The organism is Amycolatopsis sp. 3B14 (genome assembly GCF_050958625.1).
Taxonomy (GTDB): Bacteria; Actinomycetota; Actinomycetes; order Mycobacteriales; family Pseudonocardiaceae; genus Amycolatopsis_E; species Amycolatopsis_E thermoflava.
The window spans coordinates 1-55,135 of record NZ_JBHZEN010000022.1; the positions used below are offsets into that span (position 1 = coordinate 1).

General features: G+C 72.6%; 55 protein-coding genes (1 of these 55 cut by a window edge). 26 read left to right on the forward strand and 29 right to left on the reverse strand.

Annotated elements, in window-relative coordinates; genetic code table 11:
* Positions 1-139 precede the first annotated feature (139 nt).
* A complete protein-coding gene (locus ACCP09_RS12555) occupies positions 140-880 on the reverse strand; it encodes an SDR family oxidoreductase (protein WP_433746001.1) in 741 nt (246 codons plus the stop codon).
* A gap of 75 nt (positions 881-955) precedes the next feature.
* Between ACCP09_RS12555 and ACCP09_RS12560 the strand changes: the two genes are divergently transcribed.
* On the forward strand, positions 956-1,510 hold the full coding sequence (locus ACCP09_RS12560) for a TetR/AcrR family transcriptional regulator (protein ID WP_433746004.1): 555 nt from the start codon (positions 956-958) through the stop codon (positions 1,508-1,510).
* A 6-nt stretch (positions 1,511-1,516) separates the two neighbouring features.
* Here ACCP09_RS12560 and rfbD read toward each other — a convergent pair whose 3' ends face one another.
* On the reverse strand, positions 1,517-2,401 hold the full coding sequence (gene rfbD, locus ACCP09_RS12565; protein ID WP_433746097.1) for a dTDP-4-dehydrorhamnose reductase: 885 nt from the start codon (positions 2,399-2,401) through the stop codon (positions 1,517-1,519).
* Positions 2,402-2,403: 2 nt separating this feature from the next.
* Positions 2,404-3,396 carry a dTDP-glucose 4,6-dehydratase gene (gene rfbB, locus ACCP09_RS12570; RefSeq protein WP_433746007.1) on the reverse strand — a complete coding sequence of 331 codons (993 nt, stop codon included), beginning with the start codon at positions 3,394-3,396 and terminating at the stop codon, positions 2,404-2,406.
* A 107-nt stretch (positions 3,397-3,503) separates the two neighbouring features.
* On the opposite strand from rfbB, the gene ACCP09_RS12575 reads away from it, so the two are divergent.
* The 3 genes from ACCP09_RS12575 (at position 3,504) to ACCP09_RS12585 (ending at position 7,580) form a co-directional block, all read left to right on the forward strand.
* Complete coding sequence (locus ACCP09_RS12575; protein ID WP_157360658.1) at positions 3,504-4,811, forward strand: LCP family protein; 1,308 nt, start codon at positions 3,504-3,506, stop codon at positions 4,809-4,811.
* A gap of 55 nt (positions 4,812-4,866) precedes the next feature.
* The gene (locus tag ACCP09_RS12580; RefSeq protein ID WP_027932436.1) at positions 4,867-6,078 is read left to right on the forward strand and encodes an LCP family protein; all 1,212 of its coding nucleotides are present in this window, start codon (positions 4,867-4,869) and stop codon (positions 6,076-6,078) included.
* Positions 6,079-6,881: 803 nt separating this feature from the next.
* Positions 6,882-7,580 carry a TIGR03089 family protein gene (locus tag ACCP09_RS12585; RefSeq protein ID WP_433746011.1) on the forward strand — a complete coding sequence of 233 codons (699 nt, stop codon included), beginning with the start codon at positions 6,882-6,884 and terminating at the stop codon, positions 7,578-7,580.
* Here the strand turns inward: ACCP09_RS12585 and ACCP09_RS12590 are convergent.
* The gene (locus tag ACCP09_RS12590; protein WP_123683870.1) at positions 7,577-8,005 is read right to left on the reverse strand and encodes a DoxX family protein; all 429 of its coding nucleotides are present in this window, start codon (positions 8,003-8,005) and stop codon (positions 7,577-7,579) included. The genes ACCP09_RS12585 and ACCP09_RS12590 overlap by 4 nt on opposite strands.
* Positions 8,006-8,272: 267 nt before the next feature.
* Positions 8,273-9,442, reverse strand: a complete 1,170-nt coding sequence (locus tag ACCP09_RS12595; protein ID WP_027932439.1) for an acyl-CoA dehydrogenase family protein — start codon at positions 9,440-9,442, stop codon at positions 8,273-8,275.
* A gap of 97 nt (positions 9,443-9,539) precedes the next feature.
* Here ACCP09_RS12595 and ACCP09_RS12600 point away from each other — a divergent pair, with 97 nt between their 5' ends.
* Positions 9,540-11,201 carry a class I adenylate-forming enzyme family protein gene (locus tag ACCP09_RS12600; RefSeq protein ID WP_433746015.1) on the forward strand — a complete coding sequence of 554 codons (1,662 nt, stop codon included), beginning with the start codon at positions 9,540-9,542 and terminating at the stop codon, positions 11,199-11,201.
* Here the strand turns inward: ACCP09_RS12600 and ACCP09_RS12605 are convergent.
* Positions 11,198-12,232 carry a F420-dependent hydroxymycolic acid dehydrogenase gene (locus ACCP09_RS12605; RefSeq protein ID WP_433746018.1) on the reverse strand — a complete coding sequence of 345 codons (1,035 nt, stop codon included), beginning with the start codon at positions 12,230-12,232 and terminating at the stop codon, positions 11,198-11,200. The two genes, ACCP09_RS12600 and ACCP09_RS12605, sit on opposite strands and share 4 nt — an antisense overlap.
* A 100-nt stretch (positions 12,233-12,332) precedes the next feature.
* Between ACCP09_RS12605 and ACCP09_RS12610 the strand changes: the two genes are divergently transcribed.
* Positions 12,333-12,995, forward strand: a complete 663-nt coding sequence (locus ACCP09_RS12610) for a cutinase family protein (protein WP_433746020.1) — start codon at positions 12,333-12,335, stop codon at positions 12,993-12,995.
* Here the strand turns inward: ACCP09_RS12610 and purE are convergent.
* The 5 genes from purE to ACCP09_RS12635 are packed head-to-tail and all read right to left on the reverse strand — an operon-like array spanning position 12,992 to position 18,002.
* On the reverse strand, positions 12,992-13,525 hold the full coding sequence (gene purE, locus ACCP09_RS12615) for a 5-(carboxyamino)imidazole ribonucleotide mutase (RefSeq protein WP_051079491.1): 534 nt from the start codon (positions 13,523-13,525) through the stop codon (positions 12,992-12,994). The two genes, ACCP09_RS12610 and purE, sit on opposite strands and share 4 nt — an antisense overlap.
* Positions 13,498-14,679: a 5-(carboxyamino)imidazole ribonucleotide synthase gene (locus tag ACCP09_RS12620; protein WP_433746023.1), complete on the reverse strand. Its 1,182-nt coding sequence runs from the start codon at positions 14,677-14,679 to the stop codon at positions 13,498-13,500. Before ACCP09_RS12620 ends, purE begins: the two co-directional genes overlap by 28 nt.
* A gap of 7 nt (positions 14,680-14,686) precedes the next feature.
* The gene (locus ACCP09_RS12625) at positions 14,687-15,829 is read right to left on the reverse strand and encodes a glycosyltransferase 87 family protein (RefSeq protein ID WP_433746026.1); all 1,143 of its coding nucleotides are present in this window, start codon (positions 15,827-15,829) and stop codon (positions 14,687-14,689) included.
* Positions 15,804-17,135 (reverse strand): glycosyltransferase 87 family protein, encoded by a 1,332-nt coding sequence (locus ACCP09_RS12630; RefSeq protein ID WP_027932446.1) that lies wholly within the window; start codon positions 17,133-17,135, stop codon positions 15,804-15,806. The genes ACCP09_RS12625 and ACCP09_RS12630 overlap by 26 nt, the downstream gene beginning before the upstream one ends.
* A 42-nt stretch (positions 17,136-17,177) precedes the next feature.
* Positions 17,178-18,002, reverse strand: a complete 825-nt coding sequence (locus ACCP09_RS12635; RefSeq protein WP_027932447.1) for a GGDEF domain-containing protein — start codon at positions 18,000-18,002, stop codon at positions 17,178-17,180.
* A 165-nt stretch (positions 18,003-18,167) separates the two neighbouring features.
* Between ACCP09_RS12635 and ACCP09_RS12640 the strand changes: the two genes are divergently transcribed.
* Entirely contained in the window at positions 18,168-20,312 is a 2,145-nt protein-coding gene (locus ACCP09_RS12640; RefSeq protein WP_433746031.1) for a sigma-70 family RNA polymerase sigma factor, read from the forward strand.
* 68 nt (positions 20,313-20,380) lie between these two features.
* Positions 20,381-20,914: a GtrA family protein gene (locus ACCP09_RS12645; protein WP_027932448.1), complete on the forward strand. Its 534-nt coding sequence runs from the start codon at positions 20,381-20,383 to the stop codon at positions 20,912-20,914.
* 584 nt (positions 20,915-21,498) lie between these two features.
* On the opposite strand, the gene ACCP09_RS12650 is transcribed toward ACCP09_RS12645, so the two are convergent.
* On the reverse strand, positions 21,499-22,788 hold the full coding sequence (locus ACCP09_RS12650) for an ATP-binding protein (protein ID WP_027932449.1): 1,290 nt from the start codon (positions 22,786-22,788) through the stop codon (positions 21,499-21,501).
* The gene (locus tag ACCP09_RS12655; protein WP_026153804.1) at positions 22,788-23,480 is read right to left on the reverse strand and encodes a response regulator transcription factor; all 693 of its coding nucleotides are present in this window, start codon (positions 23,478-23,480) and stop codon (positions 22,788-22,790) included. The genes ACCP09_RS12650 and ACCP09_RS12655 overlap by 1 nt, the downstream gene beginning before the upstream one ends.
* Positions 23,481-23,527: 47 nt before the next feature.
* Here ACCP09_RS12655 and hisN point away from each other — a divergent pair, with 47 nt between their 5' ends.
* A complete protein-coding gene (gene hisN, locus ACCP09_RS12660; RefSeq protein ID WP_378365751.1) occupies positions 23,528-24,310 on the forward strand; it encodes a histidinol-phosphatase in 783 nt (260 codons plus the stop codon).
* Here hisN and ACCP09_RS12665 read toward each other — a convergent pair.
* The 8 genes from ACCP09_RS12665 to ACCP09_RS12700 all read right to left on the reverse strand — a co-directional run bounded on the left by ACCP09_RS12665 (position 24,295) and on the right by ACCP09_RS12700 (position 29,812).
* A complete protein-coding gene (locus ACCP09_RS12665; protein WP_433746034.1) occupies positions 24,295-24,828 on the reverse strand; it encodes a DinB family protein in 534 nt (177 codons plus the stop codon). The genes hisN and ACCP09_RS12665 overlap by 16 nt on opposite strands.
* Positions 24,829-24,896: 68 nt before the next feature.
* Positions 24,897-25,175 carry a hypothetical protein gene (locus tag ACCP09_RS12670; RefSeq protein ID WP_017986852.1) on the reverse strand — a complete coding sequence of 93 codons (279 nt, stop codon included), beginning with the start codon at positions 25,173-25,175 and terminating at the stop codon, positions 24,897-24,899.
* Positions 25,172-27,010, reverse strand: a complete 1,839-nt coding sequence (locus tag ACCP09_RS12675) for a TNT domain-containing protein (protein ID WP_433746037.1) — start codon at positions 27,008-27,010, stop codon at positions 25,172-25,174. Before ACCP09_RS12675 ends, ACCP09_RS12670 begins: the two co-directional genes overlap by 4 nt.
* A 3-nt stretch (positions 27,011-27,013) precedes the next feature.
* Positions 27,014-27,334 carry a hypothetical protein gene (locus ACCP09_RS12680; protein WP_027932452.1) on the reverse strand — a complete coding sequence of 107 codons (321 nt, stop codon included), beginning with the start codon at positions 27,332-27,334 and terminating at the stop codon, positions 27,014-27,016.
* Complete coding sequence (locus tag ACCP09_RS12685; protein ID WP_433746040.1) at positions 27,331-27,756, reverse strand: YbaB/EbfC family nucleoid-associated protein; 426 nt, start codon at positions 27,754-27,756, stop codon at positions 27,331-27,333. Before ACCP09_RS12685 ends, ACCP09_RS12680 begins: the two co-directional genes overlap by 4 nt.
* 85 nt (positions 27,757-27,841) lie before the next feature.
* Positions 27,842-28,441 (reverse strand): GNAT family N-acetyltransferase, encoded by a 600-nt coding sequence (locus ACCP09_RS12690; protein ID WP_123683882.1) that lies wholly within the window; start codon positions 28,439-28,441, stop codon positions 27,842-27,844.
* Entirely contained in the window at positions 28,422-28,967 is a 546-nt protein-coding gene (locus tag ACCP09_RS12695; RefSeq protein ID WP_027932454.1) for a PH domain-containing protein, read from the reverse strand. Before ACCP09_RS12695 ends, ACCP09_RS12690 begins: the two co-directional genes overlap by 20 nt.
* Positions 28,968-28,990: 23 nt before the next feature.
* Positions 28,991-29,812, reverse strand: coding sequence for a biotin--[acetyl-CoA-carboxylase] ligase (locus ACCP09_RS12700; RefSeq protein WP_433746045.1), 822 nt, complete (start codon positions 29,810-29,812; stop codon positions 28,991-28,993).
* Positions 29,813-29,911: 99 nt separating this feature from the next.
* On the opposite strand from ACCP09_RS12700, the gene ACCP09_RS12705 reads away from it, so the two are divergent.
* Entirely contained in the window at positions 29,912-31,039 is a 1,128-nt protein-coding gene (locus ACCP09_RS12705) for an NlpC/P60 family protein (protein WP_433746100.1), read from the forward strand.
* Positions 31,040-31,046: 7 nt separating this feature from the next.
* Here the strand turns inward: ACCP09_RS12705 and ACCP09_RS12710 are convergent, their stop codons facing one another.
* Positions 31,047-34,037: a BTAD domain-containing putative transcriptional regulator gene (locus tag ACCP09_RS12710; RefSeq protein WP_433746048.1), complete on the reverse strand. Its 2,991-nt coding sequence runs from the start codon at positions 34,035-34,037 to the stop codon at positions 31,047-31,049.
* A 68-nt stretch (positions 34,038-34,105) separates the two neighbouring features.
* Here ACCP09_RS12710 and ACCP09_RS12715 point away from each other — a divergent pair, with 68 nt between their 5' ends.
* Positions 34,106-34,975, forward strand: a complete 870-nt coding sequence (locus ACCP09_RS12715; protein ID WP_027932457.1) for an alpha/beta fold hydrolase — start codon at positions 34,106-34,108, stop codon at positions 34,973-34,975.
* A 28-nt stretch (positions 34,976-35,003) separates the two neighbouring features.
* Here ACCP09_RS12715 and ACCP09_RS12720 read toward each other — a convergent pair whose 3' ends face one another.
* The gene (locus tag ACCP09_RS12720) at positions 35,004-36,350 is read right to left on the reverse strand and encodes an MFS transporter (RefSeq protein WP_433746051.1); all 1,347 of its coding nucleotides are present in this window, start codon (positions 36,348-36,350) and stop codon (positions 35,004-35,006) included.
* An 82-nt stretch (positions 36,351-36,432) separates the two neighbouring features.
* Between ACCP09_RS12720 and ACCP09_RS12725 the strand changes: the two genes are divergently transcribed.
* The gene (locus ACCP09_RS12725; protein WP_027932459.1) at positions 36,433-36,948 is read left to right on the forward strand and encodes a winged helix-turn-helix transcriptional regulator; all 516 of its coding nucleotides are present in this window, start codon (positions 36,433-36,435) and stop codon (positions 36,946-36,948) included.
* A gap of 57 nt (positions 36,949-37,005) precedes the next feature.
* A complete protein-coding gene (locus ACCP09_RS12730) occupies positions 37,006-37,992 on the forward strand; it encodes an NAD-dependent epimerase/dehydratase family protein (RefSeq protein ID WP_433746054.1) in 987 nt (328 codons plus the stop codon).
* On the opposite strand, the gene ACCP09_RS12735 is transcribed toward ACCP09_RS12730, so the two are convergent.
* Genes ACCP09_RS12735 through ACCP09_RS12745 form a run of 3 tightly spaced genes read right to left on the reverse strand, consistent with a single transcriptional unit; the run spans position 37,978 to position 40,660 of the window.
* Positions 37,978-39,150, reverse strand: coding sequence for a serine hydrolase domain-containing protein (locus ACCP09_RS12735; RefSeq protein ID WP_433746057.1), 1,173 nt, complete (start codon positions 39,148-39,150; stop codon positions 37,978-37,980). The genes ACCP09_RS12730 and ACCP09_RS12735 overlap by 15 nt on opposite strands.
* An 8-nt stretch (positions 39,151-39,158) precedes the next feature.
* The gene (locus ACCP09_RS12740; protein ID WP_433746060.1) at positions 39,159-40,127 is read right to left on the reverse strand and encodes an LLM class flavin-dependent oxidoreductase; all 969 of its coding nucleotides are present in this window, start codon (positions 40,125-40,127) and stop codon (positions 39,159-39,161) included.
* An 11-nt stretch (positions 40,128-40,138) separates the two neighbouring features.
* Entirely contained in the window at positions 40,139-40,660 is a 522-nt protein-coding gene (locus ACCP09_RS12745) for a peroxiredoxin-like family protein (RefSeq protein WP_433746063.1), read from the reverse strand.
* 72 nt (positions 40,661-40,732) lie between these two features.
* On the opposite strand from ACCP09_RS12745, the gene ACCP09_RS12750 reads away from it, so the two are divergent.
* Positions 40,733-41,341 (forward strand): TetR/AcrR family transcriptional regulator, encoded by a 609-nt coding sequence (locus ACCP09_RS12750; protein ID WP_027932464.1) that lies wholly within the window; start codon positions 40,733-40,735, stop codon positions 41,339-41,341.
* Here the strand turns inward: ACCP09_RS12750 and ACCP09_RS12755 are convergent.
* Complete coding sequence (locus ACCP09_RS12755; protein ID WP_378336856.1) at positions 41,338-41,778, reverse strand: PPOX class F420-dependent oxidoreductase; 441 nt, start codon at positions 41,776-41,778, stop codon at positions 41,338-41,340. The two genes, ACCP09_RS12750 and ACCP09_RS12755, sit on opposite strands and share 4 nt — an antisense overlap.
* Before the next feature lie 110 nt (positions 41,779-41,888).
* Between ACCP09_RS12755 and ACCP09_RS12760 the strand changes: the two genes are divergently transcribed.
* From ACCP09_RS12760 to ACCP09_RS12785, 6 genes are read left to right on the forward strand one after another with little or no spacing between them, the layout of a single operon-like run.
* Positions 41,889-42,203: an ArsR/SmtB family transcription factor gene (locus tag ACCP09_RS12760; protein ID WP_017986838.1), complete on the forward strand. Its 315-nt coding sequence runs from the start codon at positions 41,889-41,891 to the stop codon at positions 42,201-42,203.
* On the forward strand, positions 42,200-43,141 hold the full coding sequence (locus ACCP09_RS12765; protein ID WP_433746068.1) for an SRPBCC family protein: 942 nt from the start codon (positions 42,200-42,202) through the stop codon (positions 43,139-43,141). Before ACCP09_RS12760 ends, ACCP09_RS12765 begins: the two co-directional genes overlap by 4 nt.
* Positions 43,138-43,500, forward strand: a complete 363-nt coding sequence (locus ACCP09_RS12770; protein ID WP_433746070.1) for an SRPBCC domain-containing protein — start codon at positions 43,138-43,140, stop codon at positions 43,498-43,500. The genes ACCP09_RS12765 and ACCP09_RS12770 overlap by 4 nt, the downstream gene beginning before the upstream one ends.
* A 10-nt stretch (positions 43,501-43,510) precedes the next feature.
* The gene (locus ACCP09_RS12775) at positions 43,511-44,503 is read left to right on the forward strand and encodes a hypothetical protein (RefSeq protein WP_433746073.1); all 993 of its coding nucleotides are present in this window, start codon (positions 43,511-43,513) and stop codon (positions 44,501-44,503) included.
* A 47-nt stretch (positions 44,504-44,550) separates the two neighbouring features.
* Positions 44,551-46,191, forward strand: a complete 1,641-nt coding sequence (locus tag ACCP09_RS12780; protein WP_017986835.1) for an acyl-CoA carboxylase subunit beta — start codon at positions 44,551-44,553, stop codon at positions 46,189-46,191.
* Positions 46,192-46,200: 9 nt separating this feature from the next.
* On the forward strand, positions 46,201-46,440 hold the full coding sequence (locus ACCP09_RS12785; RefSeq protein WP_027932469.1) for an acyl-CoA carboxylase epsilon subunit: 240 nt from the start codon (positions 46,201-46,203) through the stop codon (positions 46,438-46,440).
* A 48-nt stretch (positions 46,441-46,488) separates the two neighbouring features.
* On the opposite strand, the gene ACCP09_RS12790 is transcribed toward ACCP09_RS12785, so the two are convergent.
* Positions 46,489-47,733 carry an MFS transporter gene (locus ACCP09_RS12790; protein ID WP_400990013.1) on the reverse strand — a complete coding sequence of 415 codons (1,245 nt, stop codon included), beginning with the start codon at positions 47,731-47,733 and terminating at the stop codon, positions 46,489-46,491.
* Positions 47,734-47,792: 59 nt separating this feature from the next.
* On the opposite strand from ACCP09_RS12790, the gene ACCP09_RS12795 reads away from it, so the two are divergent.
* From ACCP09_RS12795 to ACCP09_RS12815, 5 genes are all read left to right on the forward strand, one after another.
* Entirely contained in the window at positions 47,793-48,440 is a 648-nt protein-coding gene (locus tag ACCP09_RS12795; RefSeq protein WP_027932471.1) for a GntR family transcriptional regulator, read from the forward strand.
* Positions 48,441-48,631: 191 nt separating this feature from the next.
* Positions 48,632-49,267 carry a PadR family transcriptional regulator gene (locus tag ACCP09_RS12800; RefSeq protein WP_433746078.1) on the forward strand — a complete coding sequence of 212 codons (636 nt, stop codon included), beginning with the start codon at positions 48,632-48,634 and terminating at the stop codon, positions 49,265-49,267.
* Positions 49,251-50,690, forward strand: coding sequence for an MFS transporter (locus ACCP09_RS12805; protein ID WP_433746081.1), 1,440 nt, complete (start codon positions 49,251-49,253; stop codon positions 50,688-50,690). Before ACCP09_RS12800 ends, ACCP09_RS12805 begins: the two co-directional genes overlap by 17 nt.
* Before the next feature lie 16 nt (positions 50,691-50,706).
* Complete coding sequence (locus tag ACCP09_RS12810; RefSeq protein ID WP_433746083.1) at positions 50,707-51,333, forward strand: Maf family protein; 627 nt, start codon at positions 50,707-50,709, stop codon at positions 51,331-51,333.
* Positions 51,334-51,433: 100 nt separating this feature from the next.
* Positions 51,434-52,753, forward strand: coding sequence for a dicarboxylate/amino acid:cation symporter (locus ACCP09_RS12815; protein WP_433746086.1), 1,320 nt, complete (start codon positions 51,434-51,436; stop codon positions 52,751-52,753).
* On the opposite strand, the gene ACCP09_RS12820 is transcribed toward ACCP09_RS12815, so the two are convergent.
* Positions 52,750-53,373 (reverse strand): hypothetical protein, encoded by a 624-nt coding sequence (locus tag ACCP09_RS12820; RefSeq protein ID WP_051362809.1) that lies wholly within the window; start codon positions 53,371-53,373, stop codon positions 52,750-52,752. The two genes, ACCP09_RS12815 and ACCP09_RS12820, sit on opposite strands and share 4 nt — an antisense overlap.
* Positions 53,374-53,552: 179 nt before the next feature.
* On the opposite strand from ACCP09_RS12820, the gene ACCP09_RS12825 reads away from it, so the two are divergent.
* Positions 53,553-55,135, forward strand: the 5' portion of a protein-coding gene (locus ACCP09_RS12825; protein WP_027932478.1) for an acetyl/propionyl/methylcrotonyl-CoA carboxylase subunit alpha. The gene runs 217 nt beyond the window's last position; the window shows 1,583 of its 1,800 coding nt (coding positions 1-1,583); the start codon lies at positions 53,553-53,555; the stop codon falls past the right edge of the window.

Consider the following 55,135-nt stretch of genomic DNA (forward strand, 5'->3'; position numbering starts at 1 on the left):
CGACGGGATGACCACCCAGCGACCACCTCGCCAAGGTGGGACGAGGCACCCAACCCCTGGTCATCCCGGAGCCTGCCCGTCCGGCGAGGACTCTTTTGATCTTTAAACCCGCCACCCAGCACGGCGAGCCGCGCAGAAATCACCCCTGCCGCGCAGGCCGAATGACCAGCTCCCCGATCTCCACGTCGTCCGGCTGCTCGATCGCGAACGCGACCGCCCGCGCCACGGCCTCCGGAGCGATCCCCATCTCGGCCATGGCCCGCTGCGCCGCCTCCCGCTGGTCCGGATCGGCGACGTTGTCGACGAGTTCCGTCCGCACGTACCCCGGCGAAATCGCCGTCGTCCGCACCACCCCGTCGGTCGACTCCTGCCGCAACGCCTCCAGCACCGTGCGCACCGCGTTCTTGGTGCCCGCGTACACGGCCTGCGTCGGCACGATCTTCAGCCCCGACGTCGACACCGTGGTGACGAAGTGCCCCCGCCCCTGAGCGCGGAAGACCGGCATCGCGGCGGCGATCCCGTACAGGACGCCCCGCACGTTGACGTCGATCATCGCGTCCCAGGCGTCCACCTCCAGGTCGGCCACCGGCGCCAGGCTGGCGATCCCGGCGTTGCTCACCAGCACGTCGAGCCGCCCGAACCGGTCCACCGCCAGGCCCACCAGCTCCGCGAGGTCGCCCCGCCGGGTGACGTCGACCTCCAGCATCTCCGCACGACCGCCGTCGCCCCGGATCCGGTCCACCAGCGACGCGAGCCGGTCGCCCCGCCGCGCTCCCAGCACGACCGCCGCCCCGCGGTCCGCCAGCTCGATCGCCGTCGCCGCCCCGATGCCGCTGCTGGCGCCGGTGATGGCGACGACCTTGCCGTCCACTCCGCTCATCGGATGACTCCCCACTAAGCTGACAACTGTCCGCTTAACGGTACCGGACAATTGTCCGCTTGAGGAGGTGGCCCCGTGGGAAGCCGTGAGCGCAGGTCGGACGCCGTCGCCAACCGCGACCGCATCGTCCAGGCCGCACGGGCCGAACTGAGCGGTTCCGACGGCGGCGAGCTGAAACTGCACGCGGTCGCCAAGGCGGCCGGCGTCGGCCAGGGCACCCTCTACCGGCACTTCCCGACCCGCGAGCACCTGCTGGCCGAGGTGTACCGGCACGAGCTGACCCAGCTCGTGGACGCGGTGGCGCCGCTGCTGGCGGAGCACGCCCCGCTCGACGCGCTGACGCTGTGGATGCAGCGGCTGATCGAGTACGCGCGGGTCAAGCGCGGTGTGATGGCGGCGATCGAGGCGTCGGCGTGGCAGGACCTCTACGCGGACCAGCACCACCGGCTCGATGACGCGCTGGGGACGGTGCTCGACCGCGGCAAGGCCGCCGGGGAGGTGCGCGTGGAGGTCGACGCCGCGGACGTCATCCTCCTGCTGGGCGCCCTGTCACGGGTGCCGGAGGCGGAGTGGGACGCGCGGGCGCACAAGATCGTCGCGGTGATCGTCGACGGTCTGCGTCCGCGCTGACGCCGGCTACTTCCCGGCGAGGTAGTCGTGCAGCGCCTCGCGCCACGGGCGCAGCGGCGTGAGCCCGGCCTGCTGCCACGCCTCGTTGGACAGCACCGAGTAGGGCGGCCGCGGCGCCGGCCGGGGGAACTCGGCCGTCGTGCAGGGCTTCACCCGCTCCGGATCGGCCCCGAGCTCCTCGAAGACCGCCCGCGCGAAGCCGTACCAGGTGGTCTCCCCGGCGTTCGTGCAGTGCAGCACCCGCCGCTGGGGCGCGCGCCCGCTCACCACTGCCCGGCCAAGGTCCAGCAGGGCCGCGGCCAGATCGGCGGACCAGGTCGGCGACCCGCGCTGATCGTCCACAACGGACACCGTGTCGCGCTCGCCTTCCAGGCGGCGCATGGTTTCCACGAAGTTCGCCCCGCCGGCGCCGTAGACCCACGCCGTGCGCACCACCCAGGCCCGCGCCCCCGAACCGAGCACGGCGTCCTCACCGGCCGCCTTCGTCCGGCCGTACGCGCTGCGCGGGCCGAGCGGGTCCTCCGGCTCGTAGGGCCGGGACGAGTCGCCGGGGAAGACGTAGTCCGTGGACACGTGGATCAGCGGCACCCGCCGGGACGAGCAGGCCGCGGCGAGCACCCGGGCGCCGTCCGCGTTGATCCGGAACGCCCGCGACTCGTCGGTCTCCGCGGCGTCGACCGCCGTGTAGGCCGCCGCGTTGATCACCAGCGGGCTGCGCCCGGCCTCCGCCGCCTCGGCGGCCAACGCGTTCACCGCGGCGATCACCGAGCCGGCGCTCGTCACGTCCAGTTCGGCCGACGACGGCGCGACCACACGGACCTCGGACGAGGCGAGCGCGGTCAGGGCGCTGCCGAGCTGCCCCGTTCCGCCGGGCACCAGCACACTGAGCATCGTCACTTCCCCACCAGCGCGGCGCGCCGCTTCAACGGCTCCCACCACGCCCGATTGTCGGCGTACCAGCGCACCGTATCGGCCAGACCCGCGTCGAAGGAAACCTTCGGCGCGTATCCCAGCTCGGTGCTGATCTTGGTGATGTCCACGGAGTACCGCCGGTCGTGGCCCTTGCGGTCGGCGACCTGCTCGACCCGCTCCCAGCCGACGCCGACCGCGGCCAGCAGCCGCTCGGTCAGCTCACGGTTGGTCAGCTCGGTGCCACCGCCGATGTTGTAGATCTCGCCGGGACGGCCGCCCTCGGCCACCAGCTGGATGCCCGCGCAGTGATCGTCCACGTGCAACCAGTCACGGACGTTCAGCCCGTCGCCGTACAGCGGGACCGGGTGACCGTCCAACAAGTTGGTAACGAAAAGCGGGATGACCTTCTCCGGGAACTGATACGGCCCGTAGTTGTTCGAACACCGGGTCACGCACACGGGCAGCCCGTGCGTCCGGAAGTAGGACCGCGCGATCAGATCGGAGGACGCCTTCGACGCCGAGTACGGCGAATTCGGCTCCAGCACGTGGTCTTCCGACCACGATCCGCTTTCGATCGAGCCGTACACCTCGTCCGTCGAGACGTGCACGAACTTGTCCACCCCGGCGTCCAGCGCGGCCTGCAACAGGGTCTGCGTGCCCAGCACGTTGGTCAGCACGAAGTCGGCGGAGCCGAGGATGGAGCGGTCCACATGCGACTCGGCTGCGAAGTGGACGACCAGGCCGACGCCTTCCATGACCTCGGCGACCACCTGCGCGTCGGTGATGTCGCCGCGCACGAACCGCAGCCGCGGCGAGTCCGCGACCGGCGCGAGGTTCGCTTCGTTGCCCGCGTAGGTGAGCTTGTCGAGCACCACCACCTCGGCGTCGGCCAGCGCCGGGTACGCGCCGGAGATCACCTGCCGGACGTAGTGCGAGCCGATGAAACCCGCGCCCCCGGTCACCAGGACCCGCATCGCCTTCTCCTCCTCAAGATCGTCACGGACCAGCCCACGACCGCTTCACTCACCCGAACAGTAATCTGGACGCATTCACTCGGGTCGGGGGCTGGGAGGGAGCGAGTGTGACCGACGGGCTTACCACCCGCCTGGACGCCGCGGACGAGGTCACGTGGCCCGCGCGGCCCATCCCGTCTCCCAGACGGCGGCGCAACCGTATCGCGATCATCGCGCGCCGGGGCGGCAAACTCGTGGTCGCGCTCGTGTCGGTCGCGGTGCTCACCGTGACCTGGTACGGCTGGCAGTTCATCGGCGACCCGAACTCGGGCCTGTCCACCACCCAGGTCTTCGACGAGGAGCTGCACGCGGTGCCGCTCGACGGCGCGGTGGACATCCTGCTGGTCGGCATGGACAGCCGCACCGACGCGCAGGGCAACCCGCTGCCGCGCGAGGTGCTGGACATGCTGCACGCCGGCGAGTCCGACGGCGAGAAGCAGACCGACACCATGATCCTCGTGCACATCCCGCAGGACGGGCGCCGCGCGGTGGCGATCTCGTTCCCGCGCGACTCGTGGGTCGAGCTGGCGGGCGGGTTCGGCAAGCACAAGCTCAACGGCGCGTTCGTCTACGCCTACAACGACCGGTTCCGGGAGCTCCAGCAGCAGGGCGCCGACCTGAAGTCGGCCGACGAGCAGGCCAAGGTCGCCGGCCGCAAGAACCTGATCGCCACGCTGGAGACGTTCATCGGCAAGCCGGGCATGATCGACCGCTACGCCGAGGTGAACCTCGCGAGCTTCTACGAGGTGACGAAGGCCCTCGGCGGCGTCGAGGTGTGCCTCAAGGCGCCGGTGCGGGAGCGCAAGTCCGGCGTCGACCTGCCCGCCGGGCGGCAGACCGTGGAAGGCGTGCAGGCGCTGGCGTTCGTGCGGCAGCGCTACGACCTGCCGGGCGGCGACCTGGACCGCATCGGGCGCCAGCAGGCGTTCCTGTCCGGGCTGGCCCGCAAGATGCTCTCCCGCGACGTGCTGGCCAACCCCGGCAAGCTCTCCGACGTGATCACCGCCGTGAAGAAGTCCGTCGTGCTGTCGGACAACTGGGACCTGCCGGAGTTCGCGGCCCAGATGCGCGGGCTCAACGGCGGCAACATCGAGTTCCGCACCATCCCGGTGGTCGGCAACGCGGTCATCGGCGGCGCGGATGTCGTGCGGGTCGACCCGCAGGCCGTGCACGCGTTCGTCGACCAGCTCACGTCCGACGGCAGCGAGCGGACGTCCTCCTCGGTCGCGCCCACGTCGTCGGCGTCCAGCGCGCCGCCGACCTCGAGCCGCCGGGCGAGTTCCTCCGTGGCGGCGCCGCCCAGCTCACCGGCCCTGACCTCGTCCTCCCCCGCGCCGCCGCCCATCACGGCGGGTGACGTGCCGTGTGTGAACTGACCTCCCGGTGCCTTAACCTGGTCCCCAGGGGCTGACAAGGGGGGAGACCACGGGGATGGACGACGACGAGCCGAAACCGACGCCGTTCCCGCGGTCGAAGGATCCGGCCGACGAGCCGCGGGCCGAGCCACGCCGCCGTCGCCGCCCGTTCCGGGCCACCGGGAAGACGCTGATCGCGCTCGTGTCGGTGTTCGCGCTGGCGGCGACCGGGTATGCGTGGGCGACCTACCACGAGGTGCAGGGCAACGTGCACACCACGGACGCCCTCGACCTGCCGGACGACAAGCCCGCGCCGCCTGCCGACGACGGCGCGGACGACATCCTGCTGGTCGGCGCGGACGCCCGGACGGACATGCAGGGCAACGCGCTGCCGCTGCAGGTGCTCAAGACGCTGCGCACCGAGCAGACCAGCGGCGTGAACACCGACACGGTCATCATCGTGCGGCTCCCGAAGAACGGCGCGAAGCCGTACGCGGTGTCGATCCCGCGGGACACCTGGATCGACGTGCCGCGCGGCGGCCAGGGCAAGATCAACTCGGTGTACGGCGTCGCGAAGCAGGCTAAGGCCGACGAGCTGCGGCGCTCGGGCAGGCGCGACGCGGCCGGCGTCGAGCGGGACTCCGACCAGGCCGGGCGGCAGGCGCTGGTGCAGGCCGTGCAGGACTTCACGCAGGTGCGGGTCGACCACTACGCGGAGGTCAACCTGCTCGGGTTCTACCTGATCACCGAGGCGCTCGGCGGCGTGCAGGTGTGCCTGAACCACGCGACCGAGGACAAGGACTCCGGGGCCGACTTCCGGGCCGGGGTGCAGACCGTGTCCGGTGGCGAGGCGTTGTCGTTCGTGCGGCAGCGGAAGAACCTGCCGCGCGGCGACCTGGACCGGATCGTGCGGCAGCAGGCGTTCCTGTCGTCGGCGCTGCACAAGGTGCTCTCGGCCGGGGTGCTGGCGAACCCCGGCACGCTCGGCGAGCTGACCGACGCGCTGCACCGGTCGCTGGTGCTCGACCCGGACTTCGACCTGCTGCAGTTCGCGGACAAGGCCAAGGGGCTGGCCTCGGGGGACGTCACGTTCACGACGATCCCGGTGGTCAAGATCGACGGCCGCAGCCCGGACGGCGAGCAGAGCATCGTGGAGGTGGACCCGGTCGCGGTGCGGCAGTTCTTCGCGGGGCTGGCCGGGCGGAGCGCCGGATCGGGCGGCGGCGGGGCGTCGCCGGGCGCGGCGGCGGTGCAGGCGGTGCCCGCCGGCGTGACGTGTGTGAACTGATCACCGGATCGGTGCGACCGGACCACGCAGCTCACGACCAAGCCGGGCACGCCCGAGGACCGGCCGACGACCGAGCCGGCTCCGGGCACGGAGCGGCCCACCGAGCCGGCTCCGAGCACGCAGCGGCCCACGGCCCGGCCCGGAGGCCGAGTGCCCGCCACCCAGCCAGCCCCAGTGACCGAGCAGCCCACCACCTAGCCGACCCAAGTCGCCGAGCCGCCCACCACCCAGCCGACCCCGGTGACCGAGCAGCCCACCACCTAGCCGACCCCAGTCGCCGAGCCGCCCACCACCCAGCCGACCCCGGTGACCGAGCCGCCCACCACCTAGCCGACCCCAGTCGCCGAGCCGCCCACGAGCGAGCCCGCCCCGGGCACGCAGCGGCCCACCACCAAGCCCGGCCCGGTGCCCGAGCAGCCCACCACCCAGCCGGCCGGCCGCCGGTGGGCTGCCGCCCGGCACACGACCAAGCCGGCCCCCACGGTGGTCCTCACGATCGCGTCGTAGGTGAGCCGCTCTGCCGCACCGCGCTGCTCAAGCTGTACCTCGCCCGGCCGCGGCTGTTCCACCACGACGCGCTGGACGCCTACGAGCGCCGTGGGCAGTGCCGCGATCGTCGTCGCGGCCTACGGCACGGGCCCGGCGAACCGGTCCGCCCCTCAGACCCGGCAGCGCCCGCCGCCACGCCGAGCGCCGTGCCGTCGCCGTGCCGTCCCGCACCCGACCACCTCGCCATCGGACGCTTCACCCCGCGCGACCACCCCGCAGTGATCCGAGGCGGTCCGGGAGGCAGAATCGGCGGCGTGAGCCTGACCGACGCGTTGTTCCGACCCCTGCTCGCCCAGCCGGGGAAGCCGCTGATCACCCACTACGACGACGCGGCGGGCACCCGGGTCGAACTGTCGGTGGCGACCACCGCGAACTGGGCGGCGAAGACGGCGAACTGGCTGGTCGAGGAGTTCGACGTGGAGCCGGGCGACCCGGTGGCCGTGCTGCTGCCCGCGCACTGGCAGACGGTGGGCGTGCTGCTGGGCGCGTGGTGGTGCGGCGCGGAGGTGGTCGCTTCGCCGGCCGGGGCGCGGGTGGCGTTCGTGGCGCCGGGCGGTTCCGGTGCGGGCGCCGAGTCGACGGCGGTGGTGGCGCTGGACCCGATGGGCCGCGGGCTGACCGCGCCGGTGCCGGGCGCGCTGGACTACCTCAACGAGGCGCGCGCGTACGGCGACGACTTCAGCCCGATGATCCCGATCGCCGGTGACACGCCGGCGCTCGCGGGGTCCACTGTGGACGAGGTGCTGGCGGAGGCGCGTTCCCGGGCAGGCGCCCTGGGTTCCAGCGCGCGCGTGCTGTCCACTGTGGAGTGGAGTGTGCCGGAGGGGGTGCTGGGCGGCCTGCTGACCCCGTTGTCAGCGGGCGCCCACCTGGTGCAGATCTCCAATCCGGACCCGTCGAAGCTGGACGACCGCAGGGCCGCCGAGCGGACGACGGTCGACCTGCTCGCCTAGGCGGTCTGCAGCTCGGCCTTGCGGGCCCGGCGCCGCCCGACCAGCAGGTGGTCGAGCGAGAGGCGTCCGCCGTTGAACCCGAGCGCGAGGGCCGCCGCGCCGAGGACGAGCACGAGTTCGTAGCCGCCCTGACCGGTCAGGCCGGCGTCGAGGTGCACCCAGAAGATCGCGCCGACCATGTCCACGGCGAACAGCACACCCAGGACGGGCAGCGCGGCGCCGAGGATGAACGCGACCGCGCCGACGGTCTCGATGACGATGAGGAAGAGCGCGGACAGGGTGGGCAGCGGCACGCCGATGCCGCTCATCATGGCGGTGACCCCGTCCAGGCCGGCGTCCCACTTCTGCAGGCCGTGCGCGAGGAAGACCACCCCCACCGCCACCCGGCCAATCAACAACGTCACGTCCTTGACCCGGTCGTACATCGCAGCTCCCCGTTCTGGTTGAAGTTTCAACTAGCAGGGTCGACGGTACCGGAGCCAGGTGAGCGGATCGTGAAAAACCCACATTCTGGACATGAACGCGTGAGCAGGCGCACACAGCGCGTCGGCGTCCCCGTTTCCTCGTCGACCGCCCAGCGGCCCGCCTGCGCCTCTCCGAACAGATGTTTCGCGCAAGTCGCAGGAAAGGGCACAAAAAAAAACGCGGCGCCCGAGCCAACGCCCGGACGCCGCGCCAATAAACCGCGCCGATCAGCCCTTCAACAGAGCCCGCGCCATCACCATGCGCTGGATCTGGTTCGTGCCCTCGTAGATCTGGGTGATCTTCGCGTCGCGCATCATGCGTTCCACCGGGAAGTCGCGGGTGTAGCCGGCGCCGCCGAACAGCTGGACCGCGTCGGTGGTCACCGACATCGCCACGTCCGAGGCGTAGGACTTCGCCGCCGAGGCCATGAACCCGGCACGCGCGTCGCCGCGCTCGGTGGCTGCCGCGGAGGCGTACACCAGGTGCCGGGCGGCCTCGATCTTCGTGCCCATGTCCGCCAGCATGAACTGCACGCCCTGGAACTCACCGATCGCGCGACCGAACTGCTTGCGCTCCTTCACATACGCCACGGCCGCGTCCAGCGCGCCCTGCGCGATGCCCAGCGCCTGCGCCCCGATCGTCGGCCGGGTGTGGTCCAGCGTGCGCAGCGCCGTCTTCAGTCCGGTGCCGGGCTCGCCGATGATCCGGTCCGCCGGAATCGTGCAGTTCTCGAAGTAGATCTCCCGCGTCGGCGAACCCTTGATGCCCAGCTTCTTCTCCTTGGGGCCGACCGAGAAGCCCGGGTCGTCCTTGTGCACCACGAACGCCGAAATCCCGTTCGACTTCTTCGGCGCATCCGGGTCGGTCACCGCCATCACCGTGTACCACGTCGACTCGCCGGCGTTGGTGATCCACGCCTTCGTCCCGTTCAGCACCCAGTGGTCACCGTCCAGCCGGGCCCGCGTGCGCATCGACGCGGTGTCCGAACCGGCCTCCCGCTCCGACAACCCGTAGGAGGCCGTCGCCCCGGCCGCGATCTCCGGCAGCACCAGCTTCTTCAGCTCGGCCGACGCCGACAGGATGATCGGCTGCGTCCCCAGCTTGTTGACCGCCGGGATCAGCGACGCCGACGCGTCGACCCGCGCGACCTCCTCGATCACGATGCACGCCGCGATCGCGTCCGCGCCCTGCCCCTCGTACTCGTCGGGGATGTGCACCGCGTTGAAGCCCGAGGCGTTCAGCGCCCGCAGGGCCTCGACCGGGTACCGCTCCTGTTCGTCCACCTCGGCGGCGTAAGGTGCGATCTCCTTCTCCGCCAGCGCACGCACGGCAGCACGCAGCTCCTCGTGCTCCTCGGCCAGCTGGTAGAGGCCCGGGGTCTCCGACACCTTCGTCACCTTTCCTCGCACGGGTAAGAAGTCCGCCGTCCATGTTAGTAGTCGTTCACCAGCCGGAATTGTGTTCTGGGCCGCACCTTCGCTCTATGGTGGAGTGATGCCGATCACTGCTGCTGGGTCATGGCCGCCCCACTTCCCGAGATCGCTGGAGTACCCCGACGTCCCCGCCGGGTCGATCCTCGCCGGCGCCGCGAAGCGCTACGGCGACCGAACCGCGTTCACCCACCACGACCGCTCCCTCACCTACGCCCAGACGTACGGCGCCGCGTGCCGGTTCGCCAACGCGCTCCGGGCGCGGGGCATCGGGCCTGGCGCGACCGTCGCCATCCACCTGCCCAACTGCCTCCCCTACCCGATCGCCTACTACGGGATCCTGCTCGCCGGCGCGACCTTCACCCCGGCGAACCCGCTGCTGCCGCCCGCAGACCTCGCCCACCAGCTCGCCGACTCCGGCGCCGTCGCCGTGGTCACGCTCGGCAAGGTCGCGCCGGTGCTCACCGCGGTGCGCGACCGGACCGCCGTCGAGCTGGTCGTGGTCGTCGCGCCGGACGACCTCGCCGAGGGACAGGTGGAGTTCCAGTCGTTCCTCGCCGACCAGCCGGACACCCGCCCCGAGCTGGACATCGACACCCGCACCCACCTCGCCCACCTCTCCTACACCGGCGGCACCACCGGCCGGTCCAAGGGCGTGCGGCTGCCGCACCGCAACGTCGTCGTCAACACGCTGCAGTACGCCTGCTGGGGCACCGGCTCGCTGCCGGCGCTGGACGACGACGGCGACCTCACGCTGGACCAGGTCGGCAGCCCGGACGAGTGGCCGACCCGGCTGGGCACCGGCTCGGGCATCAACCTCACGCCGTGGTTCCACGCCATGGGCACCATCGGCGGGCTCAACGTCCCGGTGATGAGCGGCGGGTCCACCACGCTGCACGACCGCTTCGACCCGGTCGCCTACCTCGCCGACGCCGAGCGGCTGCGGGTCACGTCGATCGGCGGCGCGCCCGCCCTGTTCGCGGCCCTGCTGGCCAGCCCGGACCTCGCCACGCGCGACCTGTCGAGCGTGCGGGGCATCAGCTCCGGCGCCGCGCCGCTGCCGCACGAGATGCTGAAGGCGCTGGCCGCGCGATTCCCGGACGCGGTGATCAGCGAGGGCTACGGCCTCACCGAGGTCACCATGGGCGCCACGATCAACCCGGCGTTCCGGTCCGGGCTGCGCAAGCAGGGGTCGGTGGGCGTGCCGGTGTTCGACACCGAGGTCAAGATCGTGCCGCTGGAGGGCGGCGAGGACCCGGTGCCCGAGGGCGAGCAGGGCGAGGTGTGCATCCGCGGGCCGCAGGTGATGGCGGGCTACCACAACCGGCCCGACGAGACCGCCGCCGTGCTGGTGGACGGCTGGCTGCACACCGGCGACATCGGCGTGCTGGACAAGGACGGCTATCTATCCATTGTGGACCGCAAGAAGGACATGCTGCTGTACAAGGGGTACAACGTGTACCCGCGGGAGCTGGAGGAGCTGCTCATCGCGCACCCCGGCGTCGCGGCGGCGGCCGTCGTGGGGCGCAAGCAGGACGATGTCGGTGAGCTGCCGGTGGCCTTCGTCGTGCGGGCCGAGGAGAACGTGACCGAGGCGGAGATCCTGTCCGCGGTCAACGACAACGTCCTGCCCTACAAGCGGATCCGGGAGTTGCGGTTCGTCGACGAGATCCCGGTTTCGGCGGCGGGCAAGATCCTGAAGCGCGAGCTGCGGCAGCGGCTCTAGAGTGCCGGCAGGACCCGGGCGCGGTAGAACTCGATCGCCACGCCCGGGTACTCCTGCGGGAAGTGCAGGAACGGCGTCACGCCCGCGTCGAGCAGCTTCCGCACCGCCGCGACGTGCACCGCCGGATCGGTGCCCACCGCCCAGCGGCCGGCCACCTCCGCCAGCGGCGTCGCCTGCGCGGCCTCCTGGATCGCCTCCGGGTTGGGCAGATCGGCCGGATTCACCGTGAACCGCCACCGCTGCGCGGCCAGGTCGATCTCGCGCTGGTCGCCCACCACGGCGAACAGTTCGGCCCACTTCGGCATCGTGTCCGGGTTCTTCCCCGCCGCCCGCGCGCCGGCCGCGAACGCGTCCCGCAGCGCCGGGTCGAGGGACGCTCCGGCCTGGGTGATCCAGCCGTCGCCGTACTGGCCGGCCAGCCGTGCGCTCTTCGGGCCCTGCGCGGCCACGTACACCGGCGGCGGTTTCGACGGCAGGTCGTACAGCTTGAGCTGGTCGGTCGAGAAGAACCGGCCGCGGAAGGTGACCCGCTCCCCCGTCCACAACCGCCGGATCAGCGTGATCGCCTCGACCAGCCGGTCGTGCCTCTCGGCATAGCGGCCGTACTGGCCGGTGCCCGCCTGCTCGTTGACCGCCTCACCAGTGCCGAGCCCGAGGAACGTCCGTCCCGGTGCCAGCAGTTCCAGGGAGGCAAACGCTTGCGCGACCTCGGTCGGGTGGTGCCGGTAGCTCGGGCAGGTCACGCCGGAGCCGAACGTGACGCGCCGCGTGCGCTCACCGACCAGTGCGAGCGTCAGCCACGGGAACATCGAGTGCCCCTGGTTGTCCTGCCACGGTTGCAGGTGGTCGCTGGCCCAGACGAACGCGAAACCCGCCGCCTCCGCCTGCCGCGCGAAGTCCAGCAGCCGCGACGTCGGAAACTGCTCGTGCGACAACACCAGCCCGACGGGTGCTCGTGCCGCGGGCGGCTCGGCCCGGACGAACCCGGCGGATGCGGCGAACATGCCCAGCGTGCGGCGCGAGAACTCCATGATCGCCGGGTACCCGCCGGAAACCGGACCGACCAGGAGTTCACCGACACTGGTGATTTCACCGATGCCCCGGGCAACACGATGGCGGGAAACTCGGTGAATGGTCCACAACAGACTTCGCACACTGGCCCTGCTCGCCTGCGCCGTCGTCGGGCTGGCCGGCACTGCGGTGGCCGGCAATGCCACCGCCGACGCCGCCGCCTGCTCCGACCTGGAGATCGTCTTCGCCCGCGGCAGCGGCGAGGCGCCCGGCCTCGGCATCACGGGCACCCCGCTGGTCTCCGACGTGAAGTCCGCGCTGTCCTCGGCGTCGGTCTCGTCCTACGCGGTCAACTACGCCGCGAGCTACGACCAGACCAGCGCGGGCCCCGGCGCCACCGACATGAGCAACCACATCAAGTCCACCGCGGCCGCGTGCTCGGACACCAAGTTCGCGATCGGCGGCTACTCGCAGGGCGCGAGCGTCACCGACATCGCGATCGGCATCCGGACCTACCTCGGCACCGGGCAGACCATCCCGACCGAGCTGGCGCCGCGCGTGGTCGCGGTGATCGCGTTCGGCAACCCGCTCGGCCTGTACGGGCAGACGATCAAGACGGCCAGCCCGGCCTACGGCCCGAAGTCACTGGAGTTCTGCAACCGCGGCGACACCGTCTGCGGCGGCACGGGCACCGGGCCGGGCTACGGCCACCTCAGCTACGCCACGGACGGCAGCGTCGACCAGGCGGCGGCCTTCATCGCGAAGCAGTACAACGCCAGCTAGGACTGAAGCTTTTCCTGGAGCTTCGCGTCCTTGTCGAGGACGAGCTGTTCGAGGTCGGCCTGGAAGGCGGCCATCTTCTCCCGCAACGCCGGGTCCTGCGCGGCCAGGATCCGCACGGCCAGCAGCCCGGCGTTGCGGGCGCCACCGATCGACACCGTCGCCACCGGCACCCCGGCCGGCATCTGCACGATCGACAGCAGCGAGTCCATGCCGTCGAGGTACTTCAGCGGGACCGGCACGCCGATCACCGGCAGCACCGTCGCCGAGGCGACCATGCCGGGCAGGTGCGCTGCTCCCCCGGCGCCGGCGATGATCACCTTGATGCCGCGGTCCGCCGCGCTGCGGGCGTAGTCGAGCATCCGCTGCGGGGTCCGGTGCGCGGAGTACACGCCGACCTCGTAGGACACGCCGAACTCGTCCAGCGCCGTCCCGGCCGCTTCGAGCACGGGCCAGTCGGAGTCACTGCCCATGATCACGCCGACGTCGGTCACGCGTCTTCCTCTCAGTGGATGTCGTAGCCGTCGGGCCATTCGGCGTGCGACAGCCAGTGCGCGGCCAGCTTGGCGCGGGTCCGCAGGTTGTCCAGGTCGCCGCCGACGAAGTTGAGGTGCCCGAGCTTGCGGCCGGGCCGCTCGCCCTTGCCGTAGAGGTGCACCCGGGCGTCCGGGAAACGAGCGAACAGGTGGTGCAGCCGCTCGTCGGGCGACATCCGCGGCGTTTCCGGGGCACCGAGGACGTTGGCCATCACCGTCGGCGCGATCAGGTCGGTCACGCCGAGCGGGTAGTCCAGGACGGCGCGCACGTGCTGCTCGAACTGCGAGGTGGCCGAGCCGTCCATCGTCCAGTGGCCGGAGTTGTGCGGGCGCATCGCGAGCTCGTTGACCAGCAGCCCGCCGTCGGTCTCGAACAGCTCGACCGCCAGGATGCCGACCACGTTCAGCTCGTTCGCCAGCCGCAGCGCCAGCTCCTGCGCCTCGTGCACCTGCCGCGAGGTCAGGCCCGGCGCGGGCGCCAGCACCTCGGTGTTGATGCCGTTCTCCTGCACGGTCTCCACGACCGGCCAGGCCGCGCCCTGCCCGAACGGCGAGCGGGCGACCAGCGCGGACAGCTCCCGCTTCATGGCGACGCGCTGCTCGACCAGCAGCTCGGTGCCCGCGGCGAGCAGCTCGGGCACCAGCGTGCGCGCCTCGGCGTCGGACTCGACCATCCACACGCCACGGCCGTCGTAGCCGCCGGTGGCCGCCTTCAGCACGACCGGCCAGCCGTGCTCGGCGCCGAACTTGAGGAGGTCCTCCACTTCGGACACCTCGGCGTACGGCGGGCACGGGAACCCGGTGGCCGACAGGTGGTCGCGCATCACCAGCTTGTTCTGCGCGAACGCCAGCGCGTCCGGGCCGGGCCGCACCGTGAAGCCCTCGTTGACCAGCGCGAACAGGTGCTCCCACGGGACGTGCTCGTGGTCGAAGGTGACCACGTCGACAGTCTTGGCGAACTCGCGCAGCGCGTCGAGGTCGGTGTGGTGACCGATCTGGACCTGCCCGGCGACCAGGCCGGCGGCGTCGTTCTCGTCGATCGCGAGGACCCGGAGCGACTGTCCCAGCGAAATCGCGGCCTGATGTGTCATCCGGGCGAGCTGGCCGCCGCCCACCATCCCGACGACCGGGAGACCTGTGCGCTTGTCCATAGCGGTTCTAGATTACGGGGAGACGCAGCTCACGGGCCGCCAGCCCGATGATTCCCAGCGCGGCGGCCAGCACGTACGCGTTGCCGGGCACGAACAGCTCCGGCCCCCAGCCGAACTCGGTGTCGCCGCCGTTGGGCACCAGCATCACCACGCAGCTGGCGAAGAACGCGGCCACCAGACCCGCCCACACCCAGCGCGCCTTCGACGCGAGCAGGACGATCAGCGGCACCGCCCACACCCAGTGGTGCGACCACGAAACCGGCGAGACCAGCAACCCGAAGAAGGCGGTCACCAGCAACGCGGCCAGCGTCTCGCCACGCTGGTGCAGCCGTCGCACCAGCCACACCGCGGGCACCGCGAGCACCGCGCCGACGGCCAGCGCGACCGCCGTCGACCAGGACGCCTCGTGCGAGAGCCGGTTCACCAGCCCGCCCAGCGACTGGTTGAAGATCCAGGACACCCCGCCCACGCGGTGCGGATCGAACGCGGCCTCGGCCCAGTACCGCGCGGCGTCGCCGGGCATCAGCGCGAACATCACGGCCTGGAGCCCGGCGAACGTGGCCAGCGCGCGCAGCCCGTCGCGCCACCGGCCGGTGACGAACAGGTGCGCCACGAAGATCAGCGGCGTCAGCTTCACCGCGGCCGCGACCCCGATCAGCACGCCGGACCAGCGCGAGCCGGCCAGCACCAGCACGTCGACCACGACCAGCGCGAGCAGCACCAGGTTGATCTGCCCGAGGAAGATCGTCTTCCAGACCGGCTCCAGCCCCAGCGCCGCCACCGTCAGCCCGGCGACCGCCCAACCGCGGAACCGGCCGCTCACGCGGATCACCACGGCCAGCGACAGCACCGACGCCGCCGCCAGCACGCCCCACGTCAGACCGCTGGGCAACGCGGCGAGCGGGACGAACAGCAACGCCGCGGCGGGCGGGTAGGTGAACGGCAGCGACACCCACGACGGCAGCGTGGTCAGCCGGTCCGGGGTGTAGACCGCGTCGCCCTGCAGGAAGGTCAGCGCGCCGGCGCGGTAGACCGCGCTGTCCGCGCCCAGGTGCCAGCCCGCGAGCCAGCCGGCCACCCCGGCCGCGAACGCGCCCAGTACGAGGACGCCGACGAGTGCGGGCTCAGCCCGGGACCGCAACGTCGTCACGCGCCCGCTCCCGCCGGCGCTGCAACGCCCAGCGCGTCACCAGCACCACGGTCAGGACCAGTGGCGTGAGGATGTAGGCGTTGCCGAGCACGGTCTGCCAGAACTTCCAGTGCAGCTCGATGTTGCGCCCGTTGGGCAGCGCCAGCAGCACGCAGCTGATGAACACCGCGACCACCGCCCCGGTGGCGACCCAGCGCTTCCACGCGTTCGCGAGCGTGGCCTGCGGCAGCCGGGACACCAGCAGCACGATCAGCGGCACGGCCCAGACCCAGTGGTGCGACCACGAAATCGGCGAGGCCAGCAGCCCGAAGAACGCGGTGACCAGCAGGGCGGCCAGCGCCTGACCGCGGCGGTGGAAACGCAGCATCAGCCACACGGCCGGGATCGCCAGGAGCGCCGCGACGCCGAGCGCCGCCTTCGAGGCCCACGGCGCGAGGTCGGTGAGCCGGTTCATCAGGCCGTTCAGCGACTGGTTACCCGCCCAGTGCACCGGCCCGATGCGGCCGGTGTCGGAGATCGTCTTGGTCCAGTAGCGGATGGTGTCGCCCGGGATCAGCGCCAGCATCAGCAGCTGCAGGCCGAGGAACACGCCGAACGCGCGGAAGGCCTCGCGGCGGCGGCCGGTCAGGAACAGGTGCGCGACGAACACCAGCGGCGTCAGCTTCACCGCCGAGGCGATGCCGACCAGCACCCCGCCCCAGCGGGTGTTGCGGGTGGTGACGACGAGGACGTCGAGCACGACGACGGCCATCAGGATCAGGTTGATCTGGCCGAGGAAGATCGTCCGCCAGACCGGCTCGAGGCCGAGCATGACCAGCGAGAACAGCAGCGTCGCGCGGGCCGGCGAGGACCACCAGCGGCGGACGGCGGGCGGGGTCGGCAGCGAGCCGATCGCCACGCGGACCACGAGCGCCATCGCCAGCACCGAGATCGCGGTCAGCACGCCCCAGGCGATCTGGACCGGCAGGATCGCCAGCGGCACGAACAGCAGCGCGGCCGTCGGCGGGTAGGTGAACGGCAGCAGCGCCCACCACGGTTCCGGCGGCAGGGTGTTCGCGTCGTACAGCGGTTCGCCGTGGAGCAGGGTGATCGCTCCAGCCCGGTACACCGCGCTGTCCACGCCGAGCCGCCAGTCGAGCAGCCAGCCGACGACACCGAAGACGAGCGCGAGCAACGGGACGAGCGACAGCAGCAGGATCGAACGCGGCCGCACCGACAACCGGGCGAGCGAGGTCCGCAGGGCCAGGCGCGGGTGCGCCGGCTCGCTGAGCGGTTCGCCGCCGGCGGCGGGCACTGACTGGGTCACCCTTTCAGGAAATCACGAAACGGCTTTTCAGTGGCGACAGGGTCAGGTTCGTGCGAGTCGCTGCAGCAGGTCGCACGCGGAGTCGTGCGTGGCGGGCAGCCGGACCAACTTGATCTTCGGCGGGCTGACCGATTCCAGCTGGTCGTCGACCGACAGGCGCTCGTGCAGTTCGCGCCGCAGCATCACGGCCTTCGCGGCGATCCGGCCGTCGCGCGGGACCGCGGCGGCGACCGTCGACGGCCCGAGCTTCGCGATGCTCTCGCCGCCGTCGAACACCACCCGCAGCGCCTCCGCGATCAGGATCATCGCGGTGAGCCGCGACCAGCCGGTCACGCCGGTCAGGTCGACCGACACCACCAGCAGCGTGTGGTCCTCCGACACCCGCTGGGCCGGCCGCCCGTACAGCTCGCGCAACCGGGTCCGCAGGTAGGACGCGGTGGGCAGGCCGGTCAGCGGGTCGATGACCTCGGTGGTGGCGAGCTTGTCCATCGCGACCTCGGCCCACGCGAGCGCCGCCACCCGCAGTAGCCGGGACGGCAGCGCGTCCACGTCCGGGCTCACCGGACCGCCTGAATCCCCCGGCGGGGTGATCACGGCGTGCAACGCCGCCAGATCCGCGAGCGTTTCGGCCAGCCCGGCGCCCGCCGCGGCCCGCGCCCTGGCCAGGCCCGCGATCGGGATTTCCGCCGTGCCCCTGCGCAGCAGCGCCGTGCACACCGTGTCGACCTCCGGCAGCGCCCAGTCGCTGGGGAAACGCCATCCCGCGGCCAGGCTCGCGGACCGCCAGCGTGCCCGCAGCTCAGCCAGGGACCGGCCATCGCCGCCGGGCTCCGGTTCGAGCCGCAAACCCATGGCCGGCACGTCCACTGGCAACCGTCCTCTCGTCCCGCGACCGCTGTTCCGGTGAAGTGACGATCCACCCGGCGGGTCGTGACGGAATTACACCGTGCGGGTCAATAGGGCGAGGTGTTGCGTGACGACGCCGGGCCGGTCAGTCACACTGATCGCGCAACACTGGGGATAAGGAGAGCGGTGTCCACCCTTCCGGCCGATTTCGAGGGCAAGAGCGACGCGGAGTTGATCACCGACGTCCGCACCGGCACCCTGGCCGCCTACGGCACGCTCTACGAACGGCACGTGGGCGCGGCCTACAACCTGGCGCGGCAGCTCGCGCGGTCCAACGCCGAGGCCGACGACCTGGTGTCCGACGCGTTCGCGAAGGTCCTCGACACGCTGCGCGGCGGCAAGGGCCCGGACAGCGCCTTCCGCGCCTACCTGCTCACCGCGCTGCGGCACACCGCCTACGACAAGACCCGCAAGGACAAGCGCGTCGACCTCAACGAGGACATGACGACGGTCGGCGCGGAGGCGCTGACCGTCCAGTTCTCCGACACCGCCGTCGCCGGCCTGGAGCGGACGATGGCGGCCAAGGCCTTCGCGTCCCTGCCCGAGCGCTGGCAGGCGGTGCTGTGGCACACCGAGATCGAGCAGCAGAGCCCGGCGGAGGTCGCGCCGCTGCTGGGCCTGACGCCGAACGGGGTGTCCGCGCTCGCCTACCGCGCCCGCGAGGGTCTGCGGCAGGCCTACCTGCAGGTCCACCTGGCCGAGACGTCCGCCGAGAAGTGCCGCGCCTGCGCCGAGCGGCTGGGCGCGTGGACCCGCGACGGCCTGTCGAAACGGGAACGCGCCCAGGTCGAGGCGCACCTGGACGAGTGCGACGACTGTCGCGCGCTGGCCGCCGAGCTGGCCGAGGTCAACGGCGCGCTGCGGGCGATCATCGCGCCGATCGTGCTCGGCGGTGCGGCACTGGGCTACCTCGCGACCGCGGGCAAGGCGACGGCCGCGACCGTGGCGACCGCGGGCGCCGCGGCCGGGTCCGCGGGTGGCGCGGCTTCGCTCGCCGCGGCCGGGCCGCGGCAGTTCGTCGGCGTCGGCATCGCCGGGACGGCGGTGGCCGCGGCGGTCGCCGCCGCGCTGGCCGCGGGTGGCGGCACCCAGGAGATCCCGGCGGCCGCGTCGGTCCCGGCGCCACCGCCCGCCGTCGCGCCTGCCCAGCCACCGGCCCCGCCCGCTGCTCCGCCCGCCGCGCCGCCCGCGCCGGCCGTCGAGCCGGCACCCGCGCCCGTCGTGCCCCCGGCGGCCGCGCCGACTCCGGCACCGCCGCCACCGCCGCCTGCCGCGCCCGCGAACATCACCGCGGAGGGCCCGGCCACGGCACTCGAACTGGAACCGGGCGGCGACGCGGTCGCCCTGCCGATCACGGTGCGCAACAGCGGCGCCTCGGTGTCCGAACCGGTCGCGGCGACGCTGAACCTGCCGCCCGGCATCAGCGTCGTCCAGGCCGGTGGCGGTGGTGGCGGCGCCGGCGGTTTCGCCGCGCAGGCCGCCGCCGGGCCGCTGCTGGTGAACTGCCCGCCGGGCGAGGGCACAGTCACCTGCACCACGCCGCGCGGACTGCAGCCGGGTGAGACCGCGGTACTGACGTTCCTGCTGAAGGCCGACCGGACGGCGTCCTCGGGCCAGGTGACCGGGACGGTGAACGCGGGCGCGAACATCCGCCTGTCCGTGAACGTGCCGGTGGCCGTCGCCGAACTGCCGGACGACCTGGCCCTGGAAGCGACGGCCCTCTGGAGCGGCCAGCACGTGTGGGGGCGGACCGCGTGGCTGTCCGTCGATGTGGTCAACAAGGGCGAGAACACCAAGCCCGTCACCCTCTCGATCGACACCGACGCGCGGCTGATCCTGGGCAACTTCCGGGCGGCGTGCGACAGCGGCCCGACGACCACCTGCACCAGTCTCAACGCGCTCGAGCCGGGCGAGCACCTGCGGCTGTGGTTCGAGCTGGACCGGCCGAAGAAGGAATCCCAAACCGTCACCGTTTCGGCGACACTGGGCCGCGCGCACGCGTCGCGGACCGTCACCTTCGACTGCTGGTTGCCGCACTGCGGGGTGCCGGGGCTCGCGCCGACCACGACGACGGTGACGCCGTCGTCGAAACCCGCCACGACGACCAACCCGTCGTCGAGCGGATCGACGACGTCGAGCAGCACGACGACCACGACCACGGTTTCGCCGACGACTCCCTCGGCCCCGTCGAGCACGTCGGCGACCTCGACCACCAAGGACCACGGGCGGCCGTGGTGGTGGTTGCCGTGGATCCCGTACCCGCCGAAATGAATGGGATGAAACCGGCTTCATCCGCTGCCTGACGATCCCCCGTTCCGCGGACTACGTACACTGCGCAAGTGACCGTTGTGGAAAGTGTGTTGTCGCACACGCCCGAGCCACTGCGCTCGGTCTTGATCAAACATCGGGAGCTGCTCAAATTCGGGATCGTCGGCGGAACGACCTTCGTCGTCGACAACGGTGTCTGGTACCTGCTGAAACTGAGCGTGCTGGAAGACAAGCCGACCACCGCGAAAGCGATCGCGATCATCGTCGCGACCATCGTGTCCTACATTCTCAACCGCGAATGGTCGTTCCGGACTCGTGGGGGACGGGAAAGGCACCACGAGGCGGCACTGTTCTTCGTGATCAGCGGTCTGGCCGTGGCCGTGAACCTGATTCCGCTGTGGGTGTCGCGGTACGTGCTGCACCTGGAGCTGCCGCACGTGAGCCGGTTCGCGCAGGAGTTGGCCGACTTCGTCAGCGGGTCCATCATCGGCATGCTGCTGGCGATGGTGTTCCGCTTCTGGGGCTTCAAGCGGTGGGTCTTCCCGGACGAACTGGGGAAGCGCCGCAGGGACCTGTCCCGCGACGAGGCGGACACCAACGCCTGACGCTGCCCGCCGAACGTTCGGTGGCAGCCGGTTGGGCTCGCTCAGCTCAGTGCGGCACGAGCCCAGCGGGCCGGCACCCCATCGCGCTGTCCGCCACCCGCGGCAAGCACCCGGCACGCCACCCACTTCCGGCGCCCCGAGGGCCAAGCCAGCGTCGCCCAGCGACGCTGACGCAACACCTCTCCGCGCCAGCGCACCCTGGGATTCGGTACCCACTCCTTGAGCGGCGGTAAGCCACCCTGCCCGGCGCCCGCGCGCCGCGCCACGCTTCCGGCACCGGTTCCCGGGCGAACCAGGTCACCCCAGCAATGCCTGACGCTGCCGCCCCAGCTCAACGCGGCGCACGCTACACAAGGCCGGCACTCCATCGGGCTGTCCGGCGCCCGCGGCGAAGCACCCGGCACGCCACCCACTTCCGGCCCCGGACGAACCGGCCCAGCCATGCCCGACGCTGCCACCCCAGCTCAACACGACACGCGCCCAGCGGGCCGGCACCCCATCGCGCTGTCCGGCACCCGCGGCAAAGAACCCGGCACGCCACCCACTTCCGGCCCTGGCCGCAGCCGGCCGAGGCTCGCGCCCGCTCAGCGCGGCACGCGCTCCGCGGGCCAGCGCACCTCCGGCACGTCCCCGGGGTTCGGCACCCGCAGGAACAGGCTGAACACCGCCGGCCGCCGGCTGGACAGCTCCAGCCTCCCGCCGTCGGCCTCCGCAAGGGCACGAGCCAGCGCCAGCCCGACCCCCGTCGAGCCGCCGCCGGAAAATCCGCGCTCGAAGATGTGCGGCGCGAGGTCGTCCGGGATCCCCGAACCGGTGTCGCTCACCTCGACCACCACCGTGCCCTCGGTCTCGCCGCGGCGCGCGGCCAGCGTGACCGTCCCCGCCCCGTGCCGCAGCGCGTTGTCCAGCAGCACCCCGACCACCTCGCGCAACCGCCCCGGCGTCGCCCGCGCCATCAGGCCCTCGCCGATCCGCAGTCGCAGGTTGCGGCCCTCCGCGCGCAGCAACTGCCGCCACTCCTGCGACACCTCGGGCAGCTCCGCGGCCAGCTCCAGCGCCTCCGTGTCGACCTCGCTCGCCGCGCGCGCCGCCGCCAGCAGCTCCTCCAGCGCCTCCGACAACCGGTCCGCCTGCTCCTGCGCCGCCCGCGCCTCCTCCGCCGTGTCCGGGTCGTCGGCCACCGTCAGCGACTCCAGCCGCAGCTGCAACGCGGTCAGCCTGCTCCGCAGCTGGTGCGACACGTCCCCGACCAGCTGCCGCTCCCGCTGCACGAGCTGCGCCAGCGCGGTGCCCGACGTGTCCAGCGCCTCGGCGACCATGTCCAGCTCACCGATGCCGTAGCGGCTGGTGTCCGGCCGGAAGTCCCCGCCACCGAGCCGCGCCGCCCGCTCGGCCACGTGCCGCAGCGGCTTGGCCAGGCGCCGGGCGGTCACAGTCGCCACCACCGTCCCGATCGTCACCGAGAACACCACCAGCAGCAGGACCGCCAGCGTGACAGTGGTCTGCCGTGACCGCAGCGGCCCGGACGGGATCGACAGCTCCAGGTGCCCCTGCCGCGCCAGCTGCACGGTCGCCGTCACCGGGTCCTCCCCCGGGTCGGCGCCCTCGGTCATCCGGTCCTGGCCCGGCACCTCGACGACCAGCTTGCCGCCCTGCGGGATCGCGACCGACACCTGCGTGAGGTCGTTCTGGTCGAGCGCGCCGTCGGCCAGCTCGGTGTCCAGCGTCGCCGCGATCTGCGCGGCGCGGCCGGCGAGGTCCTCGTTGTAGATGCTGTCGACCAGCTTCCACGCAGTCACGCCGAGCGGGATGCCCAGCGCCGCCGCGGTCACCGCGACAGCGAGCAGGATGGCGAGCAGGATCCGGCGGCGCACTAGTCTGCGTTGAACCGGAAGCCGACGCCGCGGACCGTCGCGATCCGCCGCTCACCGTCGCCGTGGTGGATCACCGACCCCTTGCCGTCGCTGGTCACCGACAGCTTCCGACGCAGCCACGACATGTGCATGTCGAGCGTCTTCGAGGTCTTGGACTCCAGGTCGTTCCACACCTCGGCGAGGATCTCGTCGCGGCTCACCACCTGCCCGGCGTGGCTCATCAGCACCCGCAGCAGCTCGAACTCCTTGTTCGCCAGCTGCACCTCGCGGCCGTCCACGAGCACCATCCGCGCGCCGAGGTCCATCCGCACCCCGCCGGCTTCGAGCACCTCGGGCGCCCGGCGGCGCAGCAGGGCGCGGATGCGCGCCAGCAGCTCGGCGAGCCGGAACGGCTTGGCCACGTAGTCGTCCGCGCCGGCGTCGAGGCCCACCACGAAGTCGACCTCGTCGGTGCGGGCCGTGAGCATCAGCACCGGCAGCTCGCTGCCGTTCGCGCGCAGCCTGCGGCACACCTCCAGACCGTCCATGCCGGGCAGTCCGAGGTCGAGCACGAGCAGGTCGACCCGCTTGGCCTGGGTGGTGTCGAGCACCGCGGGGCCGTCCCCCACCACTTCGACGTCGTAGCCCTCCCGCTCGAGCGCGCGCGACAGCGGGTCCGCGATCGCCGGGTCGTCCTCGGCCAGCAACACCATGCTCACCTGGCCAACTCTACGACCGCGCCCCGTGAAAACATCGTGGCGTGGCGAGCTACACGGACGATCTCATCCTGGCGGGGAAGCTCGCGGACGCGGCGGACTCGATCACCACGGCCCGGTTCCGCGCCCGCGACCTGAAGGTCAGCAGCAAGCCGGACCGCACGCCGGTCACCGACGCGGACACCGCGGTCGAGGACGCGGTGCGCGAGGTGCTCGCCGCGGAGCGCCCGGACGACGCCGTGGCGGGCGAGGAGCGCGGCGGCACGGCCTGGGAGTCGGGCCGCGCGTGGGTGCTGGACCCCATCGACGGGACGAAGAACTTCCTGCGCGGCGGACCGGTGTGGGCGACGTTGATCGCGCTGGTCGAGGACGGGCGGCCGGTGGTCGGCATGGTCAGCGCGCCGCTGCTGGGCCGCCGCTGGTGGGCCGCGGCGGGCGAGGGCGCGTGGATGAGCGACCCGGCGGGCGAGCGCCGGATCTCGGTGTCGGCGGTGTCCGCGCTGTCCGACGCCTACTTGTCCACGACGGACCTGGGCTCGTGGACCGAGTACCACTCGCGCGAGGCGTACCTGGGCCTCGTCGACGCCTGCTGGGAAACCCGCGCGTTCGGCGACTTCTGGCACCACTGCCTGGTCGCCGAGGGCGCGATCGACCTGGCGGCCGAGCCGATCGTCAACCCGTGGGACGTCGCGCCGATGCAGATCCTGCTCACCGAAGCCGGCGGCCGGTTTTCCGACCTGAGCGGCGCGGAGCGCTTCGACGGCGGCTCGGCGCTGTCGTCGAACGGGCACCTGCACGACGAGGCGCTCGGCTACCTGCGGCGGTAGCGCTCGCCGGTCACGTCCCAGAGGTGGTGCAGCGGGTCGTGGATGAAGTAGCGCGCGAAGGTGTCGATCGTGAAGTGCGCGCCGTCGCTGCGGGTGCCGGTCCGGTCCCACTCCGCGCCACTCACCTCGGCGAGCGCCGTGGCGAGCCGGTCCGCCGCCGCGACCAGCTCGTCCGCCACCACCCGCGGGTCCTGGGTGTCGTACCGGTCCTCGACCGCCGTCGCGTCCTGGTCCCAGTTCGGGAACAACGGGGCGTCCTGCGTGCGGATCAGCCGCAGGCGCTCCAGGTAGATCCGGCACACGTCCCGCACGTGGCAGCCGTACTCCAGGGCGGACCACTTGTCCGGCGCCGGCCGCTCCCGCGCGTCCGGCCTGCCCAGCGCCTCGCGCCAGGCGCCGACGTTCGCGCGCAGCATCGCGGGCACGTCTTCGCGCGCGAAGGTCGCGGCGTCGAAACCGCATTCCGGGCACGGCGCGCGCAGCACCCAGGTCCAGTCCTTGGTGTCGGGGGTGATCATGGGTCGAGCATCACGGCGGCGCCCCGCGAGCACCAGCGCGAATTCCTTAACGGTGCCGTCAGCTCGCCTTAAGCCGGCGCGGGCAGCAACCCCACCGCGCCGCGAGCGACCTGCGACCACGCCAGCCTGCCGAACAGGTAGTGGCACGCGACCTGCTCGTTGGTGAACCTGGCCCAGTCGTAGCGGTTGCCCTGCTCGCGCCAGAACACCTCCCACACCGGGCCGCCCTCTTCGGACTCCTCGACCCGCAGCAGGCACCACGCGTTGTCGGCCTCCTTGCCGATCGAGATCACCTCGCCGGGCACCCCGATGGCCGCCAGCCACCGCACGATCGACTCGACGTTCACTGCGCAGCGCCCTCCTCGAACGTGATGTCCGCCAGATACCCCAGGGTGACCAGCTCGTCGGCCGAATAGACCGCCCGGTACCGCTCGCCGCCGCCGGGCTGCCCGAACCACGGCGCCGACACCGCGCGCCACACCGGCAGGTCCCGCAGCACGCGGTACCGCCGGTAGCCGGCGTCGCGCACCGGCGGCGGCAGCGACCGCCGCGCGAACGGGGTGCCGTCCGGCGCGAACACCCGGCCACGCGGATCGCCGAACCGGTCCAGGACCACGCCCTCGGCCAGCACCTCGGGCTCACCCTCCGCGGTGCCGCCCTCGGGGTACAGCTCGCCGGGCGGCCACGCGTACTCCGGCACCTCGCGGCGCTTCCCGGCGAGGAACCGGCGGTCCCAGTCGCGTTCGTGCAGACCGCCCAGCGGGTCGTACCCGGCGAGCACCCCGGCCGGGGGCGTGCCGGCGGGCGACGGACGGCGGCCGTACCCGGCCTGGACCTTCGCGAGCGCGTCGTCGGTGCGGATCAGGTCGGAGCGCGGGTGGTCGTGCGGCGGGAACCGCAGGCCCGGCGCGTAGTCGACCTCGCACGGCGGCGCGGGCAGCTGCCGCGCCGGCTTGTCAGTGGCCACGGGCAGGTGGCCGATCGGGAACATGTGGACCCGGAACAACGCGACGATCGTTTCCCGTTCCTGCCGCGGCGCGCCCATCGGCTCCGGCGCGCGCGGGGCGGGCTCCGGGTACGGCTGGTACGGCTGACGCGGGCCCGGCGCGACTGGCGCGACCGGCGCTTGTGGCGGTGCTGGTGCCTGTGGCGCGAAGGGGGCCGCGTACCCGGCCGCGGGAGCTGCCGGCGCGTACCCGGCGGCCGGAGCGGGCGCGGCCGGAGCTGGCGCGCCCGGCATCCCCGGCATTCCCACCGGCGGCACGGCAGCATCGGCGAACCCCGCGGCGACGGTTCCGTTCGGCAGCCCGGTCGACGGCGTCGGCACCTCGTCGAAGCCCCCGGAGTCCAGCAGCCCCTCGTACTGCGGCAGCGACGGCGGGGTCGGCGGGTCCGGCAGCTGGATCGGGCCGGTGTCGGTGTCGGCGAAGGCCGGTTCGGGGACCACGGGCGGCACCACCGGCGGCGTCAGCACAGCCGAAGCCACCGCAGACGGCACAGACGGCACAGACGGCACAGACGGCGCACCCGGCGGCGCGCTGCCGAGCACCGCGGGCGACGGCGTGACGACCGGCGCCACCAGTTCCGGCGCCAGCCCGGTGACCACCCCGAGCAGGGCGCCCTGGCCGTCCGGCGTGCGTGCGCCCGGGTTCGGCTCGACGAGCGGGGTGACCAGCGAGCCGACCGGCGCCGGCCCGAGGGTCGCGGCGAGGCCGTGCGTCACGACCGCCAGGTTCGCCGCGGTGCCGCGCAGGATCGGCTCGACGCCGAGGATCGCGGTCGGGTGGCCGTTCTCCGCGGCGGCGAGGCTGGCGTCCCGGTTCTTCGCGGCCTCGACGAGCTGCCGCACCAGTTCGACCTTCGCGGCGCCGACCTGCTCGGCCGCGTTCTCCAGCCGGTCGGCGGCTTCGGCGGCGCCACGCGCGGCGACGGTGAGGTGCCCGTTCTCCGGGTCGACGAACGCCGACCACGCCTGCCCGGCCGCGTCGCCCGCGTCCCGGGACAGCGCGGCGACCGCGGTGCCCGCCTGCTGGTCGGCCTCCGCGGCGAGCGCGGTCAGCTCGCGGTGCGCGTCGCGCCAGGCGGACGCCTGCTCACGCAACCTGTCCTCGTCCGCGTCCGGCCAGGACAGCCCGGTTTCCGCGGCGAGGGCGGCGAGTTCCCGCGGCAGCTCGATGCCCATGCGCTACCCCTGTGCCGTGTCGGTGATCGCCTGCTGCGCGTCCTCTTCGGACCCGCGGTATCGCCCGGCGGCCGCGCCGACGGTCTGCCCGAACGCCGTCAGCCGCCCGGACAGGCTCCGCAGCCCGGCCAGGGTTTCCTCGGCGGGCGGCACGTGCGAGGCCGCGATCGCCTGCCCGACCGGGCCGTCGCCCCACGCCCCGTGCGCGCCGTCGAGGGCGCGCTCCAGCCGCTCCGCGACCGCCGCCGCGCGCTCCGCGAGGTTGCCGAAGTCGCCGGAGGAGACCGCGAGCCGGTCCGCGTCGGCCTCGAAACCGGCGCTCATCGGGTCATCCAGCGGTGGTCCTCGAGGCTCTCCTCGTCCGGGGCTGGGCGGGGTTTCGCCGGCGCGATCTCGGTCGCGTCGAGGTCGCCGGTGCCGAGCAGCAGCGCCTGCGGATCGGTGCCCGCAGGCAGCACGGGCGCCAGCACCTCACCGGCCCGCGCGAGCGCCCGCACGGTGGCTTCGGCGGTGACCCGCACGATCTGCTGCGCCAGCTCGTTCGGCCGGTACCGCCAGTACGCGCCGTCCGCGACGGTCAGGGAAGTCAGCGTGCCGCGCGGACCGACGGTCGCCGTGATCAGCCCGTCGGCGTCGCTGGCCGAGGCGGTGACGGCCGCGAGATCGCGCTGCGCCGACGCGAGGTTCTCCCGGCTGCGGCGGTAGTCGGCGAGCAGTTCCTCCACCTGCGCCCGATGCTCGGTCACGGCACCCCTCCTCGCGAGTACAGCAGTCGGCTCGGACTCGGACGCGCGGCGGCGCGCTCCGGTTCCCCCTCGGCATCAGGTTGCCTCATCGAGCGGAAATACGCATGAGTGCCCGAACCGTGTCGCGCCGTGCGGTCAAATCGAAACCAGCCGCGGAGAACATCTCGATCGTGCCGTGGTAGAGCTCGCCCGCCGGACGCTTTTTGCTGCCATCCACCGGATATCCCTCGACCACGCGGGCGCCGCGGTCGAACGCGTGCCGGGTCGCGGCGCGCAGCATCGCCGCCGCGATGCCCTGCCCGCGGGCGCGGCGGTGCACGTAGAAGCACGTCACCGACCACACGTCCGTGGGATCGTCGTCCGGCAGCGCGGCGACCCGGGAGGTGGCCAGGCGCGGGTTGTCCAGCCGGGGCGAGACCGCGACCCAGGCGACCGGCTCGTCGTCGAGGATCCCCAGCAGCCCCAACGGTTTCCCGGCCCGCACCTCGTCGCGCACGTGCGCCTTGTGCTCATCGGGACCGGTCTCGCGGTACTGCCTGCTGGTCATCCGGTACCAGGCGCACCAGCAGCCGCCCTGCAGCCCGTTCGGGCCGAGCAGCCGCTCGAACAGCGGCCAGTCACCCGCGGTCAGCTCCGTGATCCGCAGGTCGCCGGATCGGGTGAGATCACCGGACGCCGCGGCCACGGGGTTGCGGTCCCTGCTCGCCGGGGAAGTCGTCGTACGGGTTGTCGTTGACCTGGCGGTAGATCATCGTGTGCACCCGCTCGACGCGCGGGATGTCCTCGAAGCGCAGCGGCTCGTCCGAAGCGGACTCGATCACCAGCGTTCCGCAGCCGAAGAGGCGGTCCACGATGCCGTGCTCGAACTGCACGCTGCTGATCCGGCCCAGCGGGATGTCGATGCCGGTGCGCTTGATCACGCCCTCGCGGACGATGAGGCGGTCGGTCGTGACGATGAAGTGGGTGGTGCGCCAGCGGACCAGCGGCACCAGGAAGAACCAGACGATCAGCACCACCGCGACCACGGCGATCGCGATGCGGGCCACGTCGTTCCACGGCGCGGGCGCGTCGCCGGCGAGTGTGACGAGCCAGATGCCCAGCCCCAGCGTCACGAGAAAACCGGTCACCGGCCAGATCAGCATCTTCGCGTGCGGATGGCTGTGCACTATGACCTGCTCGTTCTCGCTGAGCAGATCGTCGGGGTAGGCCACTGCGAACTCCTCTCGCGACCGCTTCACCGTACCGGGCGCAGGTGCACGACGTCTCCGGCGAACACGGTGTGCCGCTTGCCGTCCTGGCCACGCACTTCCAGCTGGCCCGCGCCGTCGACGTCCTCGGCCGTGCCGAGGATCGCGTGGTCGCCCGGCAGCAGCACCCGCACCTCCTGACCGAGGGTCTCGCAGCGCGCCCGGTAGTCGTCCAGCAGGCCGGCCTTCGCGAGGTCGCCGCCCGCGGCGCGCCAGCGGTCCTCCCGGTCGGCGAGCGCGGCCAGCAGCAGCGCGGCGACGTCGGTGCGGTCGGTGGTGCGGGCGCCCTGCTCGGCCAGCGACGTCGCCAGCAGCCCGCCGGCGCCCGGCTCGACACCCGGGCCGAGCGGGCGGACGTTGAGCCCGATGCCGAGCACCACGCCCAGCTCGTCCCCGGCGACGGCCTCGGACAGGATGCCGGCGCACTTGCCGCGGTCCGGGCCGGCGAGCACGTCGTTGGGCCACTTGAGGACGGCGTCGACACCCAGTTCGGCGGTCAGGTCGGTCACCGCGAGCCCGGCCGCGATCGCCAGTGAGCCGAGTGCGCTGAACGGGACCTCCACCGGGCGGAGCAGCACGCTGAGATAGATGCCACTGCCCTTGGGGGACGCCCACACCCGGGCACGCCTGCCGACGCCGGAGGTCTGCTCCTCGGCGATCAGCACCGTCCGGTCCGCCGCGCCCTCGACGCTCGCCCGCCGCAGGTCGGCGTTGGTGGAACCGGTGCTGGGGACGACGTCCAGCGCCGCGTACGGACCCTGCGGGGCCAGCAGTTCGGCGCGCAGCCGCCCGGCGTTGATCGCGTTCATGTGGGAAGCCTATTCGCCCTCCGTCACGCACGAGGGGGTCCGGTCGTTGGATCACTGTGTCCGCGGCGGTCGTTGTCTTTTAGTGTTGGCGAGGTGACCATGCGTTTCCGATCCTGGGGGCGGGCCGCCGCCGGGCGTGCCCTGATCGCGCTGATCCTCGTCGCCGCCGTCGGCACCTGCGGGTGGCTGCTGGTCGAGCCGCCGGGGGAACAGGTGCGGGCCGCCGCCGACGTGGTGCCACCCGAGCCGCCGTCGGGCAACGCGGCGCTGGCCTCCGCGCCGACCGTGCTCGAGCCGAACGCGCCGGTGCAGGCGCAGGCGCCCCAGGAGCAGGGCCGCAGCGAGCTGGAGAAGTGGGCGGCCGGGCTGAGCGGGCCGCTGGACATCCCGGAGCGCGCGCTGATCGGGTACGCGACGGGCGAGCTGACGTTGCGCGAGGAGGACCCGGGCTGCCACCTGTCGTGGGTGACGCTCGCCGGGATCGGCAAGGCCAGCACGAACCACGGCCGGTTCGGCGGCGGATCGCTCGCCGCGGACGGGACGCTGACGAAGGCGCTCGGCGCGGTGCCGCTGACCGGCGCCGCCGGTGAGGCCGCGACGGAGTCGCGCGGCGGGCCGATGCAGCTCACCCAGGCCGAGTGGCAGCGGGCCGGCGGGCGGGGCGACATCCAGGACATCGACGACGCGTCCGTCGCCGCGGGCCGCACCCTGTGCGCCGGGAACACCGACCTGCAGTCCGGGCAGGGCTGGTGGAAGGCGATCGAGCACTACCGCGACTCGGACCTGTTCCGCCAGCAGGCGCTCGGCAACGCCCAGCTGTACGCGCAGCTGTCGCTGGCCCCGGCGTCGGCGTCCGCGCCGTCGGTGCGGGCCACCCGGTTCGCCCTCGACCAGCTCGGCCTGCCCTACGTGTGGGGCGGCAACGGCCCGGACGCGGGCGCGGCCGGGTTCGACTGCTCGGGGCTGACGAAGGCCGCCTACGACGCGGCGGGCGTGAACCTGCTGCGCACCGCGGACATGCAGTTCCGGTCCACCCCGGCGGTCGCCGAGCCGAAGATGGGCGACCTGGTGTTCTACGGCAACCCGGCGACGCGCATCCACCACGTGGGGCTCTACCTGGGCAACGGCCTGATGATCAACGCGCCGACGCAGGGCATGGCCATCCAGATCGCGACGTACCGCACGCGGACGGACGACTACGCGGGAGCGAGCCGCCCGGCGGCCTGACGCGAGCTCAGGCGCTGTGGCGGGCGAGCTCGTCCAGGTACCGGCTGACCGGGCCGAGCGTGAGCAGTCCGCTGCCCGCGCCGGCCAGTTCGCCCGCCGCGGGGAGCAGTTCGGCGTGCAGGCGGGCCATCGTCGCGCGGTCGCCGCGGCGGATCGCGACCAGGGCGTGCAGGCACGTGCGGGCCTCGAAGAGCAGGTCGCGCGGAGAGGGCGGGATCTCCGACCCGTCGTCGGCCACCACGGGACGGCACCACGGCTCGTAGGCGCCGAAGTCGAGGTCGTGCCCGGGGTCGGCGCCGCGCTGGAGGCGATCGCACAGCAGGGCGAAGCCGAGGATCCCACTGTCCACTCCGGACATCCCGGTGCCTGCCAGCCGGGCTGCCGCCGCGCGGTACGCCGCCTCGGCGGGTCGCCCGGCCGCGGACGTCCGCATCGCCCGGTACCACTGCGTGAACACGCCGACGAGCGGGATCTCGTGCTTCTCGCCGAGCTCGTCGGCCGCCTGCGTGTGGCGGTCGGCGGCCGGGAAGTCGGCGAGGGCCGAGGCGGCCTGCATGAGCACGAGGTGGCCGAGCACCTCGAACGCCACCAGCTCGTGGCGCCGGGCCAGCTCGACCAGCTCCCGCCCGATGCGGGCCCGCTCCGGCGCGAGCCCGGCCCGCTCGAACGACTGCATGAACCTGGCGTTCAACGCGAACGCGAGCAGGGCGGGATCGTCGAGGCGCCGGGCCAGTGCCTCGGCTTCCCGCGCCGCCCGCGGTCCCCGGTCGCCCGCGGTGTTGCGCAGTTCGAGGGCAAGCGTGGCGAGCAGGCGCGCGCGCACCGCGTCTTCGCCCGGTGGCAACGCGTCCAGGGTCCGCTCGGTCACGTCGGCGATCCGCTGGGCCAGCTCGGGATCGTCGTGCGCGGTCCAGATCGCGGGCACGTCGAACGCGGCGAGCACGCGTGCGGTCAGCGCGGGGTCGCCGACCTGCTCGGCCAGGGTGAGCGCCTCGGCCCGGTGCTTGCGGGCGCGATCGAGCTCGCCGGCCACGGCCAGCGCCCGCACCAGGCCCATGATCAGCTCGAGCCGCTCCGGCACGCCGGCGGCCGCGCCACCATCCGCGTCAGCGGGCGCGCGACGATCGGCGTGGTCGAGCGCGGCCTGCCACAGCCGCGCGGCCTCGTGCGGGGCGAACCGGCGCTCGGCGTCCTCGGCCGCGGCGCGCGCGTACCGCACCGCGGCGGGCGCCTCGGCGAGCAGGAAGTGGTGCGCCAGCGCGGCGACGTCCCCGGGCCGCAGGCGCTCGATCGCCTCGCCGATCCGCGCGTGCAACCGCGCCCGGCGCGAGCGGGACAGGTCCTGGTAGAGCGTGTCGCGAACGAGCGCGTGCGCGAAGCGGAACCGGCCCGGCCCGTGTTCGACGAGGAAACCGCGTTCGGCGGCGAGTTCCAGCGCGTCGAGGGCGTCGCCGGGCAGGAGGTCCAGGTCGACCTCGGTGCCGATGACCGCGGCCTGTCGCAGCACGGCCTGGACCGCGTCGGGCAGCTGCGCGACGCGGTACCGGACCACGTCCCGCACGCCGGGCGGCACCGCCGAGAGCGCGCCTCCGGTGTCGAGCACGCGTGCCAGTTCACGCACGAAGAACGGGTTGCCGCCGCTGCGCTGGTGGATCGTCCGGGCGGTGCCGGCGTCGATGTCCCGGCCGGTGGTGGCCCGCACGAGGGCCGGCACCGCGTCCGCGGGCAGGCCGCCGAGGTAGATCCGCACCGGCTCGGCCCGCGCGATGCGGCCGAGGAAGCCGGCGAGGGCGGGGGCGACGTCGGTGCTGCGGTAGGTGGCGACGATCAGCACCGGCCCCGGCAGCGGATCGGTGACCAGCGCGGACAGCAGCGCCAAGGTCTCCTCGCCCGCCCAGTGCAGGTCGTCGAGGACCAGCAGCAGCTTGCCTCGCGCGGCGAGCCGCTCGCGCACGGCGCGGTGCCACTGGAAGCGGTTCGGTTCGGCCGGGGGCGCGATGCCGAGCGCGTCGAGGATCCGCGTCCACGGCCAGGCGGCAGGCACGCCTTCGTGCTCGGGGTTGACGCCCCACGCGGTGGACCAGCCCCGCGCTTCCATCTCGGCGGTGAACGCTTCGGCGAGCGCGGTCTTGCCCGCGCCCGCCTCCCCGGAGATGAGGACCAGGGGCGCCCGCCCGGCGGCCTCGACGAGCCGCGCCAGCTCACCGTCCCGCCCGACGAGCGTGCCCGAACCCGGCGCGGCACCCCGCAGCTCGGGCGCCTGCGCGAGGATGCCCGCCTCCAGCTCGCGCAGGTCCGGCCCGGGGTCGACGCCCAGTTCGTCGGCCAGCGCCTGCCGTGCCCGGCGCAGCGCGGCGAGCGCGTCGCCCTGACGACCGGCCCGGTACAGCGCGAGCGCGAGCAGCCGCCACCCGTTCTCCCGCAGCGGGTGCGCGCCGGTGTGGGCCTCCAGGTCGGGCACGGCTTCGGCGGCACGTCCGAGGCCCAGCAACGCGTCCGCCCGGCGTTCCACGGCGAGCAGGCGCAGCTCGTCCAGGCGCGCGATCTCCGCGCGTGCCCAACCCTGATCGGCGAACTCGGCGTAGGCGGGACCCCGCCACAGACCCAGCGCCTCGTCCACAAGGGACAGTGCTTCGGCCGGTGCGAGGCCGGCGGACTTCGTGACCGCCTCCTCGAAGCGCCAGGCGTCGACCTCCTCGGCGCGCAGCGCGTAGCCGCCGCCGGTGGTCACGAGCAACTCAGCGGGGGTGCGCGGCGGCCGGTCGGGTTCCAAGGCGCGGCGCAACGCCGCGATGAAGGTCTGGATGGCTCCGACCGCGCCGTCGGGCGGGTCGTCCCACAGGTCGTCGACGAGGCGGTCGACCGGCACCACCCGGCCGCGGGCGATCAGCAGGCGCGCGAGAACGGCCCGGTGCCGCGGCCCCTTGAGGTCGAGCGGACCGCGCCCGGCCTCGGCGATCAGCGGGCCGAGCACCGCGAACCGCACGGACGAGCCCATCACCACGCACTGTAGCCGCTGAGCGCGTGCTGATCCGTTGCTGACCGGGCCGGCGCAAGCTCGGTGCCATGCAGATCACCGGATTCGACTACCAGCGGGTTCCCGTCGCCGAGGGCGTTTCACTCAACGTGGCCATCGGCGGCTCCGGCAGCCCGGTCGTGCTGTTGCACGGCTTCCCGCAGACCCACCTGATGTGGCGGCACGTGGCCGCCGACCTCGTCGCCGACCACACCGTGATCGTGCCGGACCTGCGCGGTTACGGCGACAGCGACAAGCCCGCGGACACCGGCGAGACGTACTCCAAGCGCACGATGGCCGCCGACGTCGTGGCGGTGGCCCGCGCGTTCGGGCACCCGCGGTTCGCGCTGGCCGGGCACGACCGCGGCGCGCTGGTCGCGATCCGCGCCGGACTGGACCACCCGGACGCGGTGACGCACCTGGCGTCGCTGGACGTGCTGCCCACGCTGGACATGTGGGACGTGATGCACGGCGCGAGCGCGGCCGTCGGGTTCCACCTGTACCTGATGGCGCAGCCGCCCGGACTGGCGGAGAAAATGATCGCCGCTGTGCCGGACGAGTTCTTCGGCTACTTCCTGGACGCGTGGACGCAGAACCCGGACGCGATCCCGGCGGACGTGCGGGCCGAGTACCTGCGCGCCTCCCGCGAAGCGGTGACCTCGATCGTCGCCGACTACCGGGCGACCGCCGGGATCGACATCACGCACGACACCGCCGACCGCGAAGCCGGCCGCCACCTGACGATGCCGGTGACCGTGCTGCAGCAGGACTGGGGCGCCGCACTCGGCTACGACGCCGCAGCGGTGTGGCGGAAGTGGGCGCCGGACCTCGACCACCGCACGGTGACCTCGGGCCACTTCATGGCGGAGGAGGGTCCGGCGGAGGTGATCAAGGCGCTGCGCGACCTCCTGGCGCGATGACGGCGAGCAGCGGACGGAGGACGACCCGCTAGCCCCGTCCGCTGCTCACCAGCCCGTGCTCCGGAACGCGCTCCCGGCCCAGGGCTGTCAGCACAGCGCCGAGCAGCGCGAGCGCGCCCGTGATCGCCGCCGCGTAGTTCACCCCGCCAGGGCCGGGCGCCGCGGCCAGCACGACCGCGACCAGGGCGATCCCCAGCGCCGATCCGACGTAGCGGGCCGTGTTGTTGGCCCCGGTGCCCATCGCGGCTCGGTCGGGCGGCACGGTTCGCACCGAGAGCCCGGCCAGCGCCGCGTTCGACAGGCCGGTTCCCACGCCCGCGACGGCCAGCCCGGGCACGAAGTGCCACCACGACGACTGCGTGGTCAGCCCCAGCGTGGCCAGCTCCCCGGCCGCGCACAGGCCGAGCCCCAGCGCGGCCTGGCGGCGGTCGCCCAGCCGTACCGTCACCCGCCGGGCCTGGGCGGCCACCACGAACGACACGCCCGACCAGATCGACGCCACCGCCGCCGCGGCGAGCGGGGTCAGCCCGAGCAGCCGGTGCAACAGGCTGGGCAGGAACGTCATGAACGACACGACCGCGATCCCGCTGGTCAGCGCTCCCGTCGTGGCCGCGCGGAAGGCCGGGGCACGCAGCAGCCTCAGGTCGATCATCGGCTCCGCGACCCGCAGCTCGACCACGACGAACACGGCCAGCAGGACCACCGCGGGCGCCGCCCAGACCAACACATCCGCGCCCCAGCCCGCACGGGCCTCGGTCAGGGCCGCGACCAGTAGCGCGATCCCCGGCCCCAGCGTCAGCAGGCCCGCGAAGTCCGTCGGCCGCGGGATCCCCCGGGACTCCGGCAACCGGGCGCCTGCGGCCGCCACCGCCGCGCCGAGCAGCGCGATCAGCCAGTACACCGACCGCCAGCCCGCCGGCGCGGTCAGCAGCGCGGCCATCACCGGCCCGACCGTGATCCCACCGCCGAGCATCGCGCCCCACATCCCCGTCGCCCGCACGCGCGCCGCCCCGGCCGGGTGGGCGTGCGCGATGAGCCCGAGGCTGGACACCAGCAACGCCGCCCCGGCCACGCCCTGCACTATGCGCCCCAGGACGAACGCCCAGGTCGCCGGCGCCAGCGCGCACAGCACGCTGCCGGCCGCGAGCCCCGCGCCGCCCAGCACGAACACCCGCCTGCGGCCGAATGTGTCCGCGAGACTCCCCGCGATCAGCAGCGCCGCGGCCAGCCCGAGGCTGATGCTCCCGAGGATCCACGTCTGCCCGGCGGGCCCCGCCCCGAGCTCGTCCGCGATCTCGCCGAGCGTGGCGAGCGGCGCGGTGAAGTTCACCAGCACCAGGAACGCCGCGGCGCACGCGATCACCAGCGTTGCCATCACCCCTCCAGTTCAGTCAATGAACTAGCAGTGACCCTAGCAGCAGCAGTTCAATAACTGAACCAGTCGCTATGCTTGGGTCGTGGCACTCGGCAAGGACTACGCGACCCAGGACTGCTCACTGGCGCGGGCGCTGGAGGTCGTCGGCGAACGGTGGACGCTGCTCGTCCTGCGGGACTTCTTCTACGGCGTCCGGCGGTTCGGCGACCTGTGCGCGCACCTGGACATCCCGCGCGCCGTCCTCACCGACCGGCTGAAGTCCCTGGTCGCCGCGGGCCTGCTCGAACGGCGGCCGCGGCCGTCCGGCCACGAGTACGTCCTCACCGAGCGCGGCATCGCCCTGTGGCCCGCGGTGTTCGCGCTGGCGCAGTGGGGCGAGCACGAGTTCGGGCCGCCCGCCGGGCCGCGGCGCGTCTTCAGCCACGCGGACTGCGGCACGGCCGTCACCGAGTCCGGGCTCTGCCCGCGCTGCCGGACCGTCCCGGGCCCGGCGGACCTGATGGTGAGCCTCGGCCCCGGCGCGAAGCCCGGCCTCCGGGACGACCCGGTGAGCGTCGCGCTGCGGGAGCCGCACCGGCTGCTGACCCCGCTGGCCTGATCCGCTCTGCGCGAAATCCCTGGCCCGCTGCGGACGGACTCGGGCAGAGTCGATCACATGCGGGTGCTGGTACTGGGCGGGACGTCGTTCCTCTCGAAAACCGTTGCGGCCGAAGCGGTCCGGCGCGGGCACGAGGTCGTGTGCGCGGCGCGCGGCGTGTCGGGGAGCGTGCCGGAGGGCGCGCGGCACGTGCGTGTCGACCGGGACGAGCCGGGCTCCATCGACGTACTGGCGGGCGAGCGCTTCGACGCGGTAGTCGACATCGCGTACACCGGGCTGCGCTGGGTCCGGGACGCGTTGCGCACCATCACCGCCCGGCACTGGACGTACGTCTCCACGATCAACACCTACGCGGACACCGCGACGCTCGGCCAGACCGCGGAATCCCCGCAGCACGAACCGATCGAACGCGACCGGATCGACCTGGCCGAGATGACGCCCGAGGTCTACGGCGGCGTGCAGGTCGCCTGCGAGCACGCGGCGCGGGACGCCCTGGGTGACCGGCTGTTCATCGTGCGGCCGGGGCAGATCACCGGCCCGGGTGACTACATGGACCGCTTCGGCTACTGGCCGGCCCGCTTCAGCCGCGGCGGCCGCGTGGTGGTGCCGGACACCCCGAAGCAGCCGTTCCAGCACGTCGACGTCCGCGACCTCGCGGCGTGGATCGTGACGGCGGGCGAGCAGCGCCTCACCGGCGCCTTCGACGCGGTCAGCCCGGTCGCTCCGCTCGGCCCCGTGCTGGAGGAGATCGCCGACCTCGTCGCCCCGCCCGGCACCGAACTGGTCCCGGTCGCCGAGGAAACCCTGACCGCAGCGGGCGTCCAGCCGTGGTTCGGCCCGAAGTCGCTGCCGCTGTGGCTGCCGGCGAGCCACCACGGCCTCGCCGCGCACGACGCGTCGGCGGCGCAGGCGGCCGGGCTGGAGATCCGCCCGCTCGCCGACACCGTGCTCGCGGCCCTCGACGAGGAACGCGCCCGCGGCCTGGACCGCCCGCGCAAGGCCGGGCTCACCCCCGACGAGGAGGCCGCGCTAATCCGCGATTGACTGGTACACCGAGGTCCAGAAGTCCAGGTACAGGTTGTTGTACTGCGGGAACCCGGCCTTCTGCGTCAGCAGGATCCCGACCAGGTCCTCCTTCGGATCGGAGAACCACGACGTGCCGAGCCCGCCGTCCCAGCCGAAGCGGCCGGGCACCGACGCGATGTCGTCGCGCGCGGTGGTCATCGACAGGCCGAAGCCCCAGCCGCGCGTGTCGAAGTAGCCGGGGTAGAAGCCGGACACCGCCTTGTCCCCCGGCGTGAGCTGGTCGGTGACCATCGCCTCGACCGTGGGCCGCGCCAGCACCCGCCCGCTGCCACAACGTCCGAAGTGGAGCATCATCCGGCCGAAGCGCAACAGGTCGTCCACTGTGGACACGAGGCCGGCCGCCGCGGACGGGAAGCTGGGCGGGCGGGACCACTCGCCGTCCGGCGGGTCGTAGACCGTCAGGTCACCCCCGTACGCGGTGACCAGACGGCCGGCGTCCGCGGTGAACCGCGTGTCGTCCATCCCCAGCGGGTCCAGCACGGTCTCGCGCAGCACCTCCTCCAGCGAACCGCCCACCCGCGCCAGCAGCACGCCCAGCACGTCCGAACCCGTGTTGTACAGCCAGCGGCCGCCGGGCGGGCACATCAGCGGCAACGAGCCGAGACGCCGCATCCACTCGTCCGGCCCCGGCATCTCCGACGGCCTCGGCGGGCCCATCCCGATGCCCGCCTCGTTCGCCGCCCGCACGATCGGCGGCTCCTCCGGCAGGTACAGCTGGCCGAACCCCATCCGGAACGTGAGCAGGTCCCGCAGCGTGATGGCCCGCTCGGCGGGCACCGTCTCGTCGAGCGGCCCGTCGATCCTCGCGAGCACCCGCCTGCTCGCCAGCTCCGGCAGCAGTTCGTCCAGTGGCTCGCCGAGCCGGAGCCGGCACTGCTCGACGAGCGCCATCGCGGCCGCCGCGGCGATGGGTTTGGTCATCGAGCTGATGCGGAACAGGCTGTCCCGGCTCAACGCGGGGCCGCCGAACGCGACCGAGCCGAGCACGTCCACGTGCGCTTCCCCGTGGCGCTCGACGAGCGTGATCACCCCGGGGACCTCGCCGCGTTCGACGTAACCGGCCATCACGTCGTGGAGCCGCCCCAGCCGGGCTTTCGACAAGCCACCTGTGCTCATCGTCCGATTCAAGCCGAGCAGCGAGCCCCTGTGAAGACTTCGGCGCCCGCCCGCCGCACCGTGCGCAGCACCGCACCGGCCGAGCCCGCTCCCTCGGGCATCAGAATGATCCGGCCCGCGCCGAGCAGCTCCTCCCGCTCACGCAACTGCCGCGCGCACTCGTCCGGGTCGCCGGCGATCACGTTGCGCACGAGCTGCCGCGCCATCGCATCCGCGCGGTCGGCCGTCATCTCCGGCTGCGCGACCAGCCACCGCGCGCCCGGCGCGCCGCGCAGCAGCATCGCCCGCAGCCCGTCGACCAGCGACTCCTGTGCCGCGTCGGAGGTGTCGGCGATCGCGAAGTAGCTCGAATCGACGTTGTCGGCCGGGTCGATCCAGTGCCCGTGCTCAGCCGCCGCCTCCGTCTGCGCCTCGATCATCGCGCGCTTGTCGGCGATGCCGACGAACGGTCCGAGGATGATCGGCAACCCCAACTGGCCGGCCAGCCGCGCGGTCGGCACCGAGGCCGCGGACAACGCGAGCGGCGACCGCCCCGGCACGTCCGGCACGATCCGGAAGTCGTCGAACTCGCCGGTGCGCAAGGCTTCCGACAACTGGGCGAGCCGTCCCGAGATGTCGCGGTACCCGGCGAGCCCGTCGCCGAAGACCTCCAGGTCCACGCGGGGCTGGCCGCGCCCGACGCCGAGTGTGAACCGCCCGTCGCCGACGTGGTGCAGCAGCGCGGCCTGCTCGGCCAGCGCGACCGGGTGGTGGTTAGGCAGCACCGCGACCGCGGTGCCGACGCCGAGACCGGTGCGCCCGAGCAGGAACGCCGCCATCGCCACCGCCGACGGGGTGTGCACGGCGCTGGTGAAGTGGTGCTCAGTGGTCCACACCTCGTCCCACCCGGCGAGCTCGGCCTCCGCCGCGTAGCCGAGCGCCCAGCCGAACACCTCCGCCGAGGAAGCGCCGCTGCCGAAGGAATCCGTGAACAGCATCAGCCCGTGCTTCACCGGACGACCGCCGTCCGCGCGAGGGCCAGCAGCTCGTCGACCGACCACTGGTCGTAGGCGTGCTCGCCGTACTTCCGCGCCACCACGCGGCCGCCGGGGTCGATCAGGAAATCCGCGGGCAGCCCGAGCCGTCCGCCCTCCTGCCGGACCGCGGGCGGGCGGTACTTGCCGAGCAGCGTCAGGGCCGAGCCCCGCAGGATCGCGCCCCACGTCCGCGGGTGCAGCAGCGCGCGGCGGCCGGACTCGACGCCGAACTCGCGGTAGTACCGCTTGTCCGGGTCGGCGACGACGGCGAACGGCAGGTCGTAGCCGCGCAGCTCGTCGGCGGGCGAGTGGAAGAAGACCACCTCGCGGATGCCGGCGGCTTCGATCTCGGCGTGCCGCTGCACGACCGAGCGGAGGTGCAGGTTGCAGATCGGGCAGCCGGCGAAGCGCCGGAACTGCAGGTGGACCAGGCGTTCCGGGTCGGGAACACGGACGCGCTCGCCGCCGACCGCGTCCAGTTCGAAATCACGCATGGTGGACTCCTTCGTAAGCGTGTGGTGTACGCCTACGAACGTATGCGCGTATGCTGTACGCTGTCAAACGCCATGCCACGACCCCGCTCGTTGACCACCACGCAGATCGCCACCGCGGCACTGGCCGTGCTCGACCGCGAGGGGCTCGACGCGCTGTCGATGCGCACGGTCGCCAAGGAGCTCGGCATGGGCACGATGTCGCTCTACCGCTACGTGTCCGACCGCGACGAGCTCGAAGGCCTGGTGGTCGACCTGGTGCTGCAGGCGATCGACGTGACGGTGCCGCGCGGTTCGGCCGCGGAGCGGTTGAGCGTGCTGGCCGACCGGGTCCGGATCGCGGTTTCGCGGCACCCGGCGGTGGTGCCGTTGCTGCTGATGCACCGCCACCGCGTGCCCAGTTCGATCCGCTGGGGCGAGACGATGCTGACCGTCCTGACGGACGCGGGCCTCACCGGCAAGCGCCGGGCGATCGCGTTCCGGACGATCGTGGGTTACGTGTTCGGCGCGTTGCAGGTGGAACACTTCGGAGCGCTGTCCGGCGCGGGCACCGCCGCGCTGGCCGACCTGCCGCCGGAGGAGTTCCCGATCCTGTCCGAAACCGCCGCGCAGGCCCGGTCGATCCCGCCGGAGGAGGAGTTCCGACAGGGGTTCGACATCCTGCTGCGCGGCCTCGGGCTCTAGTCCGGCACGGGAAGCGCGCCGGGCGGGAGACCGTACACGCGGGACACCGGGAGGCGGATCACCACGCGCCGCTCGTCGACCATCCGCTGGTAGAAGCGGTCGAGATCGGCGTACGGATCCTCGAACCGCGAGGCGAGCTCGGCCATTTCCCGTCCGGTCGCGTCCCCCGGCTCAGCGCTGACCGGCGACACGTCGACGTCGCCCTCCACGACCGCGTACGCCAACCCGTCCGGCGCCGCGACGTGCAGCACCGCGCGCGGGTCCCGGCGCAGGTTCCACACCTTCGCGCGGTCCGCGGTCGAGCTGATCCGGATCAGCTTCTCCGCCGGGTACCAGCCGTAGACCACTGTGGACAGTTGCGGCCTGCCGTCGCGGCGGATCGTGGCCAGCGTGCCGAACTGGCGGCCACCGACGAGGTCGAGGAGTTCTTCGCTCATGAGCCGATCTTGTCCCGGCCGGCGCAGCCGCGGAAGAAGGCACTTCAACGTGCCCGCGGCACACCGATGTGACAGCTTGACTTATATTCCTCGGCGGTTATATTCCTCATATGGCATCAACGTTCGAGGTCCTCGCCGAGCCGCGGCGGCGCGAGATCCTCGACCTGCTCCGCACGTCGGAGCGCCCGGTCGGGGACCTCGTGGAGCGCCTGCGCCTCACCCAGCCCGCGGTGTCCAAGCACCTCAAGGTGCTCCGCGAAGCCGGGCTGGTGGAGGTCCGGCAGGACGCGCAACGCCGCTGGTACCGGTTGCGCCCGGAGCCGCTCGCCGAGATCGACGCCTGGCTGGCGCCCTACCGGCGCATGTGGAACGCAAGCCTGGACGCCCTCGAACGCCACCTGGACTCGATGGAGGACCCGAGGTGACCGAATTCCGCACCATCGCCGGAAAACCCGTGCTGCGCTTCGAACGGCGGCTGCGGCACCGGCCCGAGAAGGTCTGGCGAGCCGTCACCGACCCGGCCGAGCTGGCGCACTGGTTCCCGGCGCGCGTCGAAACCGAGGCGCGGATCGGCGCGCCGATCCGGTTCGTCTTCCCCGGCGACGCGCCCGTCGACGACGGCGGCACCGGCGAGGTCCTCGAATTCGGCCCGCCGAAGGTGTTCGCCTTCAGCTGGAACCTCGACGTGCTGCGGTTCGAGCTGGTGCCGGACGGCGACGGCTGCCTGCTGGTGTTCACCCAGACGATCGGCGGCGGCGACATCGGGCGGCTGGCCGCCGGACGGAACGCGATCGGCTGGGACACCTGCCTCGGCGCACTGACCGCGCGGCTGAACGGCGCCGACGCGCCCCCGCCGCCGGACTGGCTACCCGCGATGGAGCACTACATCGACCAGTTCGGCCTCGGCGACGGCTCGGTGCACGAATCGGCCGCCGGGTACGAGTTGCGGTTCGCCCGTGATCTGGTCTGGAAGCCCGGCGCCGAGATCTGGCAGCTGCTCACCGAGGACTCCCCGGTCGAACCCGGCGGCCCGCCGCCACTGCGCGCCACCAACGGCTACGTGCCCGCGGGGAAGATCGTCACCGCGTCCGCGCCGCACGTGCTGGAGTACGAGTGGCTGCACGACGGCGCGCCCGCGGGCCGGGTCCGGTTCGAGATCGTCGCGGCCGCCGAACTGGGCACCCGGATCGAACTCACGCAGACGGTCCCGTTCGCGCTGCAGCACCTGCGGGCCGAGCTGCTGGCCGCCTGGCACACCCACCTGGAGCTGTTCTTCGCCGCCACCTTCGGCGAGATCCGCTGCCCGTGGCCCGAGGAGCGCACGGCCCTGCTGACCAAGCGCTACGAGGAGAAGGTGCGGTGACCGATCTCGGTGAACTGCGCCGTCAGCCGGACGGCCTCGCCGCGCTCGTCTTCGAGCGCCACTTGAAGCACCCGCCGGAGAAGGTCTGGCGGGCACTGACCGAGCCCGGCGAGCTGGCCACCTGGTTCCCGGTGCACGTGCTCGAGTTCGCGGTGCACGTGCTCCGCTTCGCGGCGGAGCGCGGGGCCCCGGCTGCGGTTCGAGCTGCTGCGGTGGGAACTGTCCCGGCCGGCGCGGGCTGCGCCTCGTGTTCAAGGCCGCCTCGACCTCGGCAACGTCACGAAACTGAAGTGCCGGAGCGCAGCGAGCAGCGACAGCGTTCGCTCGCTGTTCACCCGCCCGCCGTCCGCGCGGCCTAGCTTGTCGATCATGACGAATCCGGTGACCCGGCGCGCGGTGCTCGGTGGTGGCCTCGCGCTCGCCGCCCTCGGGGGTGGGACCGCGGCCGCTTCGCATGCGCCGCGTGTGTTGATCGCGACCAACGAGCCGTGGGGCACCTACCACGTCAAACCGCTGCTGGCCGAGGCCGCGCGGCGCGGCTGGCGGCTGACGCAGCTGGTACCTGACCTCAGCCAGATCACCCCCGGCGACCCGGTGCCGGTCGCGACGCCGGACACCGCGCCGCGGGCGGACCTGCTCGTCGTCACCGGAGCCGGGGACTGGCCCGCCGACTGCGCGGCCCGCTTCCGGAAGCTGCCGCTCGTCGCCAGTTCGCTCGCCTACCAGCAGCCGGTCCGGGCCGCGCGTGCGAAGGAGCTGCACCCGCGGCTGGTCACCTCGTCCTCCCCGGCCGAGGCCCGCGCGTTCGGCGCCTACCTCGGCACGCGCCGACGCATCGAGGTCGTCGGCTCGCCGCAGACCGACGGCCTGCCCGAGCGCAAGCCGGAGCCGGGTCTCGTCCTGGTGCTCACCAGCGTCACCCACCCGGACGGCACCGGTTCCGCGGCGCCCGGCACCGAACTGCTGCTCGCGTCGGCGGAGAAACTCGCGGCGGCAGGCAAGCGGATCCTCGTCGGCCTGCACCCGCGTGAGGACCGCACGCTGTGGGACCGGTACGAGATCAGCGACGTCGCGTCCGTGCAGGCCGCGGCCCGCGCCGAAGCCGCCATCGGCATCCCGGGCACGGTGTTCCCGCTGGTCACCGCGGTCGGCACGCCCGTGGTCGGGGTGACCGACCCGGCCCTGACCGTGCCGGACTACCTGCTGTCGGTCTGCTCGTCGACCATTTCGGACGCCGCGCAGGCGGTGGCGGCGATCGACTCGGCTCAGCTGCCGGACGCGCAGACCCTGGCCGACGCGGTCGGGCCGGTCGGCGGATCGGCCCGGCGGCTGCTCGACGCGTGGTCGCGGTTCGCCAGGTGAGGTTCACGCCACACACGCGCCCCTTGCGCAGTAGATAGGCTCCCGTCATGAGCAGCGCGACGGAGCCGATCGGGACGCCTCCGGCGGAGGAGCCGGACATCCACACCACGGCCGGGAAGCTGGCCGACCTGTACCGCCGGAACGACGAGGCGGTGCACGCCGGGTCCGCCCGTGCCGTGGAGCGTCAGCACGCGAAGGGCAAGAAGACCGCCCGCGAGCGGATCGACCTGCTGCTCGATCCCGGCTCGTTCGTCGAGCTCGACGAACTGGCACGGCACCGGTCGACCAACTTCGGGCAGGAGAAGAACCGCCCGTACGGCGACGGCGTGGTGACCGGGTACGGCACCATCGACGGCCGCCCGGTGTGCGTGTTCAGCCAGGACGTGACCGTGTTCGGCGGTTCGCTCGGCGAGGTCTACGGCGAGAAGATCGTCAAGGTGATGGACCTGGCCATCAAGACCGGCCGCCCGATCATCGGCATCAACGAGGGCGGCGGCGCGCGCATCCAGGAGGGCGTGGTCTCGCTCGGCCTGTACGGCGAGATCTTCACCCGCAACGTGAAGGCCTCCGGCGTCGTCCCGCAGATCTCGCTCATCATGGGCGCCAACGCGGGCGGGCACGTCTACTCCCCCGCGCTCACCGACTTCATCGTGATGGTCGACCAGACCTCGCACATGTTCATCACCGGTCCGGACGTCGTGAAGACGGTGACCGGCGAAGAGGTGACGTTCGAGGAGCTGGGCGGCGCCCGGACGCACAACACCAAGTCGGGCAACGCGCACTACCTCGGCACCGACGAGGAGGACGCGATCGCCTACGTCAAGGAGCTGCTGTCCTTCCTGCCGTCGAACAACCTGTCCGAGCCGCCGGTGTTCGACTCGCCGGAGCCGACCGACGGGTCGATCGCCGACGGCGTCACCGAGTCCGACCTCGAGCTGGACACCCTGATCCCGGACTCGCCGAACCAGCCCTACGACATGCACGAGGTCATCACCCGCGTGCTCGACGACGGCGAGTTCCTGGAGGTCCAGGAGCTGTTCGCGCCGAACGTGATCGTCGGGTTCGGCCGGGTCGACGGGCACGCGGTCGGCGTGGTCGCCAACCAGCCGACGCAGTTCGCCGGCTGCCTCGACATCGACGCCTCCGAGAAGGCGGCGCGGTTCGTGCGGACCTGCGACGCGTTCAACGTGCCGGTGCTGACGTTCGTGGACGTGCCGGGCTTCCTGCCGGGCACCGACCAGGAGTGGAACGGCATCATCCGTCGCGGCGCGAAGCTGATCTACGCCTACGCCGAGGCGACGGTCCCGCTGGTCACGGTCATCACGCGCAAGGCCTACGGCGGCGCCTACGACGTCATGGGCTCCAAGCACCTCGGCGCGGACATCAACCTGGCGTGGCCGACCGCGCAGGTCGCGGTGATGGGCGCCCAGGGCGCGGCGAACATCGTGCACCGCAAGACGCTCGCCAAGGCCGCCGAGGAGGGCAAGGACGTCGAGGCGCTGCGGGCCGAGCTGATCCAGGAGTACGAGGACACGCTGCTCAACCCGTACGAGGCGGCCGAGCGCGGCTACGTCGACTCGGTGATCGTGCCGTCGCACACGCGCGGCCACGTGGCCCGCGCGCTGTCCATGCTGCGTGACAAGCGCGAGACGCTGCCGCCCAAGAAGCACGGCAACATCCCGCTGTAAGGGGGAGCGATGAGCGAGTCCGAGGAAACCCCGCCCGCCCGGCCGTTGCTGCGCATCGTGCGCGGCGACCCGAGCGAGGCCGAGCTGGCGGCGCTGACCGCCGTAGTGGCGGCGGCCGCGTCCGCGCCGGGCGAGGAGCCGGAGAAGCCGGAGCGGACCTCGTTCTGGGCGGACCGCGCCGCCCTGGTGCGGCGGCCGTTGCCGCAGCCGGGTTCCGGCGCGTGGCGGGCTTCGGCCTGGCCGCGCTGAGTTTCCGTTCTGCGCCGGTGGGCCCGCCCACCGGCGCAGAGCCTGCGGCTAAGCGGCCAGCTCCAGCTCGCGCGGACGCACTCCGGCGTGCTTGTGCAGGGTCAGCAGCCGCACGGTGCCTGTCAGTCCCATCGCCAGCGCGACCAGGAACGACAGCCGGTAGGCCAGCGGCCCGGCCACCCCATGCCGCAGCAGTTCGTCCAGCAGCAGGCCGGCCCCCAGCTCGGCGACCACCGCGAAGGTGAATCCGCCCATGTTGGCCACTCCGCTCGCCACCCCGGCCTGGTGCCCGTGGTTGGCCGAGCGCGCCAGGTCGAAGGCGAGCATGCTCACCGCGCCCGCCGCGCCGATCAGGAACAGCACCGGCCCGAGCACGGCCACCGGCAGCGGTCCGGGCACCACGACCAGCACCGCCCAGCACGCGACGCTCACCACCGCGGCCCAGGCCACCATCGGTCCGCGCACGCCGGGCCGCCGGGACGCCAGCTGCCCGGCGAACGTCCCGGCCAGCACGAACCCGCCCACCACCACGGTCAGCAGCGCACTCGCCGCCGCCGGGGTGCGGCCCTGCGCGTGCACCAGGTACGGCTGCCCGAGCACCGCGGTGAACGTGACGAACGCGCCCATCAACGTGAAGTGCGTCCACATCGCGTGCCGCGTCCCGCGGTTGCGCCACGCGTGCCGAAGGCTCACCCGCAACGGTTCCCGCGGCTCCTCGCGCACCGCCACCGACGGGCCGTCCCGCAGCGCGACGCCGACCGCGACCAGCAGCACGGCCGTGATCACGCCGGCCACCAGGAACGCGGGCGTCCACCCGAACCCGGTGAGCAGTGCGGCCAGCGGCGCGGTCGCGATCAGCTGGCCGAGCCCGCCGATCATCCCGGTGAGCGCCGCGACCAGCGCGTACCGGCGGCCGGGGAACCAGTTGTGCGCGAGCCGCAGCACGTTGACGAACAGGAACGCGTCACCGGCGCCGATCAGCGCGCGGCCCGCCATCGCGGCTGGGTAGGCCGTGGCCAGCGCGAACACGATCGACCCCGCGGCCATCAGCGCCATCCCGAGCGCCAGCAGGCGCCGCGGCCCGAAGCGGTCGGCGGCCGCGCCGACGGGCACCTGCAGCAGCGCGTAGAGCACGAGCTGCACCACGGAGAACGCGGCCAGCCCGGTCGCGTCGATCGAGAACCGCTCCTGGGCGGTGAGACCGGCGACCGAGAGGCTCATCCGGTGGAACAACGCAGTCAGGTAGCACAGCGCCCCCAGCCCCCACATCAGCCAAGCCCTGCCCGCGGCCACCGGATCACCTCCTGTTGCATCTATCTTGTATCTATCAGCCTCCTGGCTACGATGCGCGCATGTCAACGAGGGACCGCTCACAGGCGGCCGGCGACCGGGCCTACCAGTGGACCAAGGACCGCATCCTGGACGGCCGCCTCGAAGGCGGACGGCTGATCAGCGAGGGCGAGGTCGCCGAGGCGCTGGAGCTGTCCCGCACCCCGGTCCGCGAGGCGTTCCTGCGGCTGTCCGCCGAAGGTCTGCTCCGGCTCTACCCGAAGCGCGGCGCGCTGGTCGTCCCCGTGTCGCCGAACGAGGTGCACGACATCGCCGAGGCCCGGATCTTCCTGGAGCGACACGCGGCCGCGAAGATCATCGCCGCCGGGACGCACCGCGAGGTCGCCACGAAGATGCGCGCCGTGCTCGACGAGCAGCGCGCCGTGTCGATGCCCGAGCACACCGCCCGCTTCACCCAACTCGACCGCGAGTTCCACGCGACGCTCGTCGAGGCCGCGGGCAACGCCCTGCTCGCCGAGTTCTACTCCGGCCTGCGCGACCGCCAGCTGCGGATGGTCAACACCGCGCTGCGGGACAACACGGTGCGCCCGCCGATCATCCTGGCCGAGCACGAGCGCATCTGCGACCTGCTCGCCGACGGCGACGCCGAGCCCCTGCAGGCGCTGATCGGCAACCACATCGCCGCCGTCCGGGACGAAGCCGCGCACTGACCCCGCCGCTAAGGCACCGACGCGAGGAAAGCCCGCACGCGGTCCAGGAGCGTCCCCGCCGCTTCGGCGGCGTGCGCGGGCAGCTGTCGGGCTTCATCCGGCACGCACGCATCTCCGCGGACCAGGCCCCGCTTGCCCAACCAGACTTCCACACCATATAGTCCACATGGAATAACCGGACTGGAGCGATCATGGCTTCCCCGAAACTGACTCCGATGGCGATGGCCGTACTGGAACTGCTGCACGAGCGGCCGATGCACCCGTACGAAATGACCCAGCTGATGCGCGACCGCCACCTGGACAACCGGGTCGCGGTGAAGGCGGGCTCGCTGTACCACACGGTCGACCGCCTGCTGGCCGCCGGACATATCAAGATCGTCGAGACCCAGCGCGCCGGCCGTCGCCCGGAGCGCACCGTCTACGCGCTGACCGAACAGGGCCGGGACGCGTTCGTCGACCGCGCCAAGACGATGCTCGGCACGATCGCCAACGAGCACCCCGAGTTCCTCAGCGGCCTCGGCGCGATGGACGACCTCGGCCGCGAAGCCGCGTTGGAGCAGTTGCAGATGCGCCTGCTGCACCTGGAGGCGAAGGCCGCGGCGCAGGAGGTCATCACGCGCAGGCTGGTCGACGAGGTGCCCGCGATCCACTGGGTCGACTGGCGCTACACGACCGCGCAGGTTCGCTTCGAACTGGAGTGGACCCGGCAGCTGGTGGACGACATCACCAGCGGCCGTCTCGACTGGACGGGCGACTGCCACCCGGACCGCCTCCACGCGGTCCCTGTCGAATCCACTGAGGACAGATCCGATGACCGAGCGAGCTAACCCGTGGGCGGCGCTGATCGCGCTGTGCATCGGGTTCTTCATGATCCTGCTGGACACCACGATCGTGTCCATCGCGATCCCGTCGATGGTGAAGGGCCTGAACACCGACCTCAACGCCATCGTCTGGGTCATGAGCGTCTACCTGCTCACCTACGCCGTGCCGATGCTGTTCACCAGCAGGCTCGGCGACCGTTTCGGGCCGAAGCGCCTGTACCTGGCCGGGCTCGCGGTGTTCACGCTCGCGTCGCTGTGGTGCGGCCTGTCCGGCACCGCCGAGATGCTGATCGCGGCGCGCGCCGTGCAGGGGCTGGGCGCCGCGCTGATGACGCCGCAGACGCTGGCGTTCATCACGCACCTGTTCCCGCCTGCCAAGCGCGGCCCGGCGATGGGCATGTGGGGCGGGGTGGCCGGCCTGGCCACGATCGCCGGGCCGCTGCTCGGCGGCGTGCTGGTCGACCAGCTGGGCTGGGAGTGGATCTTCTTCGTCAACGTGCCCGTCGGCGTGGTGGGCCTGGTGCTCGCGGCGCTGCTGGTGCCGGACTGGCAGCCGCGCAACTCGCACTCCTTCGACCTGCCCGGCATCGTGCTGTCGGTCGCCGGGCTGTCGCTGCTGGTCTTCGGGCTGCAGAACGGGCAGCACTACGACTGGGGCACGGTCGCCGGCCCGGTCAACGTGGCCGAGGTGATCGCCGCCGGGGTGCTGCTGCTGGCCGGGTTCGTGGTGTGGCAGCGCTACAACCGCCGGGAGCCGCTGCTGCCGCTGCGGGTGTTCGCCAACCGCAACTTCTCCGCGGGCACGCTGACGGCCGTCACGATCGGCTTCTCGATGACCGCGATGTTCCTGCCGCTGGTGATCTACGTGCAGGACGTGCTGCTGCTCTCCCCCACCGAGGCCGGGCTGGTCACGGCGCCGATGTCGCTGCTGTCCGGGATCATCGCGCCGTTCATCGGCCGCCTGTCGGACCGGACGAACCCGAAGTACCTGGTGATCTTCGGGATCGTCGCGCTCGTCGCCGGCCTGGGGCTGATCGCGTTGATGGCGCGCGAGACGAGCACCTGGTGGGTGACCTTCCCCGGCCTGTTGCTGTGCGGGGTGGGCATCGGCTCGGTGTTCGCGCCGATGAGCAACGTGACGATGAGCTCGGTCGAGCCGCGGCTGGCAGGCACCGCGTCGGGCATCTTCAACACGGCCCGTCAGGTCGGCGGCGTGCTCGGCAGCGCGGCGTGCGGCGTGCTGCTGCAGGCCCGGATCAGCGCGGGCATGGCGAGCAGCGGCGGGAACTCCCCGCAAGCGCTCACGGACGCGGCGCGCGAGACGTTGTTGCTGCCGGTGGCCGTGCTGTTGCTGGGGATCATCGCGGCGGCCGCCATGCGCCGCCCGGCTCCGCGGCCCGCGCCCGCCCCAGCCGCCACGCGGGCCTGACGGATACCCTCCCGACGTGCACTTCGTTCTGGCCTCACAGTCCCCCGCGCGCCTGGCGGTGCTCCGCGCCGCGGGCATCGAACCGAGTGTCGTGGTCTCCGGCGTCGACGAGGACGCCGTGGCCGCGGCCCTGACCGACCCGTCGCGCGAAGAGCTCGTCACCGCCCTCGCGCTCGCGAAGGCCGAGGCCGTGCTGGCCGAGGTCGCCCGCACGCACGCGGACGCGGTGGTCGTCGGCTGCGACTCGATGCTCTCGTTCAACGGCGAGATGCTCGGCAAGCCGGGCGACGCGGAGACCGCGCGCAAGCGCTGGGCCCAGATGGCGGGCGGCACCGGCGACCTGCTGACCGGCCACGCGGTGCTGCTGGTCAAGGGCGGCGAGAAGGTCGAGCAGGCCGTCGGCACCCAGACCACGCGGGTGCGGTTCGCGTCGCCGTCCGAGGCCGAGATCGACGCCTACGTCGGCACCGGCGAGCCGCTGCGAGTGGCCGGGGCGTTCACGCTCGACGGGCTCGGCGGGTGGTTCGTGGAGGGCATCGACGGTGACCCGTCCAGCGTGATCGGGATCAGCCTGCCGCTGACCCGGCGGCTGCTCGCCGAGGTCGGGGTCAACGTGACCGACCTCTGGTCTCCCACATCCTGAGAACTCCCCCACACGAAGGGGGCATGGGGAAGAGTCCGGTGACGCCACGTGTTGACCACACGCGGCACAACCAGTGACTTTCACGCCCCGGAGCGAACTCGTGTCCCTGTTACGGACCTACACAAAACCCAAGGTCTTCGGCCTGATCGTGGTCGTCGCCCTCGTCGTGGGCGCCCTGCTCGGCGTCCTCGCGAAGCAGACCGGCCAGGACTGGCTCGTCACGACCCTCGACACGATCGGGTCGATCTTCACGAACCTGCTGCAGGTCACCGTCCTGCCGCTGGTCTTCACCGCCATCGTGCTGGGCATCGTGAGCCTGCGCGGCCTCGGCGGCGCCCGCACCGCGGCCCGGCTGGGCGGCAAGACGGTGCTGTGGTTCGCGACGACCTCGCTGATCGCGGTGCTCATCGGCATCGTCATCGGCAAGATCGTGAACCCGGGCAGCGGCGTCTCGCTGCAGCCCCAGCCCTCGACCGTGGAGAAGCTCGCCTCGCGCGACCAGGGCTCGTGGCTTGACCTGATCAACAACCTGGTGCCGAGCAACCTGTTCGAGGCCGTCGCCGACGGCGAGATCCTCCAGGTCGTGCTCGTGTCGCTGGCCGTCGGCCTCGCCGCGTACGCGCTGGGCGACCGCGCCGAGCCGTTCGTGAACTTCAACCGCGCGGTGTTCGACATCGTGCAGAAGGTGCTGGGCTGGATCATCCGCCTCGCGCCGCTGGGTGTGCTCGGCCTGATCGGCAACGCGTTCGCCACCTACGGCGACCAGTTCGTGCGGCCGCTGCTGTCGCTGATCGTCGCCGTCTACGCGGGCACGCTGCTGGTGCTGTTCGGCGTGTACCCGCTGCTGCTGCGGTTCGTCGGCAAGGTGAGCCCGGCGGTGTTCTTCCGCAAGTCGTGGACGGCGCTGCAGTTCGCGTTCGTGTCCCGCTCGTCCGGCGCGACGCTGCCGCTGAGCCGCCAGACCGCGGTGAACCTGGGCGTCGACCCCGGCTACGCGAGCTTCGCGGTCCCGCTCGGCACGACGACCAAAATGGACGGTTGCGCCGCGGTTTACCCCGCGGTGGCGACGATCTTCATCGCGAACCTGTTCGGCATCTCGCTGTCCTTCGGCGACTACCTGCTGATCGTCGTGGTCGCGGTGTTCGGCGCGATCGCCACCGCCGGGGTGACCGGCTGGTTCACGATGCTCACGCTGACGCTGAGCACGCTGAACCTGCCGCCCGAGGTGATCGCCACCGGGATCGCCGTGATCTACGGCATCGACCCGATCCTGGACATGATGCGCACGGCGACGAACGTGGCGGGCCAGATCGCGATCCCGACATGGATCGCGCGCACGGAAGGCCTCCTCGACGACGAGGTCCTGAACTCCCCCACCGCGGCGCCCCTGCTCGACACCCCGCAGCCGGCGCACGCCTAGCCGCAGGCGCGCAGGTCGCCCGGGTTGAGCTGCACCTCGGGCCAGCCACGCAGTTGGCTGACCGAGGTGTAGCGCCGGGTGCAGCCCAGTGCGCTGCCGTCGAGCGCGAACACCCGCGCCAGCACCGGCGACGTCTGCACGACCACCACCTCGGGCGCGGTGTCGCCGGTGACGTCGTCCAGGCGCACGACCCCGCCGCTGGAGTAGTAGGGCTTGTCCACCGAGCGCCAGGTCCCGGCCCGGTCGACGAGCAGTTGCGCGATCGAAGCGCCTTCCTGCCGCGCGTGCACCAGGCAGGCCGACACCGCGCCGCTCACGCAGGACAACGAGTTCGCGTCCAGGCGCCCGCCCAGCGCGGTCACTGTCACCTCGATCGCGTTCGCGCCCGCCTGAAATCGCCCGTTGCCGCCCTGGGAATCGGCGAGCAGCTCGACCGGCTTGCCGTCCACGGTCGCCCGCGCCACCACCTGGCAGGGGCCCTCGCCGCAGTCCGCGCCCGCTGTCACCGCGGTGCTCCCGGCGCCTCCGACCGGCGCCTGCGCACTCGCCCCGTCCTCGCGCAGCAACCGCACGGTGACCAGCGCCGACAACGCCACGACGGCTGCCACGACCGCGGTCACGACAACCGATCGAGGCGCGCGTCCCCTGCCCACGTGCCCACCCCTTTCCCCTTCAGGGTAAGCGTGAGCCGGGTCTCACCGCAGCACGACTACTCCACCGTAAACTCCGGGAAAGGCCCGCGGAAGCGCCGCGCGACGCTCCGGGGGGATTGCGTGAAGGACCAGATGGAGGTAAGGGCGTGCCCGAGCAGGCCAGCGCGACCCAGGGCGGACCGGTGACGAAGATCCTCGTCGCCAACCGGGGTGAAATCGCGGTCCGCGTCATCAGAGCGGCCAAGGACGCCGGGCTCGCGAGTGTCGCGGTGTACGCCGAGCCCGACCGGGACGCGCCGCACGTCCAGCTCGCCGACGAGGCGTTCGCCCTCGGCGGCACCACGGCCGCGGAGAGCTACCTCGTCATCGACAAGCTCATCGACGTGGCCAAGCGCTCCGGCGCCGACTCCGTCCACCCCGGCTACGGCTTCCTCTCCGAGAACGCCGACTTCGCGCAGGCGGTCATCGACGCGGGCCTGACCTGGATCGGGCCGAGCCCGCAGGCGATCCGCGACCTCGGCGACAAGGTCACCGCGCGGCACATCGCGCTCAAGGCCGGTGCCCCGCTGGTCCCGGGCACCAAGGACCCGGTGGGAGGCGCCGAGGAGATCATCGCCTTCGCCGACGAGCACGGCCTGCCCGTCGCGATCAAGGCGGCCTTCGGTGGTGGCGGCCGCGGCCTGAAGGTCGCGCGCACCAAGGAGGAGATCCCCGAGCTGTTCGAGTCGGCCACCCGCGAGGCGGTCGCCGCGTTCGGCCGCGGCGAGTGCTTCGTCGAGCGATACCTCGACAAGCCGCGCCACGTCGAGGCGCAGGTGCTGGCCGACCTGCACGGCAACGTGGTGGTCGTCGGCACCCGGGACTGCTCGCTGCAGCGCCGCCACCAGAAGCTGGTCGAGGAGGCGCCCGCGCCGTTCCTCACCGACGAGCAGCGCCGCACGATCCACGAGTCGGCCAAGGCGATCTGCAAGGAGGCCGGCTACTCCGGCGCCGGCACGGTCGAGTACCTGGTCGGCCTGGACGGGACGATCTCGTTCCTGGAGGTCAACACCCGCCTGCAGGTCGAGCACCCGGTGTCCGAGGAGACCGCGGGCGTCGACCTGGTGCGCGAGATGTTCCGCATCGCACAGGGCGAGAAGCTGCGGTTCACCGAAGACCCCGAGCCGCGCGGCCACTCCATCGAGTTCCGCATCAACGGCGAGGACGCCGGGCGCAACTTCCTGCCCGCGCCGGGCACCGTCACCAAGCTGGTCTTCCCCGAGGGGCCCGGCGTGCGCGTCGACTCCGGCGTGGTCACCGGCAGCGTGATCGGCGGCCAGTTCGACTCGATGCTGGCCAAGGTCATCGTCACCGGCACCGACCGGCAGAACGCGCTGGAGCGCAGCCGCCGCGCGCTGGACGAGATGGTCGTCGAGGGCATGGCGACGGTCCTGCCGTTCCACCGCGTCATCGTGCGCGACCCGGCGTTCGTCGGCGACGAGGACGGCTTCTCGGTGCACACCCGCTGGATCGAAACCGAGTTCGACAACCAGATCGAGCCGTTCACCGCGGCCGCGGAGGCCGAGGAGGACGCCGAGCCGCGTCAGACGGTGGTCGTCGAGGTCGGCGGGCGTCGCCTGGAGGTGTCGCTGCCCGGTGACCTCGCGCTGGCGAGCGGCGGCGGCAAGGGCGGCGGCGCCGCGAAGGCCAAGCCGCGCAAGCGGGGCGGTGGCACGAAGGCCGCGGCGAG

Bases quoted from the DNA above. Each gene is read 5' to 3' on its own strand.
- ACCP09_RS12805 (WP_433746081.1), top strand. From the start codon at position 49,251: ATGACCGAGCGAGCTAACCCGTGGGCGGCGCTGATCGCGCTGTGCATC.
- ACCP09_RS12775 (WP_433746073.1), top strand. From the start codon at position 43,511: ATGACGAATCCGGTGACCCGGCGCGCGGTGCTCGGTGGTGGCCTCGCG.
- rfbB (WP_433746007.1), bottom strand. From the start codon at position 3,396: ATGCGGGTCCTGGTGACCGGGGGCGCGGGTTTCATCGGCTCGCACTAC.
- ACCP09_RS12700 (WP_433746045.1), bottom strand. From the start codon at position 29,812: ATGAACGCGATCAACGCCGGGCGGCTGCGCGCCGAACTGCTGGCCCCG.
- ACCP09_RS12590 (WP_123683870.1), bottom strand. From the start codon at position 8,005: ATGTACGACCGGGTCAAGGACGTGACGTTGTTGATTGGCCGGGTGGCG.
- ACCP09_RS12600 (WP_433746015.1), top strand. From the start codon at position 9,540: ATGCCGATCACTGCTGCTGGGTCATGGCCGCCCCACTTCCCGAGATCG.
- ACCP09_RS12745 (WP_433746063.1), bottom strand. From the start codon at position 40,660: ATGCGTGATTTCGAACTGGACGCGGTCGGCGGCGAGCGCGTCCGTGTT.
- ACCP09_RS12760 (WP_017986838.1), top strand. From the start codon at position 41,889: ATGGCATCAACGTTCGAGGTCCTCGCCGAGCCGCGGCGGCGCGAGATC.
- ACCP09_RS12720 (WP_433746051.1), bottom strand. From the start codon at position 36,350: ATGGCAACGCTGGTGATCGCGTGCGCCGCGGCGTTCCTGGTGCTGGTG.
- ACCP09_RS12800 (WP_433746078.1), top strand. From the start codon at position 48,632: ATGGCTTCCCCGAAACTGACTCCGATGGCGATGGCCGTACTGGAACTG.
- ACCP09_RS12710 (WP_433746048.1), bottom strand. From the start codon at position 34,037: ATGGGCTCGTCCGTGCGGTTCGCGGTGCTCGGCCCGCTGATCGCCGAG.
- ACCP09_RS12750 (WP_027932464.1), top strand. From the start codon at position 40,733: ATGCCACGACCCCGCTCGTTGACCACCACGCAGATCGCCACCGCGGCA.
- ACCP09_RS12555 (WP_433746001.1), bottom strand. From the start codon at position 880: ATGAGCGGAGTGGACGGCAAGGTCGTCGCCATCACCGGCGCCAGCAGC.
- ACCP09_RS12655 (WP_026153804.1), bottom strand. From the start codon at position 23,480: ATGGTGTTGCTGGCCGAGGACGACCCGGCGATCGCGGACCCGCTGTCG.
- ACCP09_RS12795 (WP_027932471.1), top strand. From the start codon at position 47,793: ATGTCAACGAGGGACCGCTCACAGGCGGCCGGCGACCGGGCCTACCAG.
- ACCP09_RS12755 (WP_378336856.1), bottom strand. From the start codon at position 41,778: ATGAGCGAAGAACTCCTCGACCTCGTCGGTGGCCGCCAGTTCGGCACG.
- ACCP09_RS12605 (WP_433746018.1), bottom strand. From the start codon at position 12,232: ATGGAGTTCTCGCGCCGCACGCTGGGCATGTTCGCCGCATCCGCCGGG.
- ACCP09_RS12580 (WP_027932436.1), top strand. From the start codon at position 4,867: ATGGACGACGACGAGCCGAAACCGACGCCGTTCCCGCGGTCGAAGGAT.
- purE (WP_051079491.1), bottom strand. From the start codon at position 13,525: ATGGCCCGACGGCTACGACATCCACTGAGAGGAAGACGCGTGACCGAC.
- ACCP09_RS12665 (WP_433746034.1), bottom strand. From the start codon at position 24,828: ATGATCACCCCCGACACCAAGGACTGGACCTGGGTGCTGCGCGCGCCG.
- ACCP09_RS12715 (WP_027932457.1), top strand. From the start codon at position 34,106: ATGCAGATCACCGGATTCGACTACCAGCGGGTTCCCGTCGCCGAGGGC.
- ACCP09_RS12730 (WP_433746054.1), top strand. From the start codon at position 37,006: ATGCGGGTGCTGGTACTGGGCGGGACGTCGTTCCTCTCGAAAACCGTT.
- rfbD (WP_433746097.1), bottom strand. From the start codon at position 2,401: ATGCTCAGTGTGCTGGTGCCCGGCGGAACGGGGCAGCTCGGCAGCGCC.
- ACCP09_RS12620 (WP_433746023.1), bottom strand. From the start codon at position 14,679: ATGGACAAGCGCACAGGTCTCCCGGTCGTCGGGATGGTGGGCGGCGGC.
- ACCP09_RS12735 (WP_433746057.1), bottom strand. From the start codon at position 39,150: ATGAGCACAGGTGGCTTGTCGAAAGCCCGGCTGGGGCGGCTCCACGAC.
- ACCP09_RS12780 (WP_017986835.1), top strand. From the start codon at position 44,551: ATGAGCAGCGCGACGGAGCCGATCGGGACGCCTCCGGCGGAGGAGCCG.
- ACCP09_RS12740 (WP_433746060.1), bottom strand. From the start codon at position 40,127: ATGCTGTTCACGGATTCCTTCGGCAGCGGCGCTTCCTCGGCGGAGGTG.
- ACCP09_RS12680 (WP_027932452.1), bottom strand. From the start codon at position 27,334: ATGAGCGCCGGTTTCGAGGCCGACGCGGACCGGCTCGCGGTCTCCTCC.
- ACCP09_RS12610 (WP_433746020.1), top strand. From the start codon at position 12,333: ATGGTCCACAACAGACTTCGCACACTGGCCCTGCTCGCCTGCGCCGTC.
- ACCP09_RS12785 (WP_027932469.1), top strand. From the start codon at position 46,201: ATGAGCGAGTCCGAGGAAACCCCGCCCGCCCGGCCGTTGCTGCGCATC.
- ACCP09_RS12705 (WP_433746100.1), top strand. From the start codon at position 29,912: ATGCGTTTCCGATCCTGGGGGCGGGCCGCCGCCGGGCGTGCCCTGATC.
- ACCP09_RS12675 (WP_433746037.1), bottom strand. From the start codon at position 27,010: ATGGGCATCGAGCTGCCGCGGGAACTCGCCGCCCTCGCCGCGGAAACC.